We start from the raw sequence: 43623 nt of genomic DNA, 5'->3' as shown, positions 1-43623 counted from the left end.
AGGGGTGCGAATATGTAGACTTTATGTTGAAAAAAAAATTTTTTATTCACTTGTTTTTTTCCCTACAACCACAGTATGGGCATTTGCGAGATTTTTTTTCTTCGCCCTGGAAAATTCATACTCCAGTCTGCCCAACTGAATACCGCCAAAACCTACCTGATTTACCGCTACAGTTCCTCCCTTTTTATTGGTATATTTTCTCGGTTCCTCAAAAAAGCGGTGTGTATGTCCACCAATGATCAGATCGATGTCATAACTTTCTTTTGCCAGAATCTCATCACTCACTTTATTTTCCTGATAACGATCTCCCAAGTGCGACAAACAGATGACCAGATCACATCCTTTTTTGTGTAACATGTTAGCCGTTCTATTAGCCGTTTCTATTGGATCCAGATAAGTAGTTTTACCATATAGGTTATCGGCAACCAATCCCTGCAATTCAATACCGATTCCAAAAACCCCGATCTGTAAACTGCCCTTTTTAAAAATCTGCCAAGGTTGGGTTTTACCTTCCAGGGCTGTACCGGAAAAATCATAATTGCTGACCAGGATCGGGAATGATGCATGTTTAAGTTGCGTTGCAAAATTTTCCATACCCAGATCAAAATCGTGGTTGCCCATAGTAGCTGCATCATAGCCCATGGCTGACATTGCTTTGATCTCTGGCTCACCCTTATAGATATTAAAATAAGGGGTGCCTTGGAATATATCTCCGGCATCCAGTACCAAAACCTGTTCCTCATCCTGTCTGATCTTCGAAATGAGGGCCGCTCTTGCAGCTACCCCACCCAATCCCTGGTTACGGCTGCCATCCATAGGAAAAGGCTCCAAACGGCTGTGTACATCATTGGTATGCAGTATGGTCAATTTTTGTACAGGATCGGCAACTGCATCGCCATTGAAGGGTATCAATGTAGATGCCAACAATGCAGCACTTGTCTCCTGTATGAATTTTCGTCTGTTAATCGGCATTCGTCACACGGTTTTCAATGATTGGCTGAATAGTTTTTCCTGCGGTTGTTTGCATATTGACATATTCTAATATCGCATCGCGCATCAGGTATCCTCGGTTGATCTGTGGGATCGATTTTAACATGCTACAATCACTTCCTCCATTGGCTACATAGTCGGAATGAGCAACCGTGTAGATCACATTCGGATCTAAAGGTTTGCCATTGATCATGACACGGGTTGCCTTTTTATTCTTTATCTGGAGTGTAGTTCCTTTTGATACCGGCCAGCCACCATCTGCTGCCATCACATCAAGGTACGCTTGCAAAACAGTTCCTTTCAATTCCTGTAAGACAAGGAGATTATCAAAAGGCATGATCTCAAAAATCTTTCCTACGGTAATATTCCCTTTGGCCAGATAACTACGAATACCTCCTGCATTCATGAATGCAACATCAATCTTGCGACCGAATTTTTTTTCACCCATCTCTTTATAGCAATCCACTAAAAAATTGCCGATCTCAGATTCAGGGCGTTTATTGGTATAAGTATCTGCACTGCTACCGATCACCTGATTCATGGTTGCGTTGATATTCATCGTGTACGGTTGCAACATCACCATCACAGATGAATCATTACGAATCGATCCATCGATCTTGTATTGGGTATGCTGTAAAGATGTTGGTTGATAAAAAGTACTGCAGGAGGATAGTGCAATAAAGAGACCAAAGAAAATAGAATTTCTCCTGTACATATCAGTTAGCGGTTAATGTCGGAAGGTACAATATAATTCTACCTCGATTCGCATTTTTTCTGTTTAAAGAATATTTTAATGCTACTTTTACGGCTAATAAATTATAAATGAATGTCGTACGAAATCACCGGAAAACTAGTAGCCAAATTTGATATCATTCAAAGAAGTGAGACCTTTAAAACCCGCGAATTTGTAATAGAAAAATCAGAAGATATTGGCGGAAGAGTCATTACCAATTATGTAAAGTTTCAATGCGTTCAGGATAAGACCGCAATGCCTGATCGTTTTAATATTGGAGACGACGTACGTGTTCAATTTAATATCAAAGGAACCAAATGGGTTAAAGATGGTCGTGAGAACTACATCACCAACTTAGATGCCTGGCGCATGGAAGCTGTAAAACTTGGACAACAAGATCAATCGGCCGGTAATGCCTACAATGATATGCCGCCACCAGCTGACGTGGTGGATGATCTTCCATTCTGATCATTATTTTATTAGACACTTTTTAGGCTAAATACCTAACAGTATGCAACAACAATACACACTCAAGTTAAAGCCGTCTGAAGCGGCGAATGAAGCCATCGTTCGGGAGTATATCGCTCAAACTAGTGGCAAAAGCATAGAACAGATCTCAGGCTATGTATTGCTCAAACGTTCGATCGATGCCCGTAGCCGTCAACAAGTTTGGATGAATCTCACAGTTCAGGCATTTATTGATGAACCTTTTCATGCCAGAACGATCGATCCTGTTTCATTTAAAGATGTTGGTAGTTCCACAAAAAAAGTTATCATCATTGGCGCCGGTCCGGCCGGATTATTCGCTGCACTAAAATTGATAGAAGCCGGTATCTGTCCGATCATTCTGGAAAGAGGTAAAGATGTTCGCTCCAGAAGACGAGATCTTGCCAAACTCAATAAAGAAGGTATTGTTAATCCTGAAAGCAATTACTGTTTTGGTGAAGGCGGTGCAGGCACTTACAGCGATGGTAAATTATATACCCGCAGTACCAAAAGAGGAGATATTCACCGTATCCTGAACTTATTGTATCAGTTCGGTGCGAATGAATCTGTTTTGTACGATGCACATCCGCATATTGGCACTAACAAACTTCCACATATCATTACAGCCATGCGCGAGCAAATTCGCGATAGTGGCGGACAGTTTTTGTTCGAAAAAAAGGTTGTTGATTTCATCCTTGAAAAAGGAATCATCAAAGGAGTGCTCACCGCGGATGGTGATACCATCATGGCTGATGAATGTATCCTTGCAACAGGACATTCAGCCCGTGATATTTTCACACTGCTATCCAATAAACAAATACTAATTGAATCCAAACCATTTGCTTTAGGGGTTCGTATTGAGCATCCGCAGGCGCTGATCGACTCCATTCAATATCATTGTCCGATCCGTGATGAATTTTTACCTCCTGCCTCATATGGATTGGTAGAACAGGTCAATAACCGAGGAGTATTTAGCTTTTGTATGTGTCCGGGTGGCATCATCGCACCCGCAGCAACGAGTCCGGGTGAATTGGTGGTCAATGGATGGAGCCCAAGTAAACGCAATAACCCCTATGCCAATAGTGGCATGGTGGTTCAGGTGGAACAACAGGATGCAATTCAGTTTTTTGTGAAAAGAAAATGGACATTACCTGATGGAAGCACTATCAATAAAAATATCCCTGCTAAAAACGATCCGCTGCTATTGATGTATTTTCAGCAGGCAGTTGAGCAAAACTCCTATCATGCAGGAGGCGGTCATTTTGTAGCGCCTGCTCAACGAATGGTTGATTTTTGTTCCGGCAAAGTATCTGCCGATTTACCTGATTGCAGTTATGTACCCGGATTGAATTCTACTGCCCTTGAAGAAGTGCTGCCAGATTTTATTTACAAAAGCTTGCAAGGCGGATTCACAGCATTTGGTAAAAAAATGCGAGGTTATTATACCAATGATGCAGTAGTGGTAGCTACAGAGAGCAGAACCTCCTCTCCTGTTCGAATTCCGAGAAACGCAGATACATTAACACATCCACAAGTAAGCAATTTATATCCCTGTGGCGAAGGAGCAGGTTATGCAGGCGGTATAGTGAGTGCTGCAATGGATGGAGAAAGAGTAGCCGATATGATCATAAAAAAAGGGAAGTGATTCTTGACCTCCCTGATCGCTTAATTATTTTCTTGCATCTGTTTTCGCGAGATCAACAACTGCTGTTTTAGTAACTCATTCTTCTTAAACGCTTCTAATTCTTTATCCAATTGTTGCTGATCGTTATCCGTCCAGTTTTGAGTTATTTGCTTTAGGTCAGGCTTACCTGCATCAACCCATGCTGTATACCAAAAATCTGCAATCAGATCAGCAGACTGTAATAATCGTTGATTGATACTTGGTTTTAATGATGCTGCATACGCTTTTGCAAATTCGGTAGAATAACTTTTTGATTCTCTGCCTCTCCTGATCTGCACACGATATTTAGTGGCATCAGTAAAATTTTTAGAGACTTCGATTTCTTTTGCCAGCATTTCAGGAACCATCGTAAAGCCCGTACGTACTGCTTTCCAGATAGCTGCTGCCGGATCTTTCAGGTAAGTAGCTTTATGTGATGAATACAATTGATACTGTTCTATTTCCAATTCCGGTATCATTGATTCCCATAAACTATGTAGACCTTTTTGATTGGTCAACTGTCCATCATAATTCACGGTAGTATGCAATGGTACATGCGCATCTCCGATATAATGACCGATATCCGCTGCATAAAAAAGGATACTGTCTTTATTTTTCTGCTTGAATGCCTGTGTAAGTTTATGCTTCATGTAAATCACATGATAAGGCACGTATCCATATTTCTCTAAGCTGTCTTTAGAGTATTTCTGGATGGCTTTTTGCCAATCAAAAGGCATTGTATTTGCAGCATTCTCGCCATACATTTCCAGATCAATAAAATGTTTAGGAGCTTCAGTACTATCTGTATTACGTCTTTGATCAGGACGAGGAGCATCTGCAACTACTTTTTCTAAGTTCTTATAGAAAAAAGGTCTGATCTCTGCAGGCAATTCATAGACCGCCAACTGATGAATGGTTCTGTGCACCAGAAAACCCCAGCTACCACATACCACCAGGATCAATAACAATAAAAAGCCGATCTTACTTTTTTGCAAATGATTCATATACTTTTTCACGTATTTAAGGCGCGAAATTAGCAGATTCAGGTTCAATTACTGTAATAATTCCCGCCTATCCACTACTAACCTGCTGTTATTGTTGATTTGTTATCTTCATTTCGACATTATTCGAACACGACCAAACCACATCAATATGAGTAAAATCCTTGAACTAGAGGCATTAAGAAAATATTATGCCACACAAAAAGCAGTGGATGATATCAGTTTCTCCATTGAAAAAGGCAGCATTTTCGGGCTCTTGGGTCCGAATGGTGCAGGTAAAACCACCCTGCTGCGTATGATCACCGGCATTTTTTACCCTGATATGGGACAGATCAAATTTGATGGCAAGCCCTTTGATCCATTGAATGATATTCGTTTGATCGGTTACATGCCGGAAGAACGTGGTTTGTATAAGAAAATGAAGATCGGAGAACAAGCTTTATATCTGGCACAATTGAAAGGATTGAGCCGAAATGAAGCAATGGAGAAAATAAAATATTGGTTCAAGAAACTCGAAATGGAGACCTGGTGGAATAAAAAAGTGGAAGACCTGAGTAAGGGGATGAGCCAAAAACTACAGTTTGTGACCACGGTGCTTCATGAACCCAAACTGATCATCCTGGATGAACCTTTTAGCGGTTTGGATCCATTGAATGCCAATTTGATCAAGGATGAAATATTTGGTTTGGCACAGCGTGGGTCTACTGTTATTTTCAGTACTCACCGTATGGAACAGGTTGAAGAGATCTGTGATCATATTGTGTTGGTGAATCTGGGTAAAAAAGTTTTAGACGGATCTGTAGCAGAGATCAAGCAAAGATTCAAAGAAAATCAATTTAAGATTCGTTTACAGGATAAGCCGGGTCACACCAACAGTCAGGCTTTCTCCATCCTTCATGAAAATGCGAATGACCTCACAGTAAAGATCAATGAAGGCTTCCGTAGTAATGATGTACTCATGCACTTTTTGCAACAAGGCACAACGATCGAATCGTTTCATGAAATATTGCCTTCGCTGAATGATATCTTTATCCGCATTGTGGAAGGTAGCAGTGCTCTTACAAGATCATTCCAGAAAGTAGATTAATCATCATTGTTATTCAACCACTAACAACACAACTTATGAATAAGATATTTATAGTAGCCAAAAGAGAATTTCTCACAAGGGTACAAAAGAAAACTTTTTTACTGACCACTATCGGTGTGCCGATCCTTATCTTCGCATTTTATGCTGTCATCATCTTTATGTCCGTTAAATCCACCACTGATTTTAAAGTGGCCGTAGTGGATGAAGCGAATGTATTCAATGGAAAGATCGATGAGAAAAAAAGTAGCGAGGTCATATTTAGTTTTGTTAAAGAAGATACCGCCTCACTCAATAAAAAATTAGAGCAGAAAGAATATGATGCTTACCTGTTTGTACCTGCCGGATTTAGTATCAGCGGTCAAACCAATGATTCTTTACAATTCCGTTCAGCGAAAACAGTAGGTCTGATGACGCGTGAAAAAATTGAAAGCAGGGTGAGTAAAGCACTGGAAGAAAAACGTTTACTTTCAATGAATATCTCTAAGGCTCAATTGGACAGTATCCAAGCACAAAAAGAACTGATCACTTTTGCGAATACATCCGGCAAAAAAGAGAATCAAACCAAAGTGGGCGTAAGCTATGCAGTAGGTTTTATTTCCGGTTTCATGATCTATATCATTCTCTTTATTTATGGCACCATGGTAATGCGCGGTGTTGTGGAAGAGAAAGTAAGCCGTATCGCAGAAGTAATCATCAGTAGTGTAAAACCTTTCCAACTCATGATGGGTAAGATCATTGGTATTGGTGCAGTTGGATTGATACAGTTCTTGATCTGGGGGGCATTGGTAATTATCCTTCAGTTTGCGGTTCCGATTCTTTTCCCTCAGTTATTTGAAGGTATGCAGGCTCAACCTGTACAACCGGGTATGATGGCTGCTGTAGATGCTGCCAAGCAACAACCTGATATGATCAGAGGATTAATGGAAGGATTGAATCAGATCAATTTCCCGCTGATTGTCGGCTGTTTTGTTTTCTATTTCTTGGGTGGTTACTTTATGTATGCTTCTCTTTTTGCAGCAGTAGGTAGTGCAGCCAATGAAGACATGCAAGATGCGCAAAGTCTTCTACTGCCCATCATGATGCCCATCATTTTCGGCATAGTTATCATGATGCAGGCTGTGAATAATCCAAATGGTAGTTTAGCAGTCTTTGGTAGTCTGTTCCCATTAACTTCTCCCATTGTAATGATGGCCAGAGTAGCCCATGGTATACCGGAAGGTGTTTCTACTTTCCAATTGATTCTGAGTATGCTTTTCCTTGTACTTGGATTCTTCGGAACAACATGGCTTGCAGGTAAAATCTATCGTACAGGTATTCTGATGTATGGTAAGAAAGTAACCTGGAAAGAATTATGGAAATGGGCCGTTAAGAAGAATTAGAAATATCCAACAAATGAATGTCCAATTTCGAACTAGAAGATTTTCTGATTTCGAAATTGGACATTTTTATTCTCCTGTTTTACATTCCTACTGTGCTAATGAAACGCGCACACTCACGCCGGCACGGGTATTTACGCTTGGCGCTGACGTAGAAATATAGGGAGTTACTCTACGCTGATCGAAGAAGAAACGAATGTTAACTCTATTATTGATGATATAATCAATTGATGGTTGAATTGTGATCTCTTTTTGTCCACCTGTACCATACGCATTCGCCTGATCCAATCTACTATTGGTCAATGATTCATCTCGCATTCCAATATCCACTTTCAAAGTCAGATCATTTTCCAGTTTTTTCGCTTTTCCACCCGGTAATTTAAATGGAAGATTCACCCCACGCTTTCTCCAACTAAAACCAAAAGTCCAGTCAGTATTCCTTGTTTCACTCAATTGAAAATCCACCAGACTCAAACTCAATCTCCTGCCCTTACCATATGTGAACTTCAGATTCATTTGATCATTGGTAGTAATATCCACTCCGATCAAAGGTTCAAAGCTTTCCTGCATGGTAATATTGGGAACTAAGAAGTAAGGAATGAAGTTTCCGCTTACTGTATCAATAAATGCCGGACCACCCAATCTGAATGGATCAGTATACAACAATGCACTATTGAAACTATTCATACTCAAGTTACCCTTGTACCCGTGTGTGAATGTGATGTTGTTGAATATCTTTTGTAAAGAAGGTAATTTACTCAACCCCGTATAGGTCAGTCTCCAGTTTGGTTTTGGCAAAATACCACTGAATGGATTGGCGGAAATATTCGGATTGGATTGTTTGATCAGAGAAACCGAATTAGGATCTTTCCCAGTATAAGCAGCCAGGAAGGATGGGATCAATACATCCTGAGAATACCTTCCATAACCTGTTGCATATCCGTCAGCGGTAAATTTCTGACCCGCAGGAAGTGCCTGCCAGTATGGGTTTGCTTCAGCAACTCGTTTTGAAACTACCAATCGGTTATTTTCAAAAGTTTTAAAAGTGGTTGATATCTCATTGGGATTGAATTTCCCGAATAGCGTATTGAAAGCTACATAGGACACACTAAAGCCACCCGTTGCCAACGGATTTAAGTGACTGAATTTACCTGTACCCAAAGTATCCTTGAATAATTCAGAATAGTCTTTGGTAAATGTTTTTTCAAGATTCAGGTCAATGATCAATTCACGGACAGGTTCCAATTGTGCAGTAATATTAAATCGCTGTTCAAAACTTTGGCGGAACAAGAAATTGAAAGTTGTATCTCTCGATAATAACCCTTGTGCAGCTTTTTTATTCAACCAGGCTGTGTCCGGTTGTTTACCAAAGACATAGTCAAGCCCTGGTGCCATGCTGTTGAAGTTCTGACCAATGAATCGGGTACTATCCATATAACCCGGCAATCTGCTTTTATAATTAGCGGAATAATTAAGCGACACATTTTTCAGCATCGTCAACAATTTACCTCCTGCTCTCTCCAAGCCACTCAATTCCGGTAATTGATTAGCACGTAACAATCTTTGTGCAATACGCTCGTCTCTACGCTGAGCTTTCCATTTTTTAAGCGCTTCTTTTCTGTCCTTACCAAATAAACCTTGCAAGGCAACAGATTTTGGTAAAAGTGTTGAGCCTAATAAATTGGAAGGCGCCTTTTTATTCTTGGTCGTATCTCCTTTTTGTTTTGGAGGAGGCACATTATCCAAAGCTCGCATCCATCTTGATTTAGCATACAAGCTGGCGAAATTGAACTGAGCAGTGAAATTATTTTCCTGTGCGTTCTCTAATGTATTACCTAAATTATACGCCAATCGGCTCGCCCCGATCCAATTATAACTTGCCGTATAACCATACCTAGCCGTTATCCAATCGGTCATTGGGAACTTATTGAGCGGCAGCGTGTAAGTAAGTATTGCTTTTTGTGTGTACAGGGTATTTCTTCCGCCGTTAAAGAAATTCTTTCTGACAGAATCCTTTTTTTCTTTTGTATCAATTCTTCCAAATGGTTCATCAACACGAGCATTGTTCACTGCAGAGAAATCCAGATTAAGAGAGCGACTCAAATCCCAACGCAGGTTATAAAAACGATCGAACGTAAAGTATTTATCATAAGTGGTATCCACTCTTTCTACCTTACTATCGAATGTATTGACGATGCGGGGTATGAACTGACCAAATTGTCTCTGAATATCCGTTCTGAAACTCAGGAAAGAAGGCTTAAGATTGAAATTAAAATCTTTCACCAATGCAAACCATGGAGAATTAGATTTGAGAATCTTCTTGAATGGTTCAATATAATTGCTTTGTGCATTATAAGTATACCCGAATCCACCGCGATGTCTGGTTACTTTATTCTGGTCAATAACAGGACTTGTCTGTTCCGTTTCAGTGAATGAATAGTTGAAATCAAAATTGCTCAAACTCAATAACCCCTGCTTAGCTCCCGGCAGGAATCTTGCATTGGTGAAATTGAGTGTCCGGATCGTTGTTTGATCTACTGCTGCTTTGCGAATGGAATCCCGCTGGTTGGGTAAACTATTATTCAGCTTTTCTTTATAGCGTACATCTCTGTCAAAAGGATCATACTCAGGTGTGAGTATGGTTCGATTGATACTAGCGTAAACCGGAAGTGAGAATCTCGCTTTCTTTGGTAATAATTTACCCGCATCAATATTTGCGGCAATATCAAACTGCATAAGATTATCACGTGCTCGCTCATTGACGCGTTGTTCAATGGTACCAAAACCTTGTGAGCGGGTATTGGCTGAAACAGACATGGTTCCCAGATCTGCCAACAATAGATCCACTCTTCCTAATGCAGCCCAACCACCACGCTCATCCAGATCAGACAATCGCAATTCATTCACCCATACTTCAGAACTAAGCATGGGTCCGTCAGGACGATAAGGGTTTTCTACCCCTACTAAAATTCCTCTCACTTCTCCTAAGTTCGGATTACCCCGAATCGAATAAATTTTATTTCCGAAACGTTCCCGATAAATATTGGTAACTGTTCCTCCTCTTTCATTCCTGCGAAGCTTAAGATCGATCAGATCACGAAGACTCACATTCAGATCATTGGCAGCCGGCCAAACTCTTTCTTCTTGTCCGCGAGGATAAGTACCCGGAGCTGTTACTTTCAAAGGAACTTTGATCTCATAATAGTTATTCAAGAAATCTTGCCCGATACGAACCACGGCATACAACTCATCATCTTGTAATGGACGTTGACCCGGAACAGACTCCGCATGCAAATACATGGAGAGATTACCATATTGTCTGATATCCAGATTCAATGTTTTGAAAACAGCTCTTGCATCACCGGTGATAAGATTACGTACCTGCAAGCTCATCGCTTGTTCATTCTGCTGAAGATTCACACCGTTGTTACTTAATAACTGAACACGTTCTACACCCGGAGGCATGATATAATTCACCGGTCTTCTGCTACTATTTTCTTCCAGGTTAACAGCAAGGGTATTAAAAGTAGTACCTGCAATATTATTGATCGGTGTATAAGATCCGGTTGTATCTAAGTTAAAACTGAATTGTCTCCACTGATTACGTACCAGATCCATTCTAGCCATACGTATCACTACTGAATCTTCAAAATCAGTAAGGTATAATCTCGCAAAACGTATGGATTTGAAATCGGCAATACTACCTACTTTTCTGGAGAACCCACGAATAGGAATTCGGAATAAAAACCAGTCCTCCGTTTTAGTTGTACCATCTGCTGCATTCACAGTAACTCTTCTCTTATCAGTGATATAAGGAGTGATCCCTACATCCATACCCGGACGCAGATTCACTTCATATTCATAATAAGCTTCTGTTTCATTCAATGTATTATCACGATTCAGGTCTTCATTGTCAGGATACAAAGTTGCAGCAGGAGTAAATTGTCCACCACCCGTTACCGCTACAGGCGAGTTTCCTTGTGGGTTATTGTGATTTTTATAACGACCTAAAATACCTGTACCTAATTGATCAAATGAATTATCCCGAAACCATTTGTAATTATCACGTGCCAGATCCGCTTGTGCTTGTATGAAAGCTGGGGAAGAGGTACCAAAATTCTGAGCAATTCTGTTCAGGATATATCCTTTCTTTCTCCGTTCTGCATCATCATCCAATCCATCAAAACCCACATCCTGAAAAGGTCTGTCATTAGGATCATTACTGAATGCTTGTGTGATCTGAATAGGATTCACTGGAGTCTTACCCCATGTATTCGTACTATCAACCGCTGCAGGAATATTCGGCGTATTCAATCCATTTTCATAAAAACGTTTTCCATCTTTTAAAACATCTTCACTCACATTTCCCAGATTCAGGAAAAACTTTCCCCCTCTACTAGTGGGATTCAAGATGAATGGGTCCTGCATCCATATCTCAAAGAATTCAATATTCCCTGTTTCAAAATCAGTTTGATCAATAGCACGCATAATACCACCCCAACGATTTCCCGGTTTTGTCAAACGACCATTTGCAGTAAACTCGCTAGGTCTTGTTTCAAAATTATAAGGACCTTTTTCTGTCGGATAAAATGCCAGATCAAAAGTTGCAGCTTGTACATCTGTGATATTGGTCGTTCGCTGCGGAAATAATTCATTGGTAAATACTTGTCTTACTCGTGGATCACTCAACTCCGTGAGATTTCTTCTCAACGGATTATTACTGCTGTTTTTATCCTGCAAATTGGGTTCGATATTATACCACGCAAGTTTGGCTCGATTAAAGTTATAATCAATAGAATCTGTCAGTGTCGCCTCAGGAAACTTTGCATTGCCTTGCGGTGTTGATGCCAATGTCCACGCAACAAATGGGAAACGCAGATCGATACTGGTTCTTGTTCCTTCAAAATCATCAATAAAGATCAACCCTTGTTCTCCTCTGCCGATTTGAGGCGGGTGTCCGGGTTTCAAGAAAGCTGCTTCACCATATGCATTGATCGCTGAAGTTGCTTTGGTAGAATAAAAAGGAAGTTTGTTCAATAATCTGGTCAAACCCGGTAATTCAGATTGATAACTGAAATCAAGTCCGTACATGGTATTACGGATCGGGTCATCACCATACGCCATTTTGGTAAAGAAAGGTCTTTCACCTAATCGTACGGAAGTAGCACCCAGACTAAGTTTTTTACTGGCGATATAATCCAATCGTAATCCACTGAACCCTCTTTGTTGCATTCCAAACCCTGCATTGTTCTCGAAGGATACATTCACCGGAACATTCGAGTTTAAAATACCTGCGTTCAAAATCCTTACAGTACCTAAATTATAATCAACAGTATAATCGGCTCCTTCTTTCAGAATTTGTCCACCCGCAGTCACCGTAACAGATCCTTGTGGAATATTGAATGTATTGAGGTAGATCTCTGATCCGCTACTGTTGCCTTTCACCTGTCCTTGCATCACAAAACGATTCAAATTGGCATAGGTTTGAGCGATTGCTTTGATAGAATCATACAAAGCATAATACACGTATTTATTTTTAACCGATGCCGGTAGCCCCGAAAATGCAAGCGTATCAAGATCTCGACCAAAAGGCTCTAATACCGGGAAAATAATTTTTCCTGTTTGAGGTAAGACGGTGAAATTATCTATGAAATCAAATACACCATCGGGCTGGGGATCATTGCGATTATTCAATCGATCCAGATTCAGGATCCTCAATAAAGGCTGACCGCCAACAGCAGGAGATGTTTCAGGCAAATATCTTTTTAAACCACCACTTGGTTCTTCATACAACACGTTAAGTTTGAAATCTTCTCGTTGTATACCTCCGAATACATCCAAAGAGTATACGTTTTTCATCATCCAATCCCATATTGGTAATTGAATTCTTTGTGAAGTAGCTTTTAATAATTTAAGAAATAACACTTTTTGTACACCACCTGTTGAATCCAAAGCTACATCCTGAGAAAATTCACCGACTTGATATACCCTTCCATTGTAAGTGTACTGAAAAGCAACTGCCAATACTTCATCAGGCTGTAATTGGGTATTGATAGAAATAAAACCTACTTGCGGATTAAACGTGTATTCAGTGGCAGCTAATTTTCGTGCAAAAGTTTTTTCATAATCATCAACAGGTCTTAATCCTTTTGATAGCAATAATGTATTAATGAAAGATGGATTCCTGGTATTGGGATCTCCGGCTAAAGAAGGATATAAATTATTGGCTCCGTTAAATGGAAGTGGGTTATTGGTTTGTGATGATACAGCAGGATTATAAGGTCTTGCTTCACCTAAATCCATTAAACCAACAATGTCACGCGCTTCCGTTGTAGCACCTGTTCTATTCGTTACCCATACTTCAATTCTTTGTATCTGAACCTGAGAGTTTACAACAGGCAGATTAGCCATAGTTTTATTGTAGTTATCCTTGAAGTACTGTCCCAATAAGAAATGTCGGTTCTCTTCATAATCATCCAATCGCTTTTGAAAATTCTGCGTAGCAGCGCCCCCTTGTAAAGCAACTGATTGTCTACTAGACCGCTGATTTGCCAATGCACCTGTTACAAAAAGTTTTCCGAATTGTAATTGCGTCTTGATACCAAAAAGATTCTGCGCGCTGGGTATTAATGTTCCCCTTGATTGAAAGGAAATATTACCCGCTTCAATACTCTTGATCAATTCATCATCCATTCCTTTGTAATCCAATTTCAACTGATTATCAAAGTTCAGATTCGAGAGTGTATTGTAGTTGATCGGAAACTTTAGTTTATTCCCAATATTGGCATTTACATTCAGGTTGGCATTCATATCAAAATCAAAACCACCATTTTTTCGCGCTCTTTCCGGTAGTGTTGGATTCTTGATATTTTGACCTTGGTATCCGGCTAAAATATTGACATCGCCTGTTGGACGAATATCGATCTTCAGTTTATTGAGTGCATTCAGATCATTAGCTGCGCTACGTACATCATTGATGTTATTCTTGATATCACCGGCAAATCGGTTCACTGCATCATTCAATCCGAATATGCGATCGAATAAACTAGTGTATACTTCGTGTTTTGGACGAGCTACTTTTTTGTTCAATAAGGTAAGGGCATCGGCCCTTTTTTTGAAATAGGCCCTTTCTTGTTCTCTTGCCTGCATACGCCAGAACTCCTCAAAACTCATATTGGTGGGCGTTCTGTAATATCGATTTCCGATTTTCTCTACAATGATGTACTGTCTTGTCTTGGGATCGTATTCAATCGAACGTTTGATAAGCGCTGTATCTCTTAAATCAAAAGGATTCCTGCTTTGTTGACTGAATGCGTCGCCCCTTCTGTCGCTAATGGGATAGCGCAAACTATCTTGTTGCTGAGCTGATGCGGGAGCATGGCTCAATAGCAGCAATAGAAAAGTAAATAAGGACAATAAACGCAAAGCAGTGCACTTGTTTAAGTAGAGGTGTAACCGATAGACTATAGATTTTTAAGTGCCTGTTTGATGATCAGTTCCAGTGAAGCATCTGCAGGTATGATTGACATGGTTTTTTTAATAGCTTGTTCTGCCTGGGGTCTTCCAATTCCTAAAGCAACCAGGGCTTGAACAGCATCAGTATCAGGTGTATTCATAATGATACCACCGGATAATGGTGATTCCAAAGATTGTTTACCCAATTTATCCCTCAGTTCAACAATCAACCTTTCAGCAGATTTTTTTCCGATTCCTTTAATTCCTTCCAGTTGCTTTGTATTCCCTTGAACGATCGCCCTGATAATTTCATCTGGTTTCATTCCAGACAACATCATTCTGGCCGTAGCTGCACCTACACCTGACACACTGATCAATTGCAGGAATAGTTCCTTTTCTGCAATATCGGCAAATCCGAACAATGTTTGTGCATTTTCAGTAATATGTAAATAAGTGTGTAATTGTCCACTTTCAGCATTGGCAATGGCGGCATAAGTGTTCAGGCTAATTTGAAGATCATAACCTACTCCATTCACATCCACCACCAATCTTGCAGGTGTTTTAACGGCAAATTTACCTCTGACAAATGCGATCATATTGCTATCAAAAATAAGGGTAAAAGCTTACAGATTATACGTACATTTGTAGAAAATTTATACGTATGTCAGCAAAATTGACTTTATTGATTGATGAAGCGGTTGTAGCTGATGCTAAAGCATATGCCCGTGAATCAGGCAAGAGCTTATCAAAAATCATTGAAGGATATTTAAGGGGATTAAGAAAAAAGCAACCTAAAAGTCCAGAAGAAGATCTCCCGCCACTCTTAAAAAGGCTACATGGTTGCGTACAGACAGATGATAAAAGGGATTATAAAGAAATTATTCAAGAAGAAATTTTGAAGAAGCATCGCTAAATGAAAGTATTTCTTGATATAAATATCATACTTGATTTCCTTCTTAAAAGAGCACCTTTTGATGAGGATGCCATTGAAATATTTAAACTTCTTTACAAAAAAGATATAAACGGATTTGTTTCGGCGATTAGTTATACACAGATAGGATATTTCCTTCAAAAATTTACCGGTAAGCCTACAACCAAAGGAATTTTAAGAGATCTTAATCGATTATTAAAAACAGTAACAGTCGATAATAGAATAATTGAGGAAGCGATTGATTCAGAAATTACTGACTTTGCAGATGCCATACAAATGGCCTCTGCACTTTCAATTACAGGCTTACATTCCATTATCACAAGAGATAAAAAAGATTTCAAATCATCTCAAATACTTATACAGTCTCCCAAAGAATTTTTAAACGCATTTAAAAATTATCATGAATAAAATAACAGCCAGCATTACCGCAGTAGGCGGATATGTACCCGAAGACAAACTCACCAATTTCGATCTTGAGAAAATGGTAGACACCAATGATGAGTGGATCCGGACACGTACCGGTATTGAAGAAAGAAGAATTTTGAAAGAGCCCGGAAAAGGCAGTAGTGATATGGCTGTACCGGCTGTGCTTGAAATACTCAAGAAAAAAAATCTGAGTCCACTCGATATCGATTGTATCATTTGCGCTACTGTTACGCCGGATATGGTATTCCCGGCAACAGCCAATATCATCTGCGATAAGATCGGCGCTACCAACGCTTGGGGTTATGATATGAGTGCTGCATGTAGCGGTTTTCTATACGCATTGACCACCGGAGCCATGTACATTGAAAGCGGAAGATTTAAAAAAGTGATCGTAGTAGGTGTAGATAAAATGAGTGCCATCATCGACTATACCGATCGTGCTACCTGTATCATTTTTGGAGATGGCGCCGGCGCTGTCCTATTAGAACCTGCTACCGATGGTTCTGGTGTACTTGATAGCATTCTACGAAGTGACGGAAGCGGCAGACACTACTTACATATGAAAGCAGGTGGATCCGTAAAACCTGCAACTGTTGAAACAGTGATGGCTAGAGAACATTTTGCATACCAGGAAGGACAAGCCGTTTTCAAATTTGCAGTAAAAGGGATGGCTGATGTAAGTGCTGAGCTATTAGAAAGAAACGGACTCACCGGAGATGATATCTCATGGCTCGTACCACACCAAGCTAATCTTCGCATCATTGACGCTACTGCCAATCGTATGGGACTTCCCAAAGAAAAAGTAATGATCAATATCCAGAAATATGGTAACACCACTGCTGCTACCTTGCCCCTCTGTTTATGGGATTGGGAAAAGCAATTGAAAAAAGGAGACAATATCGTCCTCGCCGCTTTTGGCGGAGGCTTCACTTGGGGAGCAACTTGGGTGAAATGGGGATATGATGGGAAATAATGTTGTGAACAATAATAATTGAAAGGTGAAAAGTGATTGCGTCTCACTTTTCACCTTTCAGTTTTCACTTGCTACTCATTTCCGCTTAAACACGATATAATCTGTCTGCGGTATTCTATCAACACCAAGCTGACGCAGAATAGTGGTGACCTGTCCGCGATGATACGTACCATGATTTGTAAGATGCATAATAATATCTGATAAAGGCTGTAAAAAACTTTGTCCTTTCATATTCTTATAAGGAAGGGAAGCATTCAACATCTCTTCAGTAGCTTGCTCCACAAATTGTTCCCATTGTTGATTCTGATGCAACAACCCATTGCTGATATCTTTCATACTCGGATGAAATGTCAGACTGGGCATCACAATATTTTCGTGCATCTGAACACGTTGCCACCAGGCACTGGATGCATCCCACATATGCAGAAACGTTTTGTGCAGAGAAGAAAAACTGCTCACGATCTCGCGATTTTGTTCTTCCGGTGATAACTGAACTGCTAAATTCAGCAGCTGCTCATTGGCCCATCCTTCATAGGCCGTGTAAGAGAGTAGTATTTGCTTCATTTTCGTCTTACATTTGATGGTACGGAATTAATTATCCATTCAATTTACAAAGAATGTCTGAAAAATTTTCATTAAAAGGAATCAGTTCAACAGCGATGCATGCAGCCGGACATAAAAACGCCGAAGATGCGCATCTGACACCGATTTTCGCAACTTCTACTTTTACTTTTGATACCGCTGAAGATGGCATGGACCGTTTTGCGGGTGCGGATAAAACAAGGGTATATAGCCGCTGGGGAAACCCCACTTTCACAGCTGCTGAAGAAACCATCGCAGCCTTGGAAGCATTTGGATTGAAAGATGAAAATGGTCAGCCATTGCAACTGAAAGCATTATTACATGCCAGTGGACAAGCAGCAATGTCTACCCTCTTTCTGAGTAATCTTAAAACCGGTGATGCAATCCTTTCTCATTACTCATTGTATGGCGGTACACAAGAATTGATGACCAAAGTATTGGCAGCAACGGGTATTGAAGTGATCATTGTAGATATGCGTGATCTGAATCTGGTAACAGAAGCACTGAATAAACATCCACAGATAAAATTAGTACATATTGAAACCCCTGCGAATCCTACCATTCAGTGTGTTGATATAGAAGCAGTCACTCAAATTGCTAAAACAAAAAACCTGATCGTAAGCGTCGACAATACATTTGCTACACCTTATCTACAACAACCTTTTAAATATGGCGTAGATTATGTATTTCACTCTACCACTAAATTTTTGAATGGACACGGCACTGCTATCGGCGGGGTTCTTTTAGGAAAGGACCTGGAAAAAATGAGAACCTCCGTTTGGAAATGGCATGTTTTATTAGGAGGCAATAGCAATCCATTTGATGCCTTTTTATTAACACAAGGCATGAAGACACTGGAGATCAGAATGGAAAGACACTGTGCCAATGCACAAGCTGTTGCTGAATTTCTGGTAAAACATCCTGCAGTTGCACAAGTCAACTTTACCGGACTCGCATCACATCCCGATTATGAACTGTGCAAAAAACAAATGAGACTACCGGGCGCTGTGATGAGCTTTGAATTAAAAGGCGGATTAGAAGCCGGGAAGAAATTTATTAATCGTTTACAAATGTGCGTTCGTGCTATTTCATTAGGCACCGTTGATACATTAGTCTCTCACCCTGCAAGTATGAGTCATTTTGGAATTCCAAGAGATGAAAGGATCAAATATGGAATTACAGACGGATTAATTCGTATGAGCGTTGGTATTGAAAATATTGAAGATATTTTGAACGATCTTGATCAGGCTTTAGTAGTATAAATCAATTCGAAACATCATGAACATCTCGATTAGAAGAGCAGAAAGAAAAGACTGTGCCCGACTTTTGGAACTTATCCATGAATTGGCATTGTATGAAAAAGCGCCTGAAGAAGTAACCGTTACACTTGAACATTTCGAAGAAAGTGGTTTCGGACAAAACCCTGTATGGTGGGCCTTTGTGGCTGAATTCGATGGGAAGATAGAAGGATTTGCTTTATATTATATTCGTTATAGCACGTGGAAGGGACAATGCTTGTATCTCGAAGACTTTCTCGTCACAGAAAGATTGCGCGGACAAGGCGCAGGAAAATTACTGTTTGATCGTTTAATTCAAGAAGCCAAAGAGAAAGGATTCAAACGTATGGTATGGCAAGTATTGGAATGGAATGAACCAGCTATTAATTTCTATAAAAAATACAACGCCACATTAGATCCTGAATGGGTTAATGGGATTCTGGATTTATAGTCCATAGACCATGGTCCATGGACTATCGACTATCAACCATGGTCTACCCACTAATTCACTCCCTCTACCACAGCTTCTTTATAAATCTTCTGCACCAACCCTTGTAAAACTTTACCGGGACCGGCTTCTGTAAAATTGGTGGCGCCATCAGCAACCATTGCTTGAACACTTTGTGTCCACTTAACAGCACCTGTCAATTGATCAATAAGATTTTGTTTGATAAGTTCAGGCTGTGTAACACCCGCAGCTGCAACATTTTGATAGACCGGACAAATAGGTTGATGAAAAGTTGTGGCTTCAATGGCCGCAGCCAGTTCTTCGCGTGCGGGAGCCATTAGTGGACTATGAAATGCGCCACCAACAGGCAATACCAATGCTCTTTTTGCACCAGCGGCTTTCATTCTTTCACAAGCAACTTCAATGCCTTTTACAGAGCCACTGATCACCAATTGACCCGGACAATTATAATTTGCGGCTACTACAACTTCACCTGTTTCTTGCTGTACAGCTGCACAGATCTCTTCTACTTTAGCATCATCCAATGCCAATACTGCTGCCATGGTTGAAGGAACCAGTTCGCACGCTTTCTGCATGGCCTGGGCACGTATACTCACCAACTTCAATGCATCTTCAAAACTTAAAGTCTGATTGGCAACCAAAGCAGAGAATTCACCCAATGAATGTCCTGCTACCATATGAGGGGTAGGATTTTCAATGGTTCTATAAGCAACTACAGAATGCAAAAAAACTGCAGGTTGTGTAACATTGGTTTGCTTCAATTCTTCATCAGTACCATTGAACATGATATCACTAATACGGAAACCGAGAATGTCATTTGCATTTTCAAAAAGTCTTTTTGCAGATGCATTTGACTCATATAAATTCTTTCCCATTCCACTAAACTGAGAGCCTTGTCCCGGGAATATATAAGCATGCTTGTTCATAGTGCTAATTTTATTACACGCAAAAAAACCTAATCCTGATGATATCCCAAATTTATTTTTGCATAACCCAACTAATAAATGGGTGTAGGTACTCTATACTTTACCAATAAGTTCTTGTATTCAGGTAATTTGTATAAGGACTCAAGATCTGCATCATGCAACATATGTTCAAAATCAGAGTATCCAACCTGTAGGGAGAGCTCTAAATATTCCAACGCTTTTACAGTGTTACCTAATGTGGCATAAATACAAGCGGCATTATGGTATTCATTAGCCAGGGCTCCAACTTTTGAGCTGGCATCAATGATCATTTTCTTTATAAAACGTTCTGCCGTTCTCTTATCCCCCATTGCAGCAGCTGCGTATGCATAGTTAGATGAAGTATCTTGATTTTGCACTCCCGAAATAGTGTATCGCATCGCCTTTTGATAATTCCCTTCTGCGAGGTCCATTTGCTTCATACCTGTCTTAAACACATCACCTAAAGTTTTGTAATTCTCATAACTTGGCCACAGTGCTATGGAATTTTGAATATCGGACAACGCTCCTTGTGCATCATTAATAGAAAGTTTGAGCTGGCCCCTTTCAAGATATAGAGCTGCTCTTCTACTTGAATCACCTATACCCAGCGACAATGCCTTATTGTAACTCTTCAAAGCCTCGCTATTCTCTTTTTTGATCTTATATAGATATCCCTTATCCCAATAATAACTTCCATTGTTAGGATATATTGCGATCGCACCATCAATAGCTTCCATGGCTTTATTGAAACGGAGAAAAGCCCTTTCATGCAAATAAAGATCTATATAACACTTAGCCCTATCTGATTTTTCATGTAAGAACTTTATAGCAGTACGGTAATCGGTTGATGCACCCTCATAGTTCTTGTCGATTACAGATTTTAATCTACCCATGTTCCAATACACAGTACCATTATTTGGATCATAGCGTAAGACTTTTTGATAGTATTGTTTTGCCTGCTCGTAATCCTTTGCATCATGAAAAATAGAGCCTTGTACCAGATAACAGGTTCCTAATCTGATCGTATCTTCTTTAGTTTTTGATTTTCCTTCGAGAATTCGAATCACCTCACTAAAATCAGCTTTTGCTAATTCATATTTTTTTTCATCAACATACCAACTACCCCTGATAAAAAGAGCATCAGAATTCTGCCTGTTCTTTTCAATGGCTTTGTTAATATCACTTATGATATCTTTAAGTGTGTAATCAGTGTATTGTGATTTAGCTATTGCTCTACCGTAAAATAACTCAGATTGAATGGTCGTATTAGTTTCGACCTTAAGAAGTTCATCATAATAAGGTATTGCTGCGCCATGATCAGATACAGCCTCATAGGACTTGATCAGATTTTTATATACCTTTTTTTTATCACTGACATCATATGAAAGAGCCATCTCATAATCATCAATAGCTTCATCATGGTTCTTCATTTCAAATCTCATATCGGCTCTGAGAGAATATAAATTGGCTAAAGAAGATTTCGTTCCGGAATAATAGGAGATAGCTTTGGTTATGTCACTAATTGCCAATATATAATTCTTTTTATACTTATATCCCAAAGCCCTCCACCAATAAGCTTCCCCATTTAAACTTACGTTTAATGAAAGTGTTGCCGCATTGATAACACCGTCATAATCTGATTTATCATAAGCTGTCTTTGCTTGTTTATTATATTCAGCAGTAGTTTGCGCCGATATCTCATAAACAGATAGCATCACGAAAAAAACTAAAAACAAACGCAAAATAGAACTATGCATACTGATGAATTTGTTATAAAAGTATCATTTATACAGCTTTAATCAGTACTCATTACAAGGTATTTTGCACAAAAAAAGCAGCTTTCGCTGCTTTATCTCGCTTTCTTGTTTTATTAAAATTCTGTTTTTAATTCCAGGTATTTTAAAAATTCTTCTTTAGTCTTTTCTTCTTTGAATTTTCCACCATAAAAAGCTGTAATCGTTGATGATGTATCATCTTCTACACCACGACTTGCTACGCACAAATGTTTGGCGTCAATTACGATAGCAACGTCTTCTGTTCCCAGGTCTTTTTGTAATTCTTTACCGATCTGCATTGTTAAACGCTCCTGTACCTGAGGACGTTTAGCGAAATACTCTACCAGTCTGTTCAATTTACTGAGACCAATCACTTTACCATTGCTGATATAAGCAACATGGGCTTTTCCGATGATCGGCACAAAATGATGTTCACAATTACTGTAGAAAGAAATATTCTTTTCAACCAGCATCTCATTGTACTTGTACTTATTGTCAAACAATGCAATCGCAGGTTTATTGGCTGGATTCAGTCCCTGAAATATTTCTTTCACATACATTTTCGCAACGCGACGAGGTGTTCCTTTCAAACTGTCATCTGTAAGATCCAATCCTAAAGTTTCCATGATCGCACGAAAATGTCCTTCGATATCAGCGATCTTTTGCTCATCTGTTTTTTCAAATGCATCAGGACGCATCGGAGTGTCTACCGATGTGCTGATATGATCATCTCCCATATCATCTATATGCATATCACTCAATTCAATTTGATCTCCGTTAAGCCGGATATTCAACAAAGTTTCGTTCTGTTTCATACAATCTGATTTTTAAGTCCAATTCCTTATCCAGCTTCGCACGCAACAATTGATAAATAACTACCGCGATATTTTCGGCAGTAGGATTGAGTGTTGCAAACTCAACTGTATCCAGATTTAAATTTTTATGATCGAATTTGTTTAATACTTCTTCTTTGATCAGGTCACTCAGCACTTTCATATCCAACACATATCCTGTCTCAGGGTTCGGAACTCCACTAACTTTTACGATTAATTCATAATTGTGTCCATGAAAATTGGCATTATTGCACAACCCAAAGACTTCCTTATTCTTTTCTGCAGACCAATTTGCATTATGCAAACGATGGGCCGCATTGAAATGTTCCTTCCTGTATACTGCTACTTTATTATCCATTTTTTTATGCCATTTTGAACCCGGCACCAGATACCTGTTCATCTTCCGTTGCGTCGCACACTTCAACGGCAATAACCCAGGTGTTCATTTACTATTTGATATCAAGTGGTTCAGTTATCAATGGTCTGGCACTGTTTCAGAAGTGTGCTGATCAAGTGGCCTGACAGTTCGAGAGCCTATACATTAATAACAGAGCTTGAATGTCTTTTAAGTCCGTGGATCATCCTCCACGACCAATTTTATATCCTACCTATCATTCAGGTATGTCCGACATCCTGAATACAAAGGTACATACGGATAATATAACACCACAGATGTTATTTTGTTTAGAAACTACCTAAGAAAGTATAAACAGTTTAAAATAGGGGGTTGATTGCTAAATTCAAGGTTTCCGGCAAAGACACAAAAAGCCATGACCGATTTGCTATAAGCCATTATCCAAAATACTCCACATAGATCCTGGGAGTCTCATACAACTTAATACAATGAAGCTGAACCTGTTGGGGCAGATGAGGTTGCAATTGCTGCCAGATAGCGATGGCCAAATTCTCAGTACTGCAGAGCTGGTCTTTCATGAAATCAACATCCAGATTCAGGTTTTTATGGTCTAGTTTATCTACCACATGCTCTTTGATCAGCTTACTCAGCTTCTTTACATCATAAAGAAATCCGGTATCTGGATCAGGATTGCCTTTGATCGTAACATATAGATCATAGTTATGTCCATGCCAATTCTCATTGGCACAAACACCAAAAACCTCCTCGTTCCGTTCTTTTGACCAGCGCGGATTATATAGTTTATGGGCAGCGTTAAAATGTTCCTGTCGTGTTAAATACACCATGCTTCCTCTAAAAATTTCGGCAAAGGTAATGAAGTTGATTTGTAACTCCTCGCATTTATAGCCCCCCAGATGCATAACATGCTGATTTACAAATACCCAAGGACAAAATCAAAATGAGGAACTAAGTCCAATCCTTAGTATTTTTATATGATTATCCGATTATCAATACAAATTGCTTTCATGCGAATCATTATCACTGCCGCCACTGTAGGAGAATGGATGCCAGGTTTTTTAAATATGAACTCACTGTATACGGGTGAAAGTCAGCGATTGAAAGTACGGTTCCATCAATCAGGTGTAGGCATGTTGGCAAGCGCCGTTGCTTTGACCCGACTTGTTTCGGAAGAAAAACCTGACCTGATCATTCAGGCCGGCATCGCAGGTAGTTTTGATAAGAAAATGGCACTCGGCAAAGTGGTGACCGTTAAAGAAGAAATACTCGGCGATATGGGAGTGGAAGAAGATGGTAAATGGAAAGATATTTTTGATCTGAAACTCGAAAAAAGTAATTACCATCCTTTTGAGAAGAGAAAATTACCTAATCCATGGCTCAATACCTACAACCTCTTAAAACTTCCAGAGGTAACAGCTGTTACGGTTAATGAGATTACAACAAACCCATCCAGAATTGATCAACTCGTAAAAAAATATGGCGCCGGGATCGAATCAATGGAAGGTGCTGCCCTACATTTTATTTGTCGCGAAGCCAATATTCCCTTCATACAGATCCGATCGATCTCTAATTATATTGGGGAACGCAATAAAGCCAACTGGAAAATGAAAGAAGCCATTGAATCATTGAATGATACATTGGTGAAATATGTTGATAGGCTCTATAAAATTAAATGAGCAGAAAGCAGTGAGTAGTGGGCATGACCACATTCCGGAACTACCGACTATTCACTATTCACTACTTACTATCTTTGCTTCATGAAACTTACACTCGGTTTCTCTCCATGTCCAAATGATACTTTCATTTTTGATGCACTGGTCAATGGTAAAATTGATACAGGTGATATCTCCTTCGATGTGGTGTTGGAAGATGTTCAAACCTTGAACCAATGGGCCCTCGAAGGAAAATTAGATATCTCTAAGATCAGCTATGGTGTACTGCCCCTGGTCTTACAACAGTATAAAGTGTTAGACAGTGGTGGTGCTTTGGGTAAAGGCGTGGGACCTCTTCTGATCACAAGTAAAGAAAACTTGAGTACAGAAGATATCAATGATGCCAAGATCGCTATACCCGGCATCAATACTACCGCTCATTTACTTTTTTCATTGACATTTCCAACTGCGAAGAATAAAAGTTTTCATGTATTTCATGAAATTGAAGACCTGGTATTGAGTGGCAAAGTTGATGCAGGTGTGATCATCCATGAAAACAGATTCACGTACCAACAAAAAGGATTACACAAGATCATTGACCTCGGTGATTACTGGGAACAAGAAACCGGAGTTCCTATTCCGCTTGGCGGAATTGTTGCTCATAACAGATTAATTGATTCTGTTGCTTTACAAGTCAATCAACTGATCAAAAAAAGTGTTGAGTATGCATTTGCAAATTACCCCCAGGTTGCAAGCTATGTCAGAGACCATGCGCAAGAAATGAGCGAGGAAGTGATGCGACAGCATATTGACCTTTATGTCAATGAATTTTCGATCGAGTTAGGTATTACGGGAAAACAAGCTGTTACCCGGTTACTAAATATTGCACAGCCCGATTTTCTTAAGCAAGCAAATGCTCCTGTTTTCTTATCTGACCGCTGATACTTTTTTATTTATTTTTTTCTCAGATTCTCGCATCTTTCAGTAAAATTCTGCTCATGAGCTCTTTGTTGAAAGATCTTTATTCCACTGCATTTTACAACCAACTGTCTATTCCGCTAAAGAAAACATTACCGGATTTCAATCAACGATCATTTTTAAAAAAGATCTTCATCCCGGCATTTGAGCAATATGAGCTGAAACAAAGGATAGCTCACACAGCGCATGTGCTTCATGATTTTCTGCCCACTGATTATACAAAAGCCGCACCTCTATTGACACAACTTATTGACGCTATTAAAAAAGAGGGGCCAAAAGCTAGTAGCATCGAATATCTCTTTTTGCCTGAATACATTTATCTCTATGGATTGGATCATTACAAAGAATCTGTAATGGCCATGGAACAAATGACGCAGTTTATTACCTGCGAATTTGCAGTCAGACATTTCATCATTCGTTATGAGGAAACAATGATCACACAAATGATCAAATGGTCTACTCATAAAAACAGGCATGTTCGGAGGCTTGCCACAGAAGGATGCAGACCACGTTTACCATGGGCCATGGCTTTACCCCAACTAAAAAAAGATCCATCACCCATTATTCCAATCCTTGAAAATTTGAAGCAGGATAGTTGTGAAGTAGTCAGAAGAAGTGTGGCAAATAATCTAAATGATATTTCAAAAGATAATCCCAAAATAGCCATTGATATCGCCAAAAAATGGAAGAATATAAGCTCCGAAACCGACGCGATAATCAAACACAGTCTTAGAACATTATTGAAAGCAGCTCACCCGGAAGTGCTGAAATATTACCAGCTTGATGCTAAACATATATCGCTCGAAGGATTCCGTATCAGGAACAAAAAAGTAAAGATCGGCGACTATCTTGAATTTGAAGCAACCATCTTAAATACTGGCAAACAAAAACAATACCTGCGACTGGAATACGCTATTTATTATTTACGAAACAATGGCACGCTTTCAAAAAAAGTATTCAAGATCTCCGAACGTGATATTATGGGAGGAGAGAACTGGTTGGTCGTAAGAAGACAAAGTTTCAAATTGATCACTACAAGAGTATTTTATAAAGGAACCCAAGAGCTTTCAATCATCATAAATGGTACAGAAAGTAAAAGACTTTCATTTGAATTGATCTAGACCGCTCTACAAACGAATGGATAAAGAAGTAGTGAGAAAAGAATTATTCGAAACAACTCCATTAGACGCAATAAATATAGGTTGAGCAGAACTAAATTTTCTTGCTTCGATCCGAAAACAAGAACGCTTGCTGATCCAATAATCATAATTGACAGAGTATCCGGCTGTTTGAAATCCGGTAGGCTGTGGATAATCAATGATCACTCCATTTACATCTCTGTAATACTCAACTCTACCGGCAATGCGATGACGATCTGATACATTAAAACCTACAATTGCAACAGGAGTATACCAGGTATCCATTCGAGAAGGGTCATTTAGTTTTTCCTCCCATCCGATATCAAATCCTCCTGTCAAAGACCACCGATCATTGATCTTCCAATTAGCATAAAAATTATGAAAATACCGCTTACGCTTAAATAAAATATATCGATCATCTCCTATAAAAGAGCTACTGTTCAGCATAAGTGAAGTCGTAGGCTTATAAGAAATCTGATGCCCAAAAGCAGGATTAAATCCTTCCCCAAATCGGATGCTTCTTTGCCATCCATTCACACATAGAACTGCTAAATACCATTTCTCATTCAAGGAAGTAAAAGACAGTTTCAATCCTGATTCATAATAAGGCGAGTTATCTGCCATCATACTTCTTGTAAGTGTTAATTGGTCAGCACCAATAGCAGATTCAAATCCAATATGCGAAGGGAATATTCCTGCATCAAGCCAGAGTTGTTTTTCTTTAATAAGCTTCACACCTAAAGATGCCTCAAATACTTGCCCCCAAACTGCGTCCTCTGACTCAAGATTATCATCCATATAAGTACCTGCAGCCACGGCCAATGCCGAACGAAATCTTTTTGATTGATAAGACATCCTACCCATCAACAGATTCATTGAGAGTTGCTGGTATCGGTTATACGAGTAAAGAAAAGGAAGCTTTTGTTCAGTGGGAGGCCTGTTGAAATTGTAGCTGTAAAAAGCTTCTGCATAAGCACCCCATGTAAATTTTGATTTTACACTATCCTCCTGTGCCTGAACAGTAAGAGAGAACAATAATATTATACTCAATAAACGATACATATCATTTGTATATCGATCCTCATACCATCTCACTCAATTCAAGCCAGCGTAATTCTTTTTCTTCGAGCTCTTGCGTAATAGTGATCATTCGCTCGCTAAGTTTTGAAATCTCTTCAAAAGGAAGATCACCCTTACTCATCTGTTCAGTGATCTTTATTTTTTCTGCCTCAAGTGCAGGCAGTTCTTTTTCTAATGATTCGAACTCACGCTTCTCTTTAAAACTCATCTTCTTTTTTACAGGAACTGTCTCAGATTTTACTTCCGTATTTTCTTGCTTTTCGTTTTTTGACTGTTTACTGTCAACTATCAAACCCTCTCTCTCCTCTTGTTCCTTCATCCATAATCTATACTGTGTATAATTACCCGGAAAATCACGCACTTCTCCTTTTCCTTCAAACACAAACAAATGATCGACCAATCTGTCCATAAAGTATCGATCATGTGATACGATCAATACACAACCCTGATATTCACTCAGAAAATTTTCAAGAACTGCTAAGGTTGGAAGATCCAGATCATTGGTGGGTTCATCCAGAATTAAAAAATTGGGGTTGCGAAATAAGATGGTCAGTAATTGTAATCGCTTTTTTTCGCCTCCACTTAAGGAAGACAGATAAGTATATTGTTTATCCGGCGGAAACAGGAACAACTCCAAAAACTGAGCGGCACTCAAGCTTCCCCCTTTTGCCAAGGGAAAACTTTCTGCAAATGTCTTCACATATTCAATCACCCGCATGTTATCCTTGATCTGAAGACCTTGCTGCGAGAAATTACCAAATACCACAGTTTCTCCAATATTGATCTTCCCACTATCAGCAGGTTCAAGCATTTGAAGCATATTGAGGAAGGTAGATTTACCCACTCCATTTTTTCCGATGACACCAATACGCTCTCCTTTGCTAAATGTGTAATCAAACCCTTTTAGAATGGGAAGATCCCCGTATGACTTGTACACTTTTTTCATCTCCACCACTTTACCTCCCAAGCGACTCATCTTAACTTCTAACTGCAACTTAGCCTCTTCTATCTTTTGTTTGGCCCTTGCTTCTACTTCATAAAAATTATCCTGACGGCTTTTACTTTTTGTGGTACGAGCCTTGGGTTGTTTGCGCATCCACTCAAGCTCTTTACGATATTGGTTACGTGCTTTATCAATACTAGCCTGTTCACTTTCAAGTCGTGCCGCTTTTTTTTCCATGTAGTTTTCATAGTCACCTTTATAAACATACATGTTCTCACGTTCAAGCTCCCATATTTCGTCACAAACAGCATCTAAGAAATAACGGTCATGCGTAACTAGTAATAAGGTAATATTCTCACCATTGAGATAATGCTCTAACCACTCGATCATTTCAACATCAAGATGGTTGGTAGGTTCATCCATCATCAATAAAGTATGCTTATGCTCAAAACCAATATCAATAAGGGTTTTAGCCAATGCTACTCTTTTTCTTTGACCACCACTAAGATCCTTTACCGGATTTTGCAAATGATGGATATTGAGTTTCCCAAGTATCTGCTTGACTTTTGCTTCAAAATCCCATGCGCCTAATTCATCCATTTTTGTGATGGCTTCTGCAATAATATTTCCATCTTCAGATTCAGCAGCCGCTTCGTAAGCGCGAATGGTAGTAATAATAGGATGCTCGAGGTGAAAGATATTTTCAAGTACCGATTTAGATTCATCAAACTCCGGTTCCTGCTCAAATAAGGCAACTGTAACTTCTTTGTTGATCCAACATTTACCTTCATCTGCCGTTTCTTGTCCAGCAAGAATGCGTAATAAAGTGGATTTTCCAACGCCATTACGGGCAATCAAAGCGATTTTGTCACCCTCATTGATATGAAAGGAAATATTATTGAATAAGGGATTGATACCATAACTTTTCGTAAGCCCCTCAACTGAAACATAGTGCATGCAGCAAAGATAGCGAAAGGCGCAGGTGAAAAGTGAAAAGAGTGGTTTGACCTCTTTTCACTTTTTACTTATTCTATATTTTTCTGATCTTGATCTCTCTGAACCAAGCTTCTCCACCATGATCTTGTAAAGCAATATGACCTGATTTTACGCTACCATAACTATCCATATCCTTCCATTTGCCATTGGCTTTATTTTTTTTCCAGTTTTCATCCCATAACTGATATTCAACGATCTTCTGGCCATTTAACCAGTGCTCAACATGCCCCTGGTTCACGATGATCTTTGTGGTATTCCACTCTCCCGCCCTACGAGTAGCATCAGTAACCGGTATATTCATGGCATAATTGGCTCCTGTTTTTTGCCAATCTTCCAGTTTGCTGGGAAATCCTTTATCATCGATCAACTGATATTCAGGACCACTATGATAGGTGGCCGGGAATTTTTCTGATACGAGGTATAAGATACCACTGTTAGCACCCGGAGCAATTTTCCATTCAAGGGATAATTCAAAGTTCTCGAATTGTTCTTCTGTGATCAGGTCAGCATGTTGCCCATTTTTATTTCCCTTACAATACAAGACTCCATCTTGAACCATCCATGAGTCGGATGGCTTATTTTGATAAGTACGCCAGCCTTTTAAGGAGTTCCCGTTGAATAACTTGGTCCAATCTTTTTGATTTCTCTGAACAGATCTTGCAATGGTAGTAAAGATGGTTTTTTCTTTAGGAGTAGCCCCGATAATGACACCACCGCTCACGATAAGACAGGCCTGTAAAAACATATGGTTTGACATGCGCAACAGTTAGTTTTGGTGATTGGAAGATAGGAGATTTTACTTAAAGTCAACAGATCAATAGTTCAAACAAGAATACCATTGACCATGGACTATCAGCCATTTGCTATCCTTATCTTTGCACTATGAAGCAATTCAATGTACCGGGCGAATACAGAAGCCCACTAATTGGTAGCATTAAACAAAAACGAAAAGAGCAGGATAAGCTAAAAAAAGACTTTTCCCCTACGCTGCTGGATTTAGGAAAACTAAAAATCTATCTCGCTCGTCATTTTGGCTTTTGTTATGGGGTTGAAAATGCCATTGAAATCGCTTTTAGAACCATTGAAGAAAATCCGGGAAAACGAATTTTTCTGTTAAGTGAAATGATTCATAACCCGCAAGTAAATGCGGACCTCATCTCCAAAGGAGTTCAATTTTTGCAAGACACCAAAGGACAACAGTTAATTCCTTTCGAAACGCTTACAAAAGAAGATGTTGTGATCATACCGGCATTTGGAACAACACTTGAAATAGAAAACGTTCTCCAAGAAAAAGGAATACCCACAGAAAAATATAATACGACTTGTCCTTTTGTAGAAAAAGTATGGAACAGAAGTGAGCAAATCGCTAAAAAAGGATATAGCATCGTCGTTCATGGTAAGCCACAACATGAAGAAACAAGGGCTACTTTTTCACACGCTTCATATCACACACCGACAGTCGTAGTCAATGATATGACTGAAACCATAGAGCTGGCAAAATATATTACTGGTGAGAAACCGGCTTCAGATTTTTATGATGCCTTTAAAGGACGCTATTCAGAAGGTTTTGATATTACGAAAGACCTGCAAAAGATCGGAGTAGTGAATCAGACAACACAACTTGCTACTGATACACAAGCAATTTCTGATTATTTAAAAAATGTCTTTATACGCCATTACCAGTTAACTGCTGCTAATATTGCAGATCGCTTTGCGGATACCAGAGACACACTTTGTTATGCCACAAACGACAATCAAACAGCTGTAACAGGTATGTTAGCAACTACCGATGCTGATATAGCAATTGTTATCGGTGGATATAACAGCAGTAATTCATCACACCTTGTAGAACTTTGTGAAGAAAAACTCACGACTTATTTTATTGATGCTGCGGATAAATTGATAGACGATCAAGAAATCCTTCATCGCAATTGGAGAACAAAAGAACTAAGCCCTATAAAAAATTATCTGCCGGAAAAATTCCCACTTCGCATCTTGATGACGAGTGGTGCCAGTTGCCCGGATGCAGTTGTTGAATCTGTGATTCGAAAATTAGCAGGATTTTATAATGTAGAAGAACAACTGGAAAATTATATCGATTCATGAATTGGCTTATCCTGATCATAGCGGGATTATTTGAAGTAGGCTTTGCTGCCTGTTTGGGCAAAGCAAGACTTTCTAATGGTATGTCTGCGATCGCTTGGTACGGTGGCTTTTTGGTTTGCTTAACGATCAGTATGCTATTGTTGATCAAAGCAACACAACAATTACCAATTGGCACTGCCTATGCTGTATGGACCGGTATTGGAGCGGTTGGAACTGTAATTATTGGTATCATTTTCTTGAAAGAGCCGGCAGATTTCTGGCGACTCTTTTTTATTACGACACTGATCGCATCGATCATAGGACTTAAAGTTGTAAGTCATTAACTTTATTACACATAATTAGTTATTTTTTCCACTGCAGACTTTTCAAGAACAAATAGATCGATATCGATTCGTATATTTAGCTATAACATCTATTGCACTTGGAAAAAAGATCACAGAAATTATTACACCTCTTTGGTAGCATTATCGCCATTACAGCGGTAACCCTACAATTATGGGTGACCCTCAATGCCAGAGAAGTTTCCGTATTACATTCGATCATTCGCTTCTTCAGTTATTTCACTATACTCACCAATACACTTGTTGCAGTATTTTTTACTTGCTTATGGTTATTACCCAATACAAAAGCAGGGCTGTTTTTTAAAAAATTCAGTACTACAACAGCTATCACTGTTTATATCCTTGTAGTTGGGATCATTTACAATTTATTACTAAGACACACATGGGTGGTTACAGGATGGGGCAAAGTAGCAGATGAACTACTACACAGTATCATTCCCCTTTATTTTTTACTGTATTGGATTTTCTTTGCTGATCGAAAAGCATTGATGTGGAAAGATTCATTACCCTGGCTTTGGTATCCGGCTGCATATTTTGCCTATACATTGATCAGAGGAACCATTACACATACTTACCCATACCCTTTTATTGATGTCAATAAACTAGGATATCCGCAAACGCTGATCAATTGTTTAGGTGTTGGACTGGTATTTTACGGATTATTCCTGCTTATGATCGCTATCAGTAAAAAAAGAGCACCACTGAATTAATTTCCCGCAGACGCAACCAGTCGCACTGATAATTGTTATCATTAACGTGAGACTTATTTATCTGGCAAATATCATCGTAGCAGGATGGATCGGCATATCCTCACTTTTCTTCCCGTCTTATGCGGCTAAAACAATATTTTCCGGCGCTTACCCATTGACACCTTCGATTCAATTGACAGGTGCACTATGGTTATCTATTGCAGTGCTTTCAATATTCGGCCTGTTTTATCCTCTTTCATTTTCTGCTGTTTTATTTTTACAACTGATCTATAAATCATGTTGGCTTTTATTTGTTTGTTTACCCGCTATACAAAATAATAAGCCATACCCAGGGGGTATGGCCGTATTTTTTATTATTTGGGTATTGGTTCTTCCATTTGTCATTCCCTGGAAGTATTTATTGAGTAATCCCTACTAATCATCTTCCATTTTATTCTTCAACTTACCCAATAAACTATAAGCATTCTTGAGTACTATCTTTTGCTGTTTCCAATCCATATTATCTTTCGCTTTTAACTCGATCATTTGTTGATCCGAGATGCCAATTTGCACCTCAACCATTTCAAATCGACTAGAATCTTTTGCAATGAAAATATATGGTTTACTTTGGTAACGAACCAGCGCAGATTCAGGAATAGCAATTGTTTTCTTATTATTCAATTCAAAGCTTCCGTTTAAGAACATCCCTGGTAATAATTCGTGATTGGCGTTCTCAAAGTGACAATGCACCAAACCTCCCCTGTTTTCATCCACATTTCTGGTAACTAAAATCACATCCACTTCATATTTTTTTCCGGGTTTATCAGCAAGTGAAACGCTTGCCCGCATTCCCTTCCTGATCTGCATGATATCTTTCTCAAAAACAGTCAGCGCTGCATGAATATCATCAGGATCTACCAATTCAAATAATACATCTGCCGGGTTTACATACTTTCCAATATTCACATTCACCTTCGTTACATAACCATTAATAGGTGATCGTAAACTGATCGTTCTTGTAATGTTGTTGACCGTTAATTTGTCAGGATCAATACCAACGATCTTTAATTTTTCTTCCAATGCCCTGATCAATACTTGTTGTGTTTTATAATCTGAAGATGCTTGCTGGTAGGTTTTCTTACTCGCTGCATCTTGCTCACTCAATTCTTTTTGACGGATAAGGTCTGCATTCAGAAACTCCATCTTGGCTTTTGCCATCAAATAATCTTGTTGTAACTGTACATAACTCTGATCTTCGAGTGTAGCGATCACTTCTCCCTTTTTTACACCCATACCCGGAAGTAGATGAGAGCTTTTTAAATAGCCTCCCAAAGGAAAACTGATAGAAACCATCCCTTGAGGAGGTACATCCACAACGCCATTCACTTTAATGGTACTGTGCATATCGATCTCTGCAGGATTACCGATTAAAATACCTGCATTCTTTAATTGCTCAGCATTCAGCTCTACCAATGTTTCCTGTTCTTCTTCTTTAGCAGTCTCTGTTGCTGTCTTTTCTTTTGTTCCGCATGATAGTAATGCCACCATTGCGATACCTAGCATATATTTTTTCATATAATCGCTTATCAATTCTTTTGTAATAAATAATCCAGCTGAATTTCATTCAACTGATGATCTCTTTGTATATCAGCATACTGCATTTGTATACCTAAAGCCTGATTGACCAATGTAGCCCACTCTATATATCCAATCTGTCCATTCTTATAATTCAGGTTAGCTGTTTGGATGAGTATATTTGACTGAGGCAAAGCACTATTTTTATAGTAGCCTAAGGTTGTATTGAATTTATCTCTATGCTGTAATGCTTGCTCTAATTGTGTTTTAAGACGCAAAGCCGTCAAATCTGTATTCGCCCGATTCACCTGCTCCTGTACATTAGCTGCTTCAATTCTGGCCTTCTGAGCTCTATTAAAAAATGGAACAGAAATACCTAAAGTCACAGATGAGAAACGATCACCTGCGGTAAAGAATCTTTCCGATCTATTCTTGTATTGCATCCATCCCATTAATGATTGATTATTGTATCCTACCAACCACTCAGGTTTTAGTCTTGCTTTAGCAAGTTCAGTCTCCGCTGCTGATTGCTGTTCCTGACTTTTTAAATACAAAATCTCAGGATGCTGCTTCAATAAAGCCGTATCATATAATTGTTGAACTGTAACCAATTCATCTGAAGGCACAATATTGATATCATCTTGTAATAAAATAGATAGCTCTAGTTGAATGGCTTTGGTATCAGACGCATTCATGTACAACAGTTGTCTGTTATGCATTACCTGATTATCTAAAGTCGTTTTCTCCAGCAGATTTGATTCTCCTTTTTCAAAGCGAAGCTGAGCTATTCTTTGAAAATTACCATATACACTGTCGGCTCGTTCTAATATTTTTTTACGGGCCATGAGGTATTGTAACTCCAGGTATAGTTGTCTGACCATTTTTTCCAGCACTTGTTGCTGAATGATACTATTTGCAGATGCAACATTTAAATAGCTATTCAAAACGAGCTCTTGCTTACGGTATACCATACCCGCAGAAAATGGCTGTAAAACAGATACGCGTGAATCGAAATTGAAGCTATTATAGTTGCCCAATTCTGTAATGAATTGTGTTTTGGGGATATCCCTAGCCGATCCTTTTAGTGCCGCAAAATATTTTTCCTGAAGCTGGCTTACTTTCAATACCGGTGATTTCTCTTTCACCAATGTCAATAGCTGATCTAACTTCATGGTCTGTACACTTTGTGCCTGTACCGACCAGCCTGAGAGCAATATCATTAGAACAAGTAGTGGTTTCATAGGTATCTGAGGCTTTTTCTTTTCCAATAAAAGATACAGTGAAGGCAATACAAAAAGTGTAAGAAGTGTTGCAGACAACAAACCTCCTATCACTACTGTTGCCAGAGGTCTTTGTACTTCAGCACCTGCTCCATTACTGAGTGCCATTGGTAAAAATCCGAGTGATGCTACTGCTGCAGTCATCAAAACAGGGCGCAATCTGGTTTCAGTAGCCAGTGCAATGACATCATTGATCGATGACATATTATTCTCATCTTTTAATCTGTTCATTTCGGTGATCAATACGATGCCATTCAATACAGCAACTCCGAATAATGCAATAAATCCTATGCCTGCAGAAATACTAAACGGCATATCACGTATCCATAATGCAAATACACCTCCAATGGCTGATAATGGAATCGCTGAAAAGATCAATAAGCAATACTTGAATTTTCTGAATGCAAAAAATAACATCACAAAAATCAATAACAAAGCAGCAGGCACTGCAATCGACAAACGTTTTGTAGCTTCTTGCAGGTTTTCAAATTGTCCGCCATATGTAACATAATAACCTGCAGGTAACTGTACACGTGCTTTGACCTTATTTTGCAGCTCTTCAACTATGGACTGCACATCACGTCCTCTTACATTGAAACCAATGGTAATTCTTCTTTGTGCATCTTCTCTTTGAATCTGATAAGGCCCCTCTTGAATAGAAACATCCGCAAGCAAATTGAGCGGCACTTGTTTTCCATCAGGCAAGCCCACTAACAAGTCGCCGATTTGATCAGCATAATTACGCTGTGCTTCATCCAATCGAATGACCAGATCGAAACGTCTGTCGTTCTCAAAGACCTGTCCGGCAACACTTCCTGCATAAGCCGCTTGTACTGTTCGATTAACATCTGCAATATTGGCTCCATATCGTGCAATGGCTTCCCGATTGTAGGAAATGATCAATTGAGGAATACCAGTTACTGTTTCAATGAACAAGTCTTTTGCTCCCTCGACCGTTCCAATGACTTCCCCAATGACAGATGCATGCTTCGCAAGGCTATCCAGATCATCTCCGAATATCTTACAAACCACATCTTGTCTGGCGCCTGTCATCAATTCATTAAATCGCATTTGTACCGGGTATTGGAAACCGGTGGTGACACCTGGAACGGACGAAACACGTTCTCCCATTTTTTCTGCGAGTTCATCAAATGTCTTAGCACTGGTCCATTCTTTCTTCTCTTTTAATACCACGATCATATCTGCTGATTCAATCGGCATCGGATCGGAAGGTATTTCGCCTGTTCCTACTTTTGTTACAATTTTTTCTACCTCAGGAAACTCCTTCAGCAAAATCTTTACTGCTTTTTGACTTTCTTGTAATGTGGTTGTTAATGAAGAGCCCGTAAGTACCCTTGTTTCAACAGCGAAATCACCCTCCTCCAGTTTAGGTATGAACTCTCCACCTAACGAGGATAAGATCAGAATTGCTGCAGCAAATAACACAACGGCGGATCCAATGATAATACCCGGAGCTTTCATGGAACGTTGTAGTAACGGTTTGTACCATTGCTGCAGTCGTTGCATCATTCGATCTGAAATATTCTCTTTATGTCCCTGCTTCCTACTTAAAAAGAAAGCACTCATCATAGGTACATAAGTCAGCGAAAGAATAAAAGCACCTATAATAGCAAAAGAAACTGTTTGAGCCATCGGCTTGAACATTTTTCCTTCAATGCCTTCCAGTGAAAGAATTGGTAGATATACTATGAGGATAATGATCTGTCCGAAGACAGCCGCATTCATCATCTTACCACTGGATTCTTCTACACTCCGATCCATTTGTTCTTTACTCAATTTAGTGCCCATGGTGACACCATTCAATTTAGACATCTTGTGCATCACTGCTTCTACGATAATCACAGCACCATCAACAAGTAGTCCAAAATCGAGTGCCCCCAAGCTCATCAGGTTACCACTTACGCCAAAAGCATTCATCATGATAATGGCGAACAACATAGAAAGAGGGATCACGGTAGCTACAATAAAACCCGCTCTAAAGTTTCCAAGAAACAAAACCAAGACAAATACAACGATCAGCGCTCCTTCCAACAAGTTGGTCTCAACAGTTCCGATTGCATGATCAACCATTTTGGTTCGATCCAAAAAAGGATCAATGATCACTCCTTCGGGAAGTGTCAGCTCTATTTGTTTGATTTTCGCCTTAATATTTTTAATGACCTTGTTGCTATTCTCCCCTTTCAACATCATAACAACAGCACCTGCTACTTCACCCTCATTGTTATAGGCAAGAGCTCCATAACGTGTAGCTGATCCGAATTTTACTTCTGCCACATCTCTTATCAAGACGGGAATCCCATTAACTCTTTTTACAACGATATGCTGTATATCGTCTAAAGTTTTGGTCAATCCTTCTGTACGAATAAATAATACTGTTGGGCCTTTTTCGATATAAGCTCCTCCGGTATTCTGGTTATTGCTTTGGAGTGCATTGTATACATCACTGATCGATACGCCCAGGCTACGGAGTTTATCTGTTCGCACAGCTACTTCGTATTGTTTTAATTGACCACCGAAACTGCTGACATCTGCAACCCCTTCTGTTGACAGCAACTGTTTACGAATGATCCAATCCTGAATAGTTCTGAGTTCTGCTTGTGAGAACTTTTCTTCATAACCTGGTTTAGGTCTGACCACGTACTGAAACACCTCCCCTAATCCTGTACTCACAGGCCCCAATTCTGGTGTACCCATCCCTTCAGGGATCTGTTGACGAACCTGTGTCAATTTTTCACTGACCTGGGTTCTTGCCCAATAAACATCTGTTTCATCATTAAATACGATGGTGACCAAACTCAAACCAAATCTTGAGAAACTGCGTTGTTCTAATATGCCGGGTATATTACGAGTAGCTTGTTCAATAGGTACAGTAATAAACCTTTCCACGTCTGGTGCTCCTAAACTGGGAGCAGTAGTAATTACCAGCACCTGATTATTTGTAATATCCGGAACTGCATCAATAGGAAGTTTGGTCGTTTCTATCACACCCACAATAATGAGTGCAAAGACCATCAACCCAACGATCAGTTTATTCCTGACGGAAAAATGAATTATGGCATTTAACATGCGCTTGATTTTAACTTCTGATTCATTTAAGATACGCTTATCCCAATAGAATAGAGATCGCTATCGGTAAAAAGCAATTTATTTCCTTTGTTTTGTCAAAAGACATCGAACATTAAAAACTTAACATGACCGCGGGGGCTGAAAGATATCTTCGGGAGAGAGAAAAAATCTGGATGCATCATTCAATAATGCAAACTTTTGTATGACATCATTCTCATCAATAAGAATGAGTTGTAATTTTTGTGGAGGTAATGTATTGGAAGCAAAAAAGCAACAATCATCCATCGTCTTGAAAGGTAATGACTGATCTCTGGTATTATCACTATCATCATTATCATTACCCAGATAATGCATCTGTAAAAAAGCATACAGTGTTACTGATGAATTTCCGGCCTTATGTTCATAGTAATGTTGCACCAGTACCGGTATTTTCAGCAGTTGACTGGCTTCAGTTGCACCAAAGAGGTAGATGGCAGTAAATAATATGGCTACCGTTTTACGCACCTTGTAAAGTTACATAAATCCGGTAGCCATTATAAACATTTTGACGACTATTTAAAGGCATTCAGGAAAAGCCATTCAAAACTGACCAACCAGCTTCTATCTGCCATACGCATCATATCACTTCCTAACTGAAACCGATATCCCAGGTTGAGCTTAGCCTGACTGTTAAAGATCAACTGTGCAGCAGGCGCGAGATCTACGAAATATCTTTTCTTATCATAGGTACGCTGACCCAGCAATTCTACATAGAGATTTAAATTGGTCTGTTCATAGCTGGTATACTTCTTAGGGAATAATAAGTATCCCGCCGATAATGAATAATTAAAAGCCCTGTATGGAACCGGCTTTGGACCGGGAGCACTTCTTCCTTCCTGTAAAGATTCTGTCAGACTTAATGTGGTTGATATCGCTAACTTATGCAAGAGCTGAGTAGCAATGACACCTGCCTGTACGCCAGTTTGGTCTCCTTCCAGACTTAATTCATCATAGTGTGGCTTATTACGGCTTTTAGATGCTTCCGCAAAAGCAGCCATTCTGAAATGACTATACATGCCATCAATAGTGATGAACCGATACTTGGCATAGGCTCGATAGCTTTCCGCCCTCATATTACTACTGTACATATCAGAGAATGTGACTGCCCCGTGGACCATCAGGTTTTTGTTGACACCAAACATGATCTCGGAAGTATGTCTGCTCTCGGTTCTGCCAGACATTTGATTGTTCAACCACTTTGCTGATTGTTTAACACCGATCGATTTTGCCGGCATATTACTGGCCGGTTCAGTAAATACATACAATTCCTGAGCAGGTAAATAACTAGATAATAAAAGCCCTGCAGCAATAAATATTTGCTTCATAAAAGAATTTAAAGATGTAGAAATCAATTACAAAATGGCATGGTATACACGCTTCCCTTCTACGAAACCAGATTCATAGGTTTTACCTGCTGAGGCACTGTATTTTTTAAATTCTTTTGCAGAAACGAAATTCTTATCAACGATGCTAAAGGTCTTTTCGCCATTCAATAACTGATCATTGGCATTGATGAATTGAATGGTTTTGCCATCTAATTCAATTTGAGCCCCCTTTTTGGCTTTGACCCCATTGAATACTGAAGTAACTTGTAATTGTGCAACAGAAAATCCTGCATCCACTACTGCACGACTCAACGCATCGAAATCAACACCCATTCCGGATTTAAAAACAATCTCATAGGTTGATTTTTGAATATCAACATTTACTTTCTCAACAAAGGCAATGGAAGATAAAGACTTGTATACTGCCTTTGAACACATAGCACAGGTAAGTCCGCTCGCACGCAGGTCTGCTTTTTTGATCTGAGCATTAGCGAGTAATCCAAAAGATATAAATAGTAAAAAGAAGATCTTTTTCATATTAAAATTAAGTTTAGAAATACATAAGATATGTCACTACCATATGTAATGACATATCTCAACTGATGAAAATATTAACTTTGGTTATTTGGTTTTAGCGCAGCAATCCTTGCTATCTTTTGCGCATTTATCAGTGCAGCATTCTTTACCAGGCTTGCATTCCTTGTCGTTGCAACAAGCTTTATCATGCTTCACATTTTCCGCATTACCCTTGCGCTCATATTTACAGCACTCATGGAGGTTATTGTATGCATCATTGCTTGCAGTAAGGTCTTTTGTATCATATCCTGAAGCAGCGATCTTTTCTTGAATTTTTGCATTAGACGTTTTTGAAGCAGCATACTTTACTTTCAGGATCTTGGTGTCCTCATTCCATAATGCAAATGCAGCTCCGCCAGACTTAGCAGCTTTTTCAATGGTTGATTTACACATACCGCAATTGCCCCAAACTTTGATCTCTTCTGATTTAAGAGCCGGAGATTTGGTTTGCGCGATCGTAAAAAAGGAAATACAAGTAAATAATACAGTTAGAAATATAGATTGTGTTTTCATGACAATAAAGTTTGAATGATTTGAATCTGTTATAATGAATAAATAGAAGCGTATGCTAATCCCTGATCAGCATGACTTTATACCAGTAAATGGTATCAGATTCTGAAAACACAATTGAGAAGATAAGTATCCTGTTCAGATAACAATGGCGGACCATGAATATCTGCGTATACTTTTTCCGTAACCAATAAGATAGGAGCATCCAATAAACTCAGGGAACGAGTCAGTAATGCCACAGGCGTTTGGATGTCGTAGGATGCATAAGAAGCTTTGTGAATATCCGCCAACTTCACCATCTGGAATTCAGTCTTACAACAACCCTTTGATGAAGTCTCTTTTTTAGACATCCCACAGATACATCGATCTTCAGGAACTTGGTTCACCTGAACATCGCTGATCTTACCCATACAATAATGTACACTCATTACCATCCCACTGCTTACAGTGAAATAGATAAGTGCAATGATTGTAGTGAGTATCCTTTTCATGACACTACAAAATTAAGCCAGCAGGAGGTAATATGGACAATTTTTTTGTTAAAAGCCTAGTTGATAAAGTTCCACCAAATGCCCACCCTTGTCCAAAGCCCTAAAGATGGATACAGCGATGACACCATGTTCAACTTACTGAATTCGAAGCCTTTAGCTGTGTTCAGCGTATTGAGGTTTTCAAAGCGAACAAATCCTTTGAAACTTTTAATCCTGAAATGAAGGAATAAGTTGATATCGGGGCGATTAGAAATAGTTTCTGTATTCTGATAAAAATAACGGCCTACAAAAGGAGAATATCCATCTGCTTTATAAGCAGTATGGTAACGGATCTCTAATCCGGTAGATAAAAATAAATTGGTAAAAAAGTTGCCTTCAAATGCAATTCGATTACGCGTGAGTAGAGAAGGTATATTGACAGGAGACTGACCTGTCTTTTGTTGTACATGAACTTCTGTATACCAATTCCAGTATCGAGCTAATTTGAATCTTTTCTCAAGGCTTACATGGAATACATTGAATAATGTAGCTTCTTGTTTAGCATGAAAAAAACTATCAAAATAGATATAGTTATTCATGACATAATAGTTACCTGAAACTCTTAGTCCATTTTTTGGATTCTCATAATTCAAAAAAAGATGTATGGTATTTTCCTTCCCGAAATTGGTACGATTATTAATTGGGAAACGGCTCAAAGGATCAAACAGAAATGACGGAGAACGGTTGACATTATGAAAACCTACATTCAAATAGCCTGCTTTCTTTCCCAGTAATCTTTTCATACTGATCCATGCTTCATAATCTCCGGCATTGAACCCATTCAAATACAACTCACCTCTTGCTTCAATATCCCAAACCTGATTTCGGGTACGATTACGATACTCACCCAATGCATATATGTTATAGGCATTCTTTCTCAGTACTGAGTCAAATCTGCCACTGAGGTTTTGTAATGCAATTCCCGCTTTGATGAACTGACTTTGGTTATTCTTATCCGGGAATGTCAGCATGCTGAATTGATTGGTAATATTTGTCCAACGATCGTTATAGCTAATGTTTACACGGTTGCGGACCAAACGATTGAAGTATCGTTCATATAGAAAAGAATCAACAGCATTGTCTATGAACTGATAGCTATTGGTTGAATAACGAAGCGTATGTTCAAGACGAAATCTTGGATAAAAGATCTTGTACGAAGTCGAATCGGTTACCACAGAATCTTTTTTACCAAAATCATAGAAATGCCTGATCAGGATAGTTGACTCTTTATAAATATTACCGGTATTTACGCCTGTATTAAAAGGATTTCGACTTGCAGCACCAGATCTTCCAAGCCTTGTCTCCAACTCATAAGGGTCGTTCAATGATAAACTATCCAGTCTTTTGACATTTTGTAAACCTCCATTCTCAGAAGAAGCTGCTTTATTGGAAAGAAGAAT

The 43623-nt window shown here is 39.2% G+C and carries 38 protein-coding genes (1 of these 38 running past the window's edge); 16 read left to right on the top strand and 22 right to left on the bottom strand.

What is annotated here, in order from left to right:
• Positions 1 to 42 precede the first annotated feature (42 nt).
• Positions 43 to 972: a metallophosphatase gene (locus ABXG83_RS13905; protein ID WP_353549469.1), complete on the bottom strand. Its 930-nt coding sequence runs from the start codon at positions 970 to 972 to the stop codon at positions 43 to 45.
• Positions 962 to 1705: a 5'-nucleotidase C-terminal domain-containing protein gene (locus tag ABXG83_RS13900; protein ID WP_353549468.1), complete on the bottom strand. Its 744-nt coding sequence runs from the start codon at positions 1703 to 1705 to the stop codon at positions 962 to 964. Before ABXG83_RS13900 ends, ABXG83_RS13905 begins: the two co-directional genes overlap by 11 nt.
• A 111-nt stretch (positions 1706 to 1816) precedes the next feature.
• On the opposite strand from ABXG83_RS13900, the gene ABXG83_RS13895 reads away from it, so the two are divergent.
• Both ABXG83_RS13895 and ABXG83_RS13890 read left to right on the top strand, forming a co-directional pair.
• Positions 1817 to 2191 (top strand): DUF3127 domain-containing protein, encoded by a 375-nt coding sequence (locus ABXG83_RS13895; RefSeq protein ID WP_353549467.1) that lies wholly within the window; start codon positions 1817 to 1819, stop codon positions 2189 to 2191.
• 43 nt (positions 2192 to 2234) lie between these two features.
• Positions 2235 to 3854 (top strand): FAD-dependent protein, encoded by a 1620-nt coding sequence (locus ABXG83_RS13890; RefSeq protein ID WP_353549466.1) that lies wholly within the window; start codon positions 2235 to 2237, stop codon positions 3852 to 3854.
• Between the two features lie 20 nt (positions 3855 to 3874).
• Here ABXG83_RS13890 and ABXG83_RS13885 read toward each other — a convergent pair whose 3' ends face one another.
• The gene (locus ABXG83_RS13885) at positions 3875 to 4876 is read right to left on the bottom strand and encodes a zinc dependent phospholipase C family protein (RefSeq protein WP_353549465.1); all 1002 of its coding nucleotides are present in this window, start codon (positions 4874 to 4876) and stop codon (positions 3875 to 3877) included.
• 148 nt (positions 4877 to 5024) lie between these two features.
• On the opposite strand from ABXG83_RS13885, the gene ABXG83_RS13880 reads away from it, so the two are divergent.
• Together ABXG83_RS13880 and ABXG83_RS13875 are read left to right on the top strand one after the other, a co-directional pair.
• Positions 5025 to 5960, top strand: coding sequence for an ATP-binding cassette domain-containing protein (locus tag ABXG83_RS13880; RefSeq protein ID WP_353549464.1), 936 nt, complete (start codon positions 5025 to 5027; stop codon positions 5958 to 5960).
• A 35-nt stretch (positions 5961 to 5995) separates the two neighbouring features.
• Entirely contained in the window at positions 5996 to 7339 is a 1344-nt protein-coding gene (locus tag ABXG83_RS13875; RefSeq protein ID WP_353549463.1) for an ABC transporter permease, read from the top strand.
• 87 nt (positions 7340 to 7426) lie between these two features.
• On the opposite strand, the gene sprA is transcribed toward ABXG83_RS13875, so the two are convergent.
• Both sprA and ruvA read right to left on the bottom strand, forming a co-directional pair.
• The gene (sprA, locus tag ABXG83_RS13870; RefSeq protein WP_353549462.1) at positions 7427 to 14683 is read right to left on the bottom strand and encodes a cell surface protein SprA; all 7257 of its coding nucleotides are present in this window, start codon (positions 14681 to 14683) and stop codon (positions 7427 to 7429) included.
• Between the two features lie 116 nt (positions 14684 to 14799).
• A complete protein-coding gene (gene ruvA / locus ABXG83_RS13865; RefSeq protein ID WP_353549461.1) occupies positions 14800 to 15387 on the bottom strand; it encodes a Holliday junction branch migration protein RuvA in 588 nt (195 codons plus the stop codon).
• 65 nt (positions 15388 to 15452) lie between these two features.
• Here ruvA and ABXG83_RS13860 point away from each other — a divergent pair, with 65 nt between their 5' ends.
• The 3 genes from ABXG83_RS13860 to ABXG83_RS13850 are packed head-to-tail and all read left to right on the top strand — an operon-like array spanning position 15453 to position 17121.
• Positions 15453 to 15704 (top strand): DUF6364 family protein, encoded by a 252-nt coding sequence (locus ABXG83_RS13860; RefSeq protein WP_322197143.1) that lies wholly within the window; start codon positions 15453 to 15455, stop codon positions 15702 to 15704.
• On the top strand, positions 15705 to 16130 hold the full coding sequence (locus ABXG83_RS13855; RefSeq protein WP_353549460.1) for a PIN domain-containing protein: 426 nt from the start codon (positions 15705 to 15707) through the stop codon (positions 16128 to 16130).
• On the top strand, positions 16123 to 17121 hold the full coding sequence (locus ABXG83_RS13850; RefSeq protein WP_353549459.1) for a beta-ketoacyl-ACP synthase III: 999 nt from the start codon (positions 16123 to 16125) through the stop codon (positions 17119 to 17121). Before ABXG83_RS13855 ends, ABXG83_RS13850 begins: the two co-directional genes overlap by 8 nt.
• A gap of 75 nt (positions 17122 to 17196) precedes the next feature.
• Here ABXG83_RS13850 and ABXG83_RS13845 read toward each other — a convergent pair whose 3' ends face one another.
• Positions 17197 to 17685, bottom strand: a complete 489-nt coding sequence (locus ABXG83_RS13845; protein ID WP_353549458.1) for a DinB family protein — start codon at positions 17683 to 17685, stop codon at positions 17197 to 17199.
• 53 nt (positions 17686 to 17738) lie between these two features.
• Between ABXG83_RS13845 and ABXG83_RS13840 the strand changes: the two genes are divergently transcribed.
• Positions 17739 to 18965: an aminotransferase class I/II-fold pyridoxal phosphate-dependent enzyme gene (locus tag ABXG83_RS13840; protein ID WP_353549457.1), complete on the top strand. Its 1227-nt coding sequence runs from the start codon at positions 17739 to 17741 to the stop codon at positions 18963 to 18965.
• Between the two features lie 16 nt (positions 18966 to 18981).
• On the top strand, positions 18982 to 19431 hold the full coding sequence (locus ABXG83_RS13835) for a GNAT family N-acetyltransferase (protein ID WP_353549456.1): 450 nt from the start codon (positions 18982 to 18984) through the stop codon (positions 19429 to 19431).
• A gap of 50 nt (positions 19432 to 19481) precedes the next feature.
• Here ABXG83_RS13835 and fabD read toward each other — a convergent pair whose 3' ends face one another.
• From fabD to ABXG83_RS13810, 5 genes are all read right to left on the bottom strand, one after another.
• Positions 19482 to 20375, bottom strand: coding sequence for an ACP S-malonyltransferase (gene fabD / locus ABXG83_RS13830; RefSeq protein WP_353549455.1), 894 nt, complete (start codon positions 20373 to 20375; stop codon positions 19482 to 19484).
• 71 nt (positions 20376 to 20446) lie between these two features.
• A complete protein-coding gene (locus ABXG83_RS13825; RefSeq protein WP_353549454.1) occupies positions 20447 to 22153 on the bottom strand; it encodes a hypothetical protein in 1707 nt (568 codons plus the stop codon).
• 113 nt (positions 22154 to 22266) lie between these two features.
• Positions 22267 to 22986 carry a GTP cyclohydrolase I FolE gene (gene folE, locus ABXG83_RS13820; RefSeq protein ID WP_353549453.1) on the bottom strand — a complete coding sequence of 240 codons (720 nt, stop codon included), beginning with the start codon at positions 22984 to 22986 and terminating at the stop codon, positions 22267 to 22269.
• Positions 22949 to 23404, bottom strand: a complete 456-nt coding sequence (locus ABXG83_RS13815) for a 6-carboxytetrahydropterin synthase (protein WP_353549452.1) — start codon at positions 23402 to 23404, stop codon at positions 22949 to 22951. Before ABXG83_RS13815 ends, folE begins: the two co-directional genes overlap by 38 nt.
• A 392-nt stretch (positions 23405 to 23796) precedes the next feature.
• The gene (locus tag ABXG83_RS13810) at positions 23797 to 24204 is read right to left on the bottom strand and encodes a 6-carboxytetrahydropterin synthase (protein ID WP_353549451.1); all 408 of its coding nucleotides are present in this window, start codon (positions 24202 to 24204) and stop codon (positions 23797 to 23799) included.
• A 180-nt stretch (positions 24205 to 24384) separates the two neighbouring features.
• On the opposite strand from ABXG83_RS13810, the gene mqnB reads away from it, so the two are divergent.
• From mqnB to ABXG83_RS13795, 3 genes are all read left to right on the top strand, one after another.
• Positions 24385 to 25053 carry a futalosine hydrolase gene (mqnB, locus tag ABXG83_RS13805; protein ID WP_353549450.1) on the top strand — a complete coding sequence of 223 codons (669 nt, stop codon included), beginning with the start codon at positions 24385 to 24387 and terminating at the stop codon, positions 25051 to 25053.
• Between the two features lie 81 nt (positions 25054 to 25134).
• Entirely contained in the window at positions 25135 to 25971 is an 837-nt protein-coding gene (locus ABXG83_RS13800; protein WP_353549449.1) for a 1,4-dihydroxy-6-naphthoate synthase, read from the top strand.
• A 56-nt stretch (positions 25972 to 26027) separates the two neighbouring features.
• A complete protein-coding gene (locus ABXG83_RS13795) occupies positions 26028 to 27128 on the top strand; it encodes a DNA alkylation repair protein (protein ID WP_353549448.1) in 1101 nt (366 codons plus the stop codon).
• A 6-nt stretch (positions 27129 to 27134) separates the two neighbouring features.
• Here the strand turns inward: ABXG83_RS13795 and ABXG83_RS13790 are convergent, their stop codons facing one another.
• The 3 genes from ABXG83_RS13790 to ABXG83_RS13780 all read right to left on the bottom strand — a co-directional run bounded on the left by ABXG83_RS13790 (position 27135) and on the right by ABXG83_RS13780 (position 30922).
• On the bottom strand, positions 27135 to 28208 hold the full coding sequence (locus ABXG83_RS13790; RefSeq protein ID WP_353549447.1) for a porin: 1074 nt from the start codon (positions 28206 to 28208) through the stop codon (positions 27135 to 27137).
• Between the two features lie 19 nt (positions 28209 to 28227).
• Positions 28228 to 30126 carry a ribosomal protection-like ABC-F family protein gene (gene abc-f, locus ABXG83_RS13785; RefSeq protein ID WP_353549446.1) on the bottom strand — a complete coding sequence of 633 codons (1899 nt, stop codon included), beginning with the start codon at positions 30124 to 30126 and terminating at the stop codon, positions 28228 to 28230.
• 73 nt (positions 30127 to 30199) lie between these two features.
• A complete protein-coding gene (locus ABXG83_RS13780) occupies positions 30200 to 30922 on the bottom strand; it encodes a DUF1080 domain-containing protein (protein WP_353549445.1) in 723 nt (240 codons plus the stop codon).
• Positions 30923 to 31047: 125 nt separating this feature from the next.
• Between ABXG83_RS13780 and ABXG83_RS13775 the strand changes: the two genes are divergently transcribed.
• The 4 genes from ABXG83_RS13775 (at position 31048) to ABXG83_RS13760 (ending at position 33740) form a co-directional block, all read left to right on the top strand.
• Positions 31048 to 32271 carry a 4-hydroxy-3-methylbut-2-enyl diphosphate reductase gene (locus ABXG83_RS13775; protein WP_353549444.1) on the top strand — a complete coding sequence of 408 codons (1224 nt, stop codon included), beginning with the start codon at positions 31048 to 31050 and terminating at the stop codon, positions 32269 to 32271.
• The gene (locus ABXG83_RS13770) at positions 32268 to 32594 is read left to right on the top strand and encodes a multidrug efflux SMR transporter (RefSeq protein WP_353549443.1); all 327 of its coding nucleotides are present in this window, start codon (positions 32268 to 32270) and stop codon (positions 32592 to 32594) included. The genes ABXG83_RS13775 and ABXG83_RS13770 overlap by 4 nt, the downstream gene beginning before the upstream one ends.
• A 98-nt stretch (positions 32595 to 32692) precedes the next feature.
• Entirely contained in the window at positions 32693 to 33322 is a 630-nt protein-coding gene (locus tag ABXG83_RS13765; RefSeq protein ID WP_353549442.1) for a Pr6Pr family membrane protein, read from the top strand.
• Positions 33323 to 33368: 46 nt separating this feature from the next.
• Positions 33369 to 33740, top strand: a complete 372-nt coding sequence (locus ABXG83_RS13760; protein WP_353549441.1) for a hypothetical protein — start codon at positions 33369 to 33371, stop codon at positions 33738 to 33740.
• Here the strand turns inward: ABXG83_RS13760 and ABXG83_RS13755 are convergent.
• From ABXG83_RS13755 to ABXG83_RS13720, 8 genes are all read right to left on the bottom strand, one after another.
• On the bottom strand, positions 33737 to 34876 hold the full coding sequence (locus tag ABXG83_RS13755) for an efflux RND transporter periplasmic adaptor subunit (RefSeq protein WP_353549440.1): 1140 nt from the start codon (positions 34874 to 34876) through the stop codon (positions 33737 to 33739). The two genes, ABXG83_RS13760 and ABXG83_RS13755, sit on opposite strands and share 4 nt — an antisense overlap.
• 11 nt (positions 34877 to 34887) lie before the next feature.
• On the bottom strand, positions 34888 to 39243 hold the full coding sequence (locus ABXG83_RS13750; RefSeq protein WP_353549439.1) for a CusA/CzcA family heavy metal efflux RND transporter: 4356 nt from the start codon (positions 39241 to 39243) through the stop codon (positions 34888 to 34890).
• A gap of 120 nt (positions 39244 to 39363) precedes the next feature.
• A complete protein-coding gene (locus tag ABXG83_RS13745) occupies positions 39364 to 39747 on the bottom strand; it encodes a hypothetical protein (RefSeq protein ID WP_353549438.1) in 384 nt (127 codons plus the stop codon).
• Between the two features lie 47 nt (positions 39748 to 39794).
• On the bottom strand, positions 39795 to 40607 hold the full coding sequence (locus tag ABXG83_RS13740; RefSeq protein ID WP_353549437.1) for a hypothetical protein: 813 nt from the start codon (positions 40605 to 40607) through the stop codon (positions 39795 to 39797).
• 27 nt (positions 40608 to 40634) lie between these two features.
• Positions 40635 to 41144 carry a heavy-metal-associated domain-containing protein gene (locus tag ABXG83_RS13735; RefSeq protein ID WP_353549436.1) on the bottom strand — a complete coding sequence of 170 codons (510 nt, stop codon included), beginning with the start codon at positions 41142 to 41144 and terminating at the stop codon, positions 40635 to 40637.
• Between the two features lie 84 nt (positions 41145 to 41228).
• The gene (locus ABXG83_RS13730; RefSeq protein ID WP_353549435.1) at positions 41229 to 41696 is read right to left on the bottom strand and encodes a hypothetical protein; all 468 of its coding nucleotides are present in this window, start codon (positions 41694 to 41696) and stop codon (positions 41229 to 41231) included.
• A gap of 95 nt (positions 41697 to 41791) precedes the next feature.
• Entirely contained in the window at positions 41792 to 42184 is a 393-nt protein-coding gene (locus ABXG83_RS13725; RefSeq protein ID WP_353549434.1) for a hypothetical protein, read from the bottom strand.
• A gap of 56 nt (positions 42185 to 42240) precedes the next feature.
• Positions 42241 to 43623 carry the 3' portion of a putative porin gene (locus ABXG83_RS13720; protein WP_353549433.1) on the bottom strand. It continues 663 nt past the right edge of the window, so the window shows 1383 of its 2046 coding nt (coding positions 664–2046); the start codon falls outside the window, past its right edge; its stop codon occupies positions 42241 to 42243.

It is taken from the genome of Sediminibacterium sp. KACHI17 (assembly GCF_040362915.1).
Lineage (GTDB): Bacteria > Bacteroidota > Bacteroidia > Chitinophagales > Chitinophagaceae > Sediminibacterium.
The sequence above is the reverse complement of the archived record's forward strand: the minus strand, read 5'-3'. Positions and strand labels throughout refer to the sequence as shown.

Coding starts and splice junctions, on each gene's coding strand:
- ABXG83_RS13850 (WP_353549459.1), top strand. CDS start 16,123: ATGAATAAAATAACAGCCAGCATTACCGCAGTAGGCGGATATGTACCC.
- mqnB (WP_353549450.1), top strand. CDS start 24,385: ATGCGAATCATTATCACTGCCGCCACTGTAGGAGAATGGATGCCAGGT.
- ABXG83_RS13845 (WP_353549458.1), bottom strand. CDS start 17,685: ATGAAGCAAATACTACTCTCTTACACGGCCTATGAAGGATGGGCCAAT.
- abc-f (WP_353549446.1), bottom strand. CDS start 30,126: ATGCACTATGTTTCAGTTGAGGGGCTTACGAAAAGTTATGGTATCAAT.
- ABXG83_RS13905 (WP_353549469.1), bottom strand. CDS start 972: ATGCCGATTAACAGACGAAAATTCATACAGGAGACAAGTGCTGCATTG.
- ABXG83_RS13855 (WP_353549460.1), top strand. CDS start 15,705: ATGAAAGTATTTCTTGATATAAATATCATACTTGATTTCCTTCTTAAA.
- ABXG83_RS13860 (WP_322197143.1), top strand. CDS start 15,453: ATGTCAGCAAAATTGACTTTATTGATTGATGAAGCGGTTGTAGCTGAT.
- ABXG83_RS13775 (WP_353549444.1), top strand. CDS start 31,048: ATGAAGCAATTCAATGTACCGGGCGAATACAGAAGCCCACTAATTGGT.
- ABXG83_RS13890 (WP_353549466.1), top strand. CDS start 2,235: ATGCAACAACAATACACACTCAAGTTAAAGCCGTCTGAAGCGGCGAAT.
- ABXG83_RS13750 (WP_353549439.1), bottom strand. CDS start 39,243: ATGTTAAATGCCATAATTCATTTTTCCGTCAGGAATAAACTGATCGTT.
- ABXG83_RS13900 (WP_353549468.1), bottom strand. CDS start 1,705: ATGTACAGGAGAAATTCTATTTTCTTTGGTCTCTTTATTGCACTATCC.
- ABXG83_RS13730 (WP_353549435.1), bottom strand. CDS start 41,696: ATGAAAACACAATCTATATTTCTAACTGTATTATTTACTTGTATTTCC.
- ABXG83_RS13880 (WP_353549464.1), top strand. CDS start 5,025: ATGAGTAAAATCCTTGAACTAGAGGCATTAAGAAAATATTATGCCACA.
- ABXG83_RS13735 (WP_353549436.1), bottom strand. CDS start 41,144: ATGAAAAAGATCTTCTTTTTACTATTTATATCTTTTGGATTACTCGCT.
- ABXG83_RS13740 (WP_353549437.1), bottom strand. CDS start 40,607: ATGAAGCAAATATTTATTGCTGCAGGGCTTTTATTATCTAGTTATTTA.
- ABXG83_RS13815 (WP_353549452.1), bottom strand. CDS start 23,404: ATGAACAGGTATCTGGTGCCGGGTTCAAAATGGCATAAAAAAATGGAT.
- ruvA (WP_353549461.1), bottom strand. CDS start 15,387: ATGATCGCATTTGTCAGAGGTAAATTTGCCGTTAAAACACCTGCAAGA.
- ABXG83_RS13835 (WP_353549456.1), top strand. CDS start 18,982: ATGAACATCTCGATTAGAAGAGCAGAAAGAAAAGACTGTGCCCGACTT.
- ABXG83_RS13885 (WP_353549465.1), bottom strand. CDS start 4,876: ATGAATCATTTGCAAAAAAGTAAGATCGGCTTTTTATTGTTATTGATC.
- ABXG83_RS13790 (WP_353549447.1), bottom strand. CDS start 28,208: ATGTATCGTTTATTGAGTATAATATTATTGTTCTCTCTTACTGTTCAG.
- ABXG83_RS13770 (WP_353549443.1), top strand. CDS start 32,268: ATGAATTGGCTTATCCTGATCATAGCGGGATTATTTGAAGTAGGCTTT.
- ABXG83_RS13800 (WP_353549449.1), top strand. CDS start 25,135: ATGAAACTTACACTCGGTTTCTCTCCATGTCCAAATGATACTTTCATT.
- ABXG83_RS13725 (WP_353549434.1), bottom strand. CDS start 42,184: ATGAAAAGGATACTCACTACAATCATTGCACTTATCTATTTCACTGTA.
- ABXG83_RS13795 (WP_353549448.1), top strand. CDS start 26,028: ATGAGCTCTTTGTTGAAAGATCTTTATTCCACTGCATTTTACAACCAA.
- fabD (WP_353549455.1), bottom strand. CDS start 20,375: ATGAACAAGCATGCTTATATATTCCCGGGACAAGGCTCTCAGTTTAGT.
- ABXG83_RS13810 (WP_353549451.1), bottom strand. CDS start 24,204: ATGGTGTATTTAACACGACAGGAACATTTTAACGCTGCCCATAAACTA.
- folE (WP_353549453.1), bottom strand. CDS start 22,986: ATGAAACAGAACGAAACTTTGTTGAATATCCGGCTTAACGGAGATCAA.
- ABXG83_RS13895 (WP_353549467.1), top strand. CDS start 1,817: ATGTCGTACGAAATCACCGGAAAACTAGTAGCCAAATTTGATATCATT.
- ABXG83_RS13840 (WP_353549457.1), top strand. CDS start 17,739: ATGTCTGAAAAATTTTCATTAAAAGGAATCAGTTCAACAGCGATGCAT.
- ABXG83_RS13780 (WP_353549445.1), bottom strand. CDS start 30,922: ATGTCAAACCATATGTTTTTACAGGCCTGTCTTATCGTGAGCGGTGGT.
- ABXG83_RS13875 (WP_353549463.1), top strand. CDS start 5,996: ATGAATAAGATATTTATAGTAGCCAAAAGAGAATTTCTCACAAGGGTA.
- ABXG83_RS13825 (WP_353549454.1), bottom strand. CDS start 22,153: ATGCATAGTTCTATTTTGCGTTTGTTTTTAGTTTTTTTCGTGATGCTA.
- ABXG83_RS13755 (WP_353549440.1), bottom strand. CDS start 34,876: ATGAAAAAATATATGCTAGGTATCGCAATGGTGGCATTACTATCATGC.